This is a genomic window from Roseovarius sp. MMSF_3298, assembly GCF_030733705.1.
In the GTDB taxonomy this organism is placed as follows: Bacteria; Pseudomonadota; Alphaproteobacteria; order Rhodobacterales; family Rhodobacteraceae; genus Roseovarius; species Roseovarius confluentis.
This window is the reverse complement of the sequence record NZ_JASHIN010000006.1, coordinates 56045-112101: the sequence shown is the minus strand read 5'-3', so window position 1 is coordinate 112101 and position 56057 is coordinate 56045. Positions and strand designations below refer to the sequence as shown.

Sequence of the window (56057 nt, the reverse complement as noted above, 5' to 3'; positions counted from 1 at the left end):
GCCCCGCCGCACCTTCCGCGTCCGGGTCATCTCGCCATCGTCGGCATCCAGCTCCTTGTGCAGCACCAGGAAGCGATGCACCTGGCAATGCGCCAGCATCGGATCCTCGGCCAAGCTCCGGTTCACCTCTTCCACATGCTCCTTAACCGTCTCCAGCACGCGCGGATGCCCCGCCAGCTCCTGGTAGGAGGCATAGCCGATATTGTTCCGCTCGGCCCAGTTGCCCACGGCATTGAGGTCGATGTTAATGAAGGCCGTGCACTGCTCCCGCCCATTGCCGAACACCACGGCCTCGAGGATGTTGGGATAAAATTTCAGCTTGTTTTCCACGTATTTGGGGGCAAACAGGCTGCCATCGGCCATCTTGCCAACATCCTTGGCCCGGTCGATGATCTTCAGATGCCCGGTCTTGTCGTCGATGAACCCGGCATCGCCCGTCGCGACCCAGCCCTCGGCATCCTTGGTGCTCGCCGTGCTCTCGGCATTCTTGTAGTATTCCTCGAACACCCCGTCGCCGCGATAGAAAACCTCGCCGCTCTCGGCGATCTTCAACTCCACCCCGGGCGCGGCCACGCCCACCGTGTCGCTGTAGACCTCGCCATCGGGCTGCAGCGTAATGAACACCGACGCCTCGGTCTGGCCGTAAAGCTGCTTTAGGTTGATCCCCAGCGAGCGGTAGAAATCGAAGATCTCCGGCCCGATCGCCTCGCCGGCAGTATAGCCCACGCGCACCCGGCCAAAGCCCAGCGTATCCTTCAACGGCCCGTACACCAGCAGCCCGCCGAGGCGGTATTTCAGCCGATCCCATCCACTGACGCTCTTCCCGTCCAGGATCGCCGGCCCCACCTTGCGCGCGTGCTCCATGAAGGTATGGAACAGCCATTGCTTCATCCGGCTGGCATCCTCCATCCGGATCATCACGTTCGTGAGCTGCGTCTCGAACACCCGCGGCGGCGCGAAGTAATATGTCGGCCCGATCTCGCGCAGGTCCACCTGCATCGTGTCCGGGCTCTCCGGGCAGTTCACGCAGAATCCGCACCAATAGGCCTGCCCGATGGAAAAGATGAAATCCCCCACCCACGCCATCGGCAGATAGGCCAGCACCTCCTCGTTCCGCGTCAGGTGATCGAACTCCGAAGACGATTTCGACGCCTCGATGATGTTGCGGTTGGACAGCACCACGCCCTTCGGCTTTCCGGTGGTCCCCGAGGTATACAGCATCACGCAGGTGCTGTCGTAATCCAGGGCATCCCGCCGCGCCTTCAGATCGCCAATGAATTCCTCACGCGCCGCGCGTCCCTGCTCTTGCACGTGGCTATACTGGTGCAGCTTGTGATGATCGTATTTCCGCAGACCGCGGGGATCGACATAAATGATATGTTCGAACAGGTGCAGCTCATCCTGGATATCGATGATCTTGTCGACCTGCTCCTGGTCCTCGACGATGGCGAACCGCGCGCCGCAATGGTCCAGAACATAGGCCATCTCGTCGCTGGCACTGTCCTGGTAGACTGGCACCGGGATCGCGCCCACCGATTGCGCGGCGACCATCGACCAGTAGAAATAGGGCCGGTTGCGCCCGATAACGGCAACGAAATCGCCCTTGTTCACGCCAAGCGTCAACAGCCCCAGCGCCAGCGCCTCGATCTCCTGCTCCGCCTCGGCCCAGGTCCAGCTTTGCCAGATCCCGTATTCCTTCTCCCGGTAGGCGGGCTTGGCTCCGAACTGCGCGGCGTTGCGCTGCAAAAGGGCCGGAATGGACGAAAGCCCATCCGCGCCTCTCGACGACTGTGCCAAATTTTGTCCTCCCTTTGTCCGCTCTCTCCCGCGAACAGACCGCGCCCCACGGCGGCGAGTCTTGATCCACCATAGAGTGCGCAGCCGACGCTGAGCGTCAACTTTTTCCTGATCTTTGCGCAATCCTTACGAATTGTAACAGACGCCACGTAAGCCGCGCCGGTCTTTACCATCCGCCATCCCGGACCTGATCCGGGATCTCTTGCCCCGACGCAGCCCCACTCTTGACATACCCGCAATTTCCCCGTCGATTGCCCCTCTCGCAAGAGGACCGCAACGATGACCCGACCACAGATGGATTTCTGGTTCGAATTCGCCTCGACCTACTCCTATCTCAGCGTCATGCGCCTGCCCGCCCGCGCGGCCGAGGCCGGGGTCGCCGTCCGCTGGCGCCCCTTCCTGCTCGGCCCGATCTTCGCCGCGCAGGGCTGGGACACTTCGCCGTTCAGGATCTATGCCGCCAAGGGCAATTACATGTGGCGTGACATGGAACGTCGCTGCGCCGCCCGCGGCCTCACCTTCAAGCGGTCCGACACCATGCCCCAGCACAGCGTGCTCGCCGCCCGCACCGCGCAACTGGCGCTCGAACACGCCCAGGGCATCGCCTTTTGCAAGAACGTCTACCTCATGCAGTTCGCCGAAGGCCTGAACATCGCCGACACCGACGTCATCGCCGCCTGCCTTTCGGCGGCCAACCTTCCCCCCGACCTGATCGACAAGGCCCAGGCCGACGCCAACAAGCACCGCTTGCACGACACCACCCAAGAGGCCATGCGCCGCGGCATCTTCGGCGCTCCCAGCTTCACCGTGGGCAACGAGCTTTTCTGGGGCGACGACCAGCTCGACACCGCCCTCGCCTGGGCGACGGAGCATCCCGCATGAGCCCGCGCGACACCACGCAGATGACCACGGCAGGCCTCAACCTCATCCAGCAGGCCCTGACGATCTACGATGCCGATCTCGACCTCGCCGTCTGCAACCGCCGCTTCCAGGAAATGTTCGACCTGCCCGACCGGCTGGTCACCCCCGGCGCGCACTTCGAGGACACCATCCGCTTTCTGGCCGAACGCGGCGACTACGGCGAAGTGTCCGATGTCGACCGCTTCGTCGCCGACCGGGTCGAAACCGCCCGCGCGTTCAAACCGCACTACATGGAACGCACCCGCGCCAATGGCCGCACCATCAGCGTCGAGGGCTCTCCCTTGCCTCAGGGCGGCTGGGTGACCGTCTACACCGACATCTCCCGCGCCAAACAGCAGGAGGCGCTTCTCGCCGCCCGGTCCGAAGAACTGTCGGACCGCCTCGTCACCTATTCCGACGACCTGGCGGCGGCCAACCGACAGCTTGAATCCACCATCACCGCGCTGGAAGAGGCCCAGCGCCAGGCCTCCGAGGCCGAGGCCCGCATGCGCCTGACGACCGAGATGGTGCCCGCCCATATCGCCCATCTCGGCCCCGACCGGCGCTATACCTATTCCAACCGCCGCCTGTCGCTCATCATGCCGGGCAGCACCGCCGACCCGGTTGGTCTCGCCCCCGCCGACGCGCTGGGGGACGAGGCCTTCGCCAATATCGCCCCGCATCTCGACCGCGCCTATGCCGGCGCGCCGTCGGTGTTCGAATTCACCCACGCCCCCAGTTCCCGCCGCATCCGCGTGGCACTCACGCCCGATCCGGCCACCGGCGGCGTCTATATCCTGTCCATGGACATCACCGAAGAGGCGCAGACCCGCGCCGCATTGGGCCAGCACCGCCGCCGCGAGATGGCTGCGCAACTGACCTCCGGCCTCGCGCATGATTTCTCGAACCTGCTGACCATCATCCTCGGCATGCAATCCCGCCTGCAATCCATGTCCCTCCCCGAAGAGGCCACGGACCTCATCGCCGCCACCCTTGGGGCGGCGCGGCGCGGCGGCACCCTGCTCGACCGCATTGCCGACATGACCGGCCCGCGCGAACATACCCCCGTGGCCACCGACCTGCCCGCCTTCCTGCACGATCTCGAACCGCTCGCCCGCTCCGTCCTGCCCGAAACGATCACGCTGAGCATAGCCGCCGAGAATGCGCCCCGCACCTGCCTGCTCGATCCCGGCATGCTGCAGGACTCGCTCATCAACCTTCTGCTCAACGCCCGCGATGCCATCGGCGAAGCGGACGCCGCGCCGGGCCGCATCACCCTTGCCGTCACCACCGTTCAGGACACCTGGCTCGACGTCGCCGTCTCCGACACCGGCCCCGGGTTTTCCGATCACGTCCGCAGCCACGCCTTCGATCCGTTCTTCACCACCAAGGGGGGCGAAGGCTCGGGGCTGGGCCTCACCATGGTCTACAACATGACCAAGCTCGCCGGCGGGCGGGTGATGATCGACAACACCGACACCGGCGGCCAGGTCACCCTGCGCCTGCCCCTGCGCGAGGTCAGCGCCGAGGACACCCCCGGCTTCGTCCTTCTGGTCGAGGACAGCGCCGACCTGCGCGAAAGCATCCGCGCCATGCTCCGCGCCGACGGCCACCAGGTCATCGAGGCCACAAGCGCGACCGAGGCGCAGGCGCTTCTGAACGGCCTGCCCGAGATCACCGCCATCCTCAGCGACATCACCCTCGAAGGCGAGGCCACCGGGCTCGACCTCATCGACGCCCTTCCGGCGCGGCACCCGCCCGCGGTGCTCATGACCTCGCTACCGCTCTCCGATCCGCTTCACGCCGCGGCCCTTGAACGCGCGCCCGTGCTGCGCAAACCGTTCCAACCCGGCGCCTTGCGCGCCGCGCTATCGGGCGGGGCGACACCATGACCGACACCGCCCCCCTCGTCACCATCCTCGATGACGAGCCGGCCATTCGCACCATGCTGGCCCAAACGCTGGAAGAGGCCGGATTTCGCACCCTCACCTTCGCCCGCGCGACCGAGTTCGAGGCCGCGCTGCGCTCCACCTCGCCCGATATCTGCCTCGTCGACCTGTCCCTGCCCGACCGCGACGGGCTGACCCTGGTGCATCGCCTGGCACTGGAACAGGGCGCGCGGGTCATCATCATATCGGGCCGGGCCGAGGTGCAGGACCGCGTGACGGGGCTTGAACTGGGCGCGGACGACTACATCATCAAGCCCTTCGATCCGGCCGAGGTCGTGGCCCGCATCCGCGCCCGCCTGCGCCGCGACGCGCCCAATTCGCAAACCGGCGACACCGCCCGCTTCGGCCCCTGGACCGCGCATTTCGACCGCTACGTTCTGGAAGACGACAGCGGGCAGGAAACCCCGTTCTCCCACGCCGAAGGCGAAGTCCTCCGTCTTTTCCTCGACCGTCCCAAGCGCCTGATCTCGCGGCAGGCCATGCAAGAGGCTCTGGGCGGCGCGGCGGGCGAAAGCTTCGACCGCGCCATGGACGTCCGCATCTCGCGCCTGCGCACCAAGCTGCGCGAGGACCCCAGGAACCCCCGCCTGATCAAGACAATCTATGGCGCGGGTTACATCTTTCTGGGGGATGTCAGCTGGGGCTCGGCGTAACGCACGGACCCACCGCGTAGGGTGGGTGAAAACCCACGCGCCCTACCCCCATGCGCTCATCAAAATATTCCGCGCCACGGCCTTCACCCTCCCGCGCCCCGGCGCTAGGTTGCCCCCAACCGAAACGACGAAAGCATCCACCTTGGCGGAACTCATCCTTGTGCGGCACGGGCAGGCCAACAGCCACGCCACCGACGAAGCGGGCTACGACCAACTTTCCGACCTCGGCGCCGATCAGGCCCGCTGGCTGGGCGAGCATATCGCCGCCACCAACCCGCATTTCGACCGCGTCCTCACCGGCACCCTGCAACGCCAGGTCGACACCGCCCACCACATGGGCGTCACCGTCACCACCCAGGATCCGCGCCTGAACGAGCTCAGCTATTTCGCCCTCGCCCAGGCCGCCTTCGACGCCCACGCCATCCCGGTGCCCACTGACCCGTCGCAATTCGCCACGCATCTGCCTCGTGTCATCACCCTCTGGACCACCGGCGACCTGCCCGGCGTCCCGGAAAGCTTCGATGATTTCGCCGCCCGCATCACCGAAGTGCTGACCGAGCAATGCGCCGACGCGGGCCGTACCCTGCTGGTCACCTCCGGCGGCGTCATCGGCATGGCCCTGCGCCACGTGCTCGACCTCGACAACACCGCCATGGCCCGCGTCATGCTCCAGATCAACAACGCCTCGATGCATCGCCTCAGCTACGTGCACGACACGCTCATGGTCGCGGGCTTCAATGCCATCCCGCATCTCGACCGTCCCGACCGGGCCCATGCCCGCACCTATGTCTGAAGGACCCCGCGCATGAAATTCTACTACGCCCCCGGAACCATCTCCGTCGCCACCGGCCTGCTTCTGCAAGAGGCCGGGCTGGACCATACCCCCGTCGCCCTCAACTTCGCCGACGGCGACCAGACCAAGCCTGACTACCTCGCGCTCAACCCCAAGGGCCGCGTCCCGGCTCTGGTCACCGATCAAGGCATCCTGACGGAAACCGGCGCCATTGCCGAATTCATCGCCGCCCAGGTGCCCGACAAAGGCCTCGTGCCCGCCGACCCGTGGCAGGCCGCGCAGATGCGCTCTGTCTGCTATTACCTCGCCGCGACAATGCACGTGAACCACGCCCACGGCCCCCGCGGCATCCGCTGGGCCGACAGCGACGCGGCGCTCGCTGACATGAAGGCCAAGATGCCCCGGACCATGGCCGACAGTTGCACGTTCATCGAGGAAAACTGCGCCCTCGCCCCCTTCGTCATGGGCGAGCAGATGACCATCGCCGACCCCTGGCTTTTCGCCATCTGCTGCTGGCTGGAAATGGACAAGGTCGACGTAGACCGCTTCCCCAGGATCAAGGCCCACCGCGCCATGATGGCCGCCCGCCCCTCGGCGGCTGCCATCCGCGACTACGGCCTGCTGACGAAAGACTTCGCATGACCCATCTCTGGCTCCGCGCCGAACAGCGCGACAACGAAGACCGCACGGGCCTCACGCCCGACGGCGTCGCCATCCTCATCGCGCAGGGCATCGAGGTCAGCGTCGAGGACAGCCCCGACCGCATCATCCCCACCGACCGCTATGCCGACGCGGGCGCCACCATCGTGCCGCAAAACTCATGGCCCGACGCGCCCCGCGACGCCATCATCTTCGGCCTCAAGGAACTGCCCGATGACGGCACACCCCTGCCGCACCGCCACATCATGTTCGGCCACGCCTTCAAGGGCCAGCATTCCGGCCGCCGCCTGCTGGACCGCTTCAAGGCAGGCGGCGGCACGCTCTACGACTTGGAATACCTGGTGGATGAACAGGGCCGCCGCGTTGCCGCCTTCGGCTACTGGGCGGGCTATGCCGGCGCCGCCGTCAGCCTCTTCGCCTGGGCCGCGCAGCAACAGGGCCAGACCTGCGGGCCCGTCACCGCCTACCCGGACAAGGACGCGCTGCTCGCGGATCTGGCCGAAACACTCGACGCCACCGGCGTTGAGCGCCCTTCGGCCATCGTCATCGGCGCGCTTGGCCGCGTCGGCACCGGCGCGGCCGACCTCTGCACCGCGATGGATGTCGCCCCCACCAAGTGGGACATGGACGAAACCGCCCACGGCGGCCCCTTCCCGGACATCCTTCAGCACAACCTTTTCCTCAACTGCATCTTCGCCCGCCCCGGCACGCCCGTCTTCGTGCCACGCGAGGCCCTGACCGCCCCCCGCCGCCTGACCGTCATCGGCGACGTGGCCTGCGATCCGGACAGTGATTACAACCCCGTGCCGGTCTATTCCCAGGCCACCACCTGGGACGCCCCCGTGACCCGCGTGCACGACGCGCCCCCGCTCGATGTGATGGCGATCGACAACCTGCCGTCGCTCCTTCCGCTGGAATCCTCGCAGGACTATGCCAGCCAACTCTTGCCATCCTTGAAAACACTGGACAAACTGGACGCCGGAGTATGGGCGCGCGCGGAACAGACCTTCCGCGAGCACTTGTGAAGGGGGCACCGACATGACAATCCACTGGTGTGGCACCGGCCTGTCGGCCGTGCCCGGGCTGCGCAGGCTGATCGAGGCGGGCCACGACGTCACCGTCTGGAACCGCTCGCTGGACAAGGCCGAGGCCGCCGTGGGCGACCTCACCAACCGCATCCGCGCCTTCGATTTCGACATGCTGTCGGCCGAGGTGCAGGAGGGCGATATCGTGGTGTCCATGTTGCCCGGCGACTGGCACGTGCCGATCGCCGAGATGTGCATCAACAAGGGCGCACACTTCGTCTCAAGCTCCTACATCGCCCCCGAGATGCGCGCGCTCCACGCCAAGGCGCTTGTGCGCGGCGTCAGCGTGGTCAACGAGATCGGCCTCGATCCCGGCATCGATCACCTGATGGCCCATCACCTGATGGCCGAGTACCGCGCCTCCGCGGCGTTCAACCCCGAGAACGATCTCAGCTTCCTCAGCTATTGCGGCGGCATCCCCAAAAACCCCAACCCGTTCCGCTACAAGTTCAGTTGGTCACCGCTGGGCGTGCTCAAGGCCCTGCGCTCGCCCTCTCGCTCGATCCGCAATTTTTCGGAACTCAACGTGCAGCGCCCCTGGGACGCGCTCGGCACCTACACCGCGCCCCTGCCCACGCCGGAAACGTTCGAGGTCTACCCCAACCGTGACAGCCTGCCCTTCCTCGAGGACTACGGCTTCGAACCGACCTGGCGGGTCAAGGAGTTCGTGCGCGGCACGCTGCGCCTCAACGGCTGGTCCGAGGCCTGGGGCGACGTCTTCGCCGAGATCGAGACGCTCGAAGGCCCCGAAGGCGAGGCCCGGCTCAAGGAGATGTCCGACCAGTTCTGGCGCGACAACGCCTATGGCGAGGATGATCCCGACCGCGTGGTGCTCTGCGTCGACCTAAAGGCCGAACGCGGCGGCAGCCCTGTCTGGCACAAGACCTTTGTCATGGATGCCTGGGGCGACGCGCGCGGCACTGCCATGTCCCGGCTCGTGTCCTTCCCGGTCTCCCTCGCGGTCGAGGCCGTGGCCAACCACGAGATCCCCGCCGGCGTCAGCCCCGCGCCCAGCGACCCCAGGCTGGTGGAACGCATGCTGTCAGAGGTCGACCGGCTGGCCCAGCACCTTCAGGTCGTGGACCACCTCGCCTGACGCATGGTCAAAAGGCGTAGGGTGGGCGAAAGCCCACGCGCCACCCTCGCTATGCTTGCCGTGGCCCTAGAACCGGTAGGACACCCGCGCGCGATAGGTCATGCCATCGACGCTGCCACTGGGCGAGACGTCGTCGAACTCGTGGTAAAGCGCGTCCGCGCCCATCACCCACGTCTCGTTCAGCTTGAAATCCACCCCGGCACCAGCAACCCAGCCCCAGCCATCCAGGCTGACACCACCACCGCCACCGCTCATATGGGCCGCACCTGCGGTGCCATAGACAAAAGCGTTGCCTGCATCGACGCCCATCCGCAGCCGCAGCCGCGCAATCGAGTCAACGTCCACCGCGTTGAAAGAGATGTCGGTAAAGTCGATATCCCCCTCGACGCCGTAAACCAGCGTGCCACGATCCCAGTTGTAGCCAGCATGGACACCGCCAAGAAAGCCATCATCGCCAAGATTGATGACCTGCGGAATGTTCGCCCCGGCAGGAGGTGGCAAAGTCGCGTCAAGGTCAAGATCACCAAAGCCCAGCTGCACGCCGACATAAGGGCCGGCCCAGTCCGAAACCGGTGCGGGTGGCGGCGGCACGTAAGGATCCGCCGGCGGCGTGATGTTGCCCGCAAATGCAGGGGCGGTCGTGATCGAAACAATGGCTGCGACGAGTACAAATGCTTTCATTTCACCCTCCTGGAAACGCCTTCAGGAGGGACGATACCACGTAAACCGCCTTTTCGAGCGGTCTTTGCGCGACCCGTCACATTTTTCGGACCGCGCGGGCAAAGGCGCAACACCACGTAGCGTGGGTGAGAACCCACCCCGGCGCTATCCGTCAGCCCCCGCGCACCAGGTCGTCCTCGTCGTCCTGCGCCGACAGGCCCAGCTCGTCCAGCCCGTTCTCCAGATGATCCGACAGGTGCGGCGTGCCCAGCAGGTAATCGGCGGTGGGCGTCGTCGCCTCGTCGCGCGCCGTCGCCTTGGCCTCTTCGATCTCGTCGGCCGCGAAACTGCCGCGCCCGATCCACATCAACGCCACCAGGCTGGCCTGCTCGTCCTCGGCCAGCCGCTCGATGAACGCCCTCAGCTCTCCCTCCGCGCGGTCCAGTTCGCGCGACATGAGGATCACCTGGGCGACTTTGTAAGTGCTGATATCCAGCATGTCCCGACCTCCTTTTCCGGCAGTGAGTCTACCAAGAATATGGCCTTCGGGACAGGCGCCGGCCTTGATCTCACGCAAACAAGCGGAAATACAGCCAGTTGGGCAGGAAGCGCGCACCGCGGAAAACAAGGCTGAACCAGCTGGGGAAATTCCGGTCGAACGCGTTCTCGTCGTTCATCAGCTCGAACATCACCTGCGCGGCGTCCTCGGGCTCCATCAGGCCCGGCATCCTGAAATCGTTCTTGTCGGTCAGCCGCGTGCGAATGAACCCCGGATTGGCGCATTGCACCAGCACACCCGTGCGCCACAGGTCCGCCCGCATACTCTGCGCCAGCGACATGATCCCGGCCTTCGACGCGCCATACCCGATCGCCCCCGGCAAACCGCGAAAGCCCACCAGCGAGCCTGTCACGACGATATGCCCGTGATCCCGCGCAACCATCTTCGGCACCACGTGGTTCAGCACCCGCACCGTGCCGGTGAAATTCACATCCGCCATGGCGGTGACCTGCTCAGGCTCCCACTCGGTCGCCTTCATCGGCCAATAGACCCCGGCCAGCGTCACCACGCCGTCGATCTCACCGACCTCCTCGGCGGCCGCCTTCACGCTTTCCTCGTCGGTCACGTCCATGGTCACGATACTGGATCGCCCCGGCAGCATCTCCGCCACCTCTTTCAGCCGGTCCTCGCTGCGGGCCGACAGGATCACCTCCGCCCCCACCGCGCTCAGTTTCCGCGCAAGCGCCGCGCCAAGCCCTTCGCTCGCGCCCACCAGCCAATAGCGTTTTCCAGTCCAGTCCATCATGCCGCTTTCTGAATTTCCGTGTCGTCCAACTTGTGCATGGTCGCCACAAGCTCGGCGACCTTGACCCCATACTTGCGAAACTGGCTGCGGTTCACAATTGTTCCACCCGGCGTCAGGTACATCCAGTCCTCGACGCTCAGAACATGACCACCTGCTTCGGCGGGCAGGCGAATATCATAGCACAATTGCACCGCCGCCCCCGCGTGCCGGCCCTGCCCGGTGCCGACCACGTCATCGGCCTCGGCCCGGATGCGCCCGTCATTGCCCAGTTCCAGCCGCCATTCGCGCTCCTGTACCGTGCCGCTGTCATAGGTGAAATGCTCGGCCATCACCCCCTTGTTGCCGTCCCAGCTTGCATCGAACCGCGCCGAAAACCGCGAGGCCACGCGCCCCAGGGGTCCGTAGATCACGCCCTCGCAGCGCAGCGCGCCGTTCAGGTGCTGGCGCAGGTCGAAGCGCGGCAACGTATCGGCGTAATCCTCGACGCTCTGCGCCCGGAACCCGGCGAACCGGTTGCGCAGCATCGCAACCCCGGTTGCCAGCGCCGCCCCGCACATGATCAGAAATCCTTCGAACATCATCTCCGTCTCCCCGCTTCAACCATGGTCCCCACGGGCGCGTCCCCGCCCCCGGGCACCGTTGCCAGCAGCGCAATCGCCGCCAATTTCAAAACACAGGGCACAGCCCCGTAAAGCAGGCTCAGCGCCCACAAGGCTGCGTCGGAATTCTCCTGCCCCGAGGCATAGCCAACCGACTCCAAGAGCGGCAGCAAACCCACCGCCGCGATGGCCAGCGTGATCTTCGAAACGAAGGACCACAGGCTGAATCCCTCGGCCGCGCCCGGCGACACCTCCGCCATGCGGTCCGCGAACAGCGCCGGCAACAGCGTCATGTCAGCCCCCAGCGCCACGCCGGTCAGTACGCAGATCACCGCAAAGGCCCAGACATCCCCCGCGCCCAGCATCACGGCAAAGCCGAAGGCGGCAATCGCCAGCACCATCGCCCAGATCAGCACCTGTCGCGGCCCGTGCGCCTCGGCCAGCTTGCCCCACATCGGCGCCGCCGCCGCCGCGCTCAGGAAGAACACCAACAGCAGCGGCCCTTCCCAGCCCGGCGCCGCCAGCCGGTCCTCGACATAGAACAGGAACAGCGTGCTGCTCACCGCCACCGGCGCCGAGTTGGCCAGCGCCACCAACAAGAGCCGCCGCGCCACCGGGTCTCGCAGCACCGTGCCGATCTGCGAGGTCACGCCCTCTTCGCGCGGCTGCCCGCGCCACTCGGTCCCCATCGCCCACAGCGCCACCAGCCCCAGCCCGGCAAACGCCACGGCAAACGCCGCGTACCCGCCCAGCGCCACGGGGGCCACGGCGGCGGCACAAATGCCCAAGAGCGCCCCGGTCTCGCGCCACCGGGCCACGCGCAGGTGCCCGCCTTCGCCCATGCGGCCCGCCACCGACACGCCTTGCGCGTAGAAACATATCGTCAGGTAACTGAACGCCGAGAAAACAAGCGTCAGCATCACCGCGAACCACCACAAGGGCGGCAGCATCGGCTCCACCGCGAACAGCCCCAGCATCCCCGCGATCATCGCCACCCCGGCGATCACCACGGTCAGCCCGCGATAGCGTGCCGTCATCGCCGACACCCGCCCCAACAGCGGGTCCTGCACGAAATCCAGCAAACGCAGCACCCCCAGGACGGTGCCCAGTGCCGCCAGCGACACGCCATACTCGTCGACGAAAAACTTCGGCGCATGCATGTAAAGCGGCAGCCCCGCCGCCGACAGCATCGCCGCGAACAGCGCAAAGGCCGGCAGGCGCGGCCTCTTGCCCACGTCGCTCATCGGCTCACTTCCCGCGTCGGCGGCTCGGGCCGGTTCTGGAATTTCGCGCCCTTCCACCACAGCTTCAGCGCCTGCCAGTGGATCAGCGCCAGCACCCGGCGTGACCCCAGCGGCCGCCGCGCCAGCGCCTTCAGAACACCGCCGGTCGTCAACGGCCTGCGGTCCCCCACCAGCGTCGCGATCACCCCGCCCTTGCCCCGGCTCAGGTCGATCCAGATGCCGATCCGGTCGGGCCGGATGTCGAGCCGAAAGGTGTATTCCCCCTCGATCGTCTGGAACGGCGAGACGTGAAACACCTTCTTTGCCCGCAGCCGGTCCTCGGGACCGATGGGACTGCGATCATCATGGTGACACAGGTAGGAATGCCGGTCGCCATAGGTGTTGGTCACTTCCGCGATCACCACCGTCAGGTCATCCGCCGCGTTGTAACACAGCCAGAAAGACACCGGGTTGAAGATATGTCCCAGCACCCGCGGCTGGGCCAGCAATTCGATCCGCACGGGCGCGGCGAACTGGTGCGCCTCCAGCACCTCGCGCACCCACGCGGCACCGCGTCCCTGCCCCGGCGGGCCGCCATGGTCGCGGTCGCGCAGGCTGAAAAGCCCCGCCCGGTTGCGCCCGAACACCCGGCCGGATGGCAGCGCGGCTTCCGCATCCACCATCACGTAATCGATGCTGTACCGGAACGCGTTGCGGACCTCGCCCTTGCGCCCATGCCACGTATGGCCCGCGATATGGTCGGGCCCATTCACGCCGCCGCCGCCGCGCTGTCCCGCGCCAGGATCGCGTCCGCCACGTCATAGGCGCTCGACAACCCGTCCTCGTGAAACCCGTTCTTCATCCAGGCGCCACAAAACCACGTCCCGTTGTCGCCATTGATCCGGGCCACCTCGGCCTGCGCGTGCAGCATGTCCATGTCGTAGACAGGATGCCGCAGCACGCAGCTGTCATAGATCTTTTCCTCCCGGATCCGCCGCGTGCTGTTCAGCGTCACGAAATGCGGGTCGTCCATCGGGATCGGCTGCAGGCTGTTCATCCAGTAGGTCAGGTCGATCTGACCGTCCCGCTTGGCCGGCCCTTCCATGTAGTTCCAGGACGACCACACCGCCCGACGCTTCGGCATCACCGACGTATCGCAATGCAGTACCACGTCATTGGGCTGATACTTGACCCGGCCCAGCGCGCGCTGCTCTTCGGGGGTCGGGTCGGTCAGCATCTTCAGGCTGTCATCGCCGTGGGTGGCGAAAACCACCTCGTCGAATGTTTCCCACTCGCCACCTTGCGCACGCAGCTCGACGCCGCCGTCGGACCGCCGAACCGCGACGACCGGCGCACTGGTCCTGATCTCCACTCCGGCGCGTCCCAGCCATTTGCCCAAGCGATGCACGTACTGGATCGACCCTCCATCGACGGTGTACCACTGGTGCTGCCCGTCATAGCCCAGCAGCGCGTGGTTCTCCATGAACCGGATCAGCGCCTGCGCGGGAAAATCCATCACTTTCTCCGTCGGCGTCGACCATATCGCGCCGGTGAACGGGCTCAGGTACCGCTCGCGAAACCACCTGCCCAGCCCCATGGTCCGCAACAGTTCACCGATGCTGGCGTCTGGATAGGCCTTCGACGTGCGTACGGCCCGCGCATTGAACCGCAGGATATCGCGCAGCATCATCCACATGCGCGGGTCCAGCACGTTGCGTGTCTGGGCAAAGAACGCCTGCGCCCCGTCCAGCCCGTATTCGAACCGCGTATCCCGGAACGATGCGCCAAAGCTCATCTTGCTCTTGACCACCGGCACGTCCAGCACGTCGAAAAGGTTCGCCAGGTTGGGATAGTTGGCATAGTTGAACACGATGAACCCGGTATCCACCGGCTGCGTCCCGTACTTCCCGGCCATCTTCGTGCGGGCATGGCCGCCCAGCCGCGCAGCGGCTTCGAAAATCGTGACATGGCAGTCCCCGGCCAGCCGCCACGCAGCCCCCAGACCACTGATCCCCGCGCCGACGACTGCGACTTTCTTGCGCGTCAGCGCAACTTTCTTAACTGGCATTACGTGTAGTACCCTAACTTGTCTTTACAGAAGTCTACGCGAAACCAGCATTATCGGATGACAAAGAAAACGCCCGAATTTTTGATCCGGTCTGATCGAACCAGCGTACCGTTCACATGTTCAGTGATGCTGACGCCCTCGAGATCACCGGCACCAGTGCCGACGTCCCGCCTCCGGTGGGCGCGCTGCTTTCGATCCGTGGCAACGGCAAGAGTATTGAACCGGTGATCGAGAAGACGGAAGAGCATACCCAGGACTGGGCGCAAGTCATCGCCCGGATACGCGACAAGCGCGACCGCGCCGCCTTTCAGCGGCTGTTTTCGCATTTCGCGCCGCGGGTCAAAGCCTTCCTGATGAAGTCCGGTACAGATGCCTCACTGGCCGAGGAATGCGCACAGGAGGTCATGGCGACCCTCTGGCAAAAGGCCCATATGTTCGATCCCTCCCGCGCCAGCGCGGCGACCTGGATCTTCACCATCGCGCGGAACCGCAGGATTGATGCGATCCGCAAGCAAAGACGACCCGAGCCCGAGGATTTGCCCTGGGGCCCGGAGCAGGAACCAGACCAGGCCGATGCCCTGGCCCTGCAACAGGAAAGCGAAAAACTGGGCGCCGCCATCGCGCAGCTGCCCGAAAAACAGAAGGACCTGATCGAAAAGGCCTATTTCGGCGACCTCACCCATTCCGAGATCGCCGAGGAAACCGGCCTCCCGCTCGGGACCATAAAATCGAGGATCAGACTGGCGCTGGACCGCCTGCGCCACCAGATGAAGTGATTGAGACGATGACAGACACGATCAAACATCACCTGAGTGACAAGTTGCTCATGGCCTACTCCGCGGGCACCCTGCCCGAGGCGTTCAGCCTCGCGGTGGCCGCGCATATTTCCATGTGCGATGAATGCCGCGCCCGGCTCGCGTCCTTCGACGCGGTTGGCGGTGCCCTGATGGAAGAGTGCAGCGATGCCGACCTGTCCGAGTCCGCCTTCGAGGATACGCTGGCCCTGATCGACGCGGTCGACATGACCGCCCCCGCAACGGCCGCACCCGCCATCGGCACGCTGCCGCGCCCGGTGCAGGACTACATCGGCGGCGACCTCGACGCGGTGAAATGGAAATCCGTCGGCATGGGCGTGAAACAGGCCATCCTGCCCACGTCGCGCGAGGCCACGGCCCGCCTGCTCTACATCCCCGCCGGCGCCGCCGTGCCCGACCACGGCCACCGCGGCACGGAACTGACGCTGGTTCTGCAAGGCGCCTTCGCAGACGAGGTCGACCGTTTCGGCCCCGGCGACATCGAGATCGCCGACGAAGACCTCGACCACACGCCAGTGGCCGAGGTTGGGGCCGACTGCATCTGCCTCGCCGTCACCGACGCGCCCCTGCGCTTCCGCGGCTTCATCCCACGCATCGCGCAGCCGTTCCTGCGCATCTGATTTCCTCCGTTCGGAGCGTTACCGAACACCGAAAAGCCCTGTCGTTCCGACGGCAGGGCTTTTTTCTCCGCGCATCTAAACTGTCAGTCAGATGTGGCGCCCAGCACCCTCGGACACTCTTGTTCATGGTGTTCCGCCTGCTGCAATAGCCAGGTGACAAAGGCTTCCGCCGCCTTCGACAGCCGTTTCCTTCGATCCCACAGGATGCGATAGGCATACGCTGTCGGATATGTCATCGCGGCGCCGAACGGCGCGACCAGTTGGCCGATGCGCAGACCGTGATAGGCCTCAACCATCCCTGCCATGATCAGGCCCTGCCCCGAAACCGCCGCCTGCAATCCCGAGCTTGTCTTGGAAAACCGCACGCCATGCTCCATGTCCGCTGGCGCGAACTCAAAGCGCGCGCCCCATTCACGGAATCCGACCCAATCCGGGTCGCCGGTCCGGTTCAGCACATGGATCAACGGGATCTCCGACAGGTCGCGCGCCGACCCGTCGATCGCATGCGCGCGTGCGAAGTCCGGCGCACAGACCGGCAGCACCGCGTCCCCGAAAAGCAGGCGAGAGTCGTAGTCTTCGCCCGGCTCGGACCCGTATCTCACGGCCAGGTCGAAATCCTCTGCCATCAGGTCCACGTCCCGGTTCGACGCATCCAGATCAAGCTCGACGCCGGGGTGATCCCTCTGAAACTGCGACAGGCTCCACGACAGCCAGTTTTCGGCAAAGGATTCCGGCAGCGTGACCCGAAGCCGCTGCGACGCCTCCTGTGCCTTCAACTGTTCCAGGGCCTCGGCGATCGCAGCGAAACCGCCGTTCAAGCCACGCGCGACCTGCCGCGCCTCTGGCCGCGCCACCGCCCCGGTACCCGACCGCTCGAACAACGGTCGACCAAGATAGTCTTCCAGCGCACGCACGCGCTGACCCACCGCTGCTGGCGTTATGCCGATTTCCATCGCCGCGGCAGAGAAGTTGCCCAACCTGAGGGTCGCTTCCAGCGCCCTCAATGCATTGAGGTGCGAGAGTTTCATGGCGTCAAGGCTAAAGCTTTCCTTTAGCCACACCAAGCAAAATCTGCCGTGCATCCTTTAGCCGGTGTTCGGATACTGAACCTGACCGCGACGCACAGCATATTGGGGGTTTGCAAATGTACACGCTTTTCTGGGAATACATGGCCGGGTCGATCGTGGTGCAGGCCACGCTCGAAGCGATGAATGCCGACTACCGAGTGGAGTATGTCGACATGAACGCCGGACAACATCTCGAGCCCGAATTCCTCGCGCGCAATCCAGCGGGCCGCGTCCCCGCACTCCAACTTCCTGATGGCGGCATCATGGGCGAAACCAGCGCCATCGTGACGCATCTTGGCGAAATGGCCCCGACGTCCGGTCTGACGCCACGTCCCGGCGACCCCGATCGTGGAGACTTTCTGTTCTGGCTCAGCGTGATGTCGACGGCCGGCTATATCACCTCCGGCCGGGTCGGCCATCCAGAACGCTACGCACGGGACAGGGATGCGATCCGCCAGGTCAAGGCGCAGGGCGACAAGGACTACGCTGCCTTCTTCGATCTGATGGAAAATCACATCGCGGGCGCCCCCTATTTTCTGCCGCGCGGGCTGACGGTTCTCGATTTCTACCTAGCCATGCTGGCGGAGTGGATCAGCGACCGGGACAAGGCCCTGTCGCAACGGCCCGCGTTGGCTCGGCTGTGCAGCACGGTGCGCGAGACCCCGTCCTATGCCACCGCGCTCGCCGCCCACGCGATGCCGGAACCCGTTTTGCAGGCCTGACGCCACGCGCCGAAGGCCCGGATTTGAAAGGAGACCGACCAATGAACAAGTACATGATCGAAAGAGACATCCCTGGTGTCGGTGCGATGAGCGGTGACGAACTGTGCGGTGCCGCCAACACGTCGAACGCGGCGCTGGCGCAACTGGCCCCAAAGGTGCAGTGGCAGCATTCGTACGTTGCCGGGGACAAGACATTCTGCGTCTATCTTGCAGACGACGAGGACGCCATCACCCGGCACGCCGAACTCAGTGGCTTCCCGGCGACAAAGATCACGCTCATCGAAACGATGATCGACCCGACGACCGGTGATACATGACGCCAACAACCCGGTCGAGCGGGGGCGCGTTCGCGATCTGATCGGCACCGCCGTCAAAGGTGTCCTCGCATCGCACGCTCTGTGAACCGCCGGAACGCAAAAAATCACACCGTCGCCATACCACCCGGATACCGACGTGATACCGACACGGGTTTGCATCTGTTCGCAGGCGTTACCCTTGCGCGTAACGCTGCACGAAATTCCGCAGGATCATCTCGGGCGCGAAAACGTCCGCCGCCCGGCACATGGCAATCAGGTCATCGGCATCCTCGGGCGGGAAATAACCCCGGTCGCGATAGATCCTGATCCGCGTCTCGAACCCTGCCGCATCCGCCTCGGGGTGAAACTGGGTGGCATAGACATGCTCTTTGTACCGCAACATCTGGTAGGGGCACGCCTCGGACCTCACAAGATGCACGCATCCTTCTGGCAGATCCTGCAACGCCTCCTTGTGCCCCACGAAGGCGTCGAACGCCGTCGGCACGCCGACCAGCAGCGCGTCCTCCTTGCCCTCCGGCGTGACGTCGCAGGCCGACGTGCCCACCGCCTCTCCAAAGGCCCGCTTGCTGACATCGCCCTTCAGGTGCGCGCCAAGAATTCCGATCCCGTAACAGCAACCCAGGAAAGGAAAATCCCGCGCCGTCACCTTTGGCATCAGCCCCAGCACATCCGCCTCGATCCGCGCCTCTATCTCGGATTTGTCCTCCGGCGCATCGCTGACACAGCCCGGCCCTCCGCCCACGATCACGCCGGAATAATCTTCCAGAACAATATCTTCCGGCAGCCGCTCCTGGTCCATCCGGATACGGCGCGTGCCGCCCGCCTCCAGTCCGCCCTTGCGCAGGATCGCCGCAAACTCGTCATCCGCGGCTTCCGTCTCGGGGCGCAGCTGAAGGATCAAAAAGGGCTTCGTCATCGGGCGTTCTCCGGTATCATCCCATCCATTGGCCCCATTCCGCAGCCAGGGTCAACCCGCCGGCCTCTCTTGACCCCGCCCGGCAATCCAATACCCTGCGCAGAACCCGGCCCGCCGCGAAGGACCCCATGGTGCAGCGCTCCTACAACCCTGATTTCCGGGACTTATTCACCCAAGTCCACATGCTTCGGCCATGAGCCGCTCGCTCAGCCTCGCCGCCTATCTCGCCTATGCAAGGCGCGGCCCCGCACGCCGTTACACGCCCGCCGCGCCGCGCCCGCCGGGCCGTCTGCTCTGGGCGCACGCCGCCGACACGATCCATATCGACGCACTGTTGCAACTCTTCGACCGGCTGCGCCTGCACCGGCCCGAACTGTCGCTTCTGCTCACCACCGCCGGCGCCGCGCCCGACGCCCCCTTCAAGGCCCGGGCCGAGGTCATGGTCGAACAACTCCCCGAGGATACCGTCGCCAACGCCGCGTCCTTCCTCACCCATTGGCAGCCCGACATCGCCCTCTGGACCGGCGGCGCCCTTCACCCCGCACTGATGGATCGCACGGCCGAAACCGGCATCCCCATGGCGCTGATCGACGCCACCGAAACCGCCATGTCCCGCCCCGCCTGGCGCTGGTTTCCTGACCTGCCCCGCGCCCTGTTGCGGCAGTTCGAGTTCGTCATGGCAAGGGACGATGCATCAGCCCGCTACCTGCGTCGCATGGGCGTGCCGGAACGCACGCTCTCCGTCACCGGCCCGCTCCTCGAAGGCACCGTTTCGCTGCCCCATAACGAGACCGACCGCACCGAACTCGCCGCCCTGCTGCTTGGCCGTCCGGTCTGGCTCGCCGCCATGCTCCGCCCCGAGGAAATCGGCACGATCCTCACTGCCCACCGCGAGGTCAGCCGCTTTTCCCACCGCACCCTTCTGATCGTCGTCCCCGACACGCCCGAGGACACCACCCCCTTCACCGACGCCCTGGCCGAGGCCGGGATGCGCCATATCACGTGGTCGACCGGCACCTTCCCCGATGAGACGACACAGGTCATCCTCGCCGACACCTATGGCGAGATGGGCCTGTGGTACCGGCTCGCGCCGATCACCTTCATGGGCAGTTCTCTGATCTCCGGCGCCCATGGCTGCGACCCGAACGAACCCGCCGCCCACGGCTCGGCCATCCTTTACGGCCCCAACATCCGCCGCTACCTGTCCAGCTATTCGCGCTTTGCCGAGGCCGGCGCTGCCCGTATCGTCCGCGATGCCGAAACACTGGCCGCCGCAGTCAAGCGCCTGATCCCCCCGGATCAATCCGCCGCCATGGCCCATGCCGCGTGGGAGGTCGCCTCGCGCAGCGCCGAACTGACCGACCGGATCGCCGATCTTCTGAACGACCGCCTCGACCAACTGGAGGTCCGCTGATGCGCGCACCCGCCTTCTGGGACACCCCGCCGCGCCGCCCATCCCTGCGCGCCCGTGCACTATCGCCACTCGGCGCACTCTATGCCCGCGCCACCGCCCGCCGCGTGGCCACACCGCCGGGCTATCGCGCGCCCGTTCCGGTGATCTGTGTCGGCAACATCAACGCCGGCGGCACCGGCAAGACACCCACGGTCATCGCGCTCGTGCAGCACCTGCAGGCGCGCGGGCGCACCCCCGCCGTCATCTCGCGCGGCCACGGAGGCAGTCTCGAGGGCCCCGTCGAGGTGGACGAGCGCAGCCACATCGCAGCCGATGTCGGCGACGAGCCCCTGCTGATCGCCGCCTTCACCCGCACCTGGATCGCCCGCGACCGGACGCTTGCAGCCGAGGCCGCGGCCGCCTCCGGCGCAGATGTGATCGTCATGGATGACGGCCACCAGAACCCGTCGGTGGCCCGTGACCTCTCGGTCGTGGTGGTCGACGCGGTCAAGGGCTTCGGCAATGGCCGTTGCATACCCGCCGGCCCCCTCCGCGAACCCGTTCAGACCGGCCTCGACCGCGCCGACCTGCTGCTCTCGATCGGCCCCGACGCCGCCCAGATCGAGTTCCGCAAGACATGGGGCCACGTCATCCTGATCCCCCATGTGGGCGGCAAGCTGGAACCGCTGCAAACCGGCATGGACTGGACAGGCACCCGCTTTCTCGCCTTCGCGGGCATAGGCCACCCCGAGAAATTCTTCGCCACCCTGCGCGGTCTCGGCGCCACCCTCTCGCGGGCCGAGGCGCTGGATGATCACCAGCCCCTGACCGAGGCGCTGATGACCCGGCTGGAAAACGAGGCCGCGCTCATCCATGCCCAGCTCGTCACCACCGAAAAGGACGCCGTTCGCCTGCCCCCGGCCTTCCGCCGCAAGGTGCTGACCCTGCCGGTCCGCCTCAACCTATCCGATTGGTCGGCAATCGATGCAAAGCTGGAAAACCTCGGCCTCTGACCCGGCTTTCACTGTTCCTCAAATACTCGAATCTTAAAATAAAGCGTGGCGCAGCCACACAATCGGATCACGCCAGATCGTCCTCTCCCAGTTTCGGCGAGGCGCGGCGCAACGACAGGTCCGCATCGGAAAACCGCATCGGGCTTCGTACGCCCGGCACCCCGTCCACCTCCACCCTCAGGCCCCGCGCCACGACCTGCGGATCGGCGAAAACCTCCGCCATGTCGTTGATCGGCCCCACCGGCACGCCCTGCGCCTCGCACCCGGCTTGCAACTCGGCCTTCGTCAGACGCATCGTGTATCCGGTCAAAACCTCGGTCAGCGCATCGCGATGCGCCACCCGGTCGGCGTTGGTGGCATAGTCCGGCGCGGTCTTCACCTCCGCCGCGCCCAGCACGTCGCAGAACCGCCCGAACTGCGCGTCATTGCCCACCGCCACGATCAGGAAGCCGTCCGAACACTCGAACACCTGGTAAGGTGCCAGGTTCGGATGCTGGTTCCCCAGCCTTTGCGGCGGCGTGCCCGTGGCAAGGTAATTCATCGCCTGGTTCGCCGTCACCGCCACCGCAGTATCCAAGAGCGCCATGTCGATATGCTGGCCCTTGCCCGTCGCCTGCCGCTGGTGCAATGCGGCCAGGATGGCGGTGCTGGCATAGACGCCGGTGAAGATATCCGTCACGGCCACGCCCACTTTCACCGGTTGGCCCTCAGGATCGCCGGTCATGCTCATCAGACCCGACATGCCTTGGATGATGTAGTCATACCCGGCCTTGCCCGCATACGGCCCGTCCTGCCCGAACCCGGTGATCGAGCAATAAATCAACCCCGGGTTCACGTTCGCAAGGCTCGCATAATCCAGCCCGTACTTGGCCAGCCCGCCGACCTTGAAATTCTCGATCAGGATGTCAGCATCCGCCACCAACTCACGGACACGGGCCTGACCCGCCTCGGTGCGGAAATCAACGATAACGCTTTGCTTGCCGCGGTTGCAGGAGTGGAAATAGGCGGCCGAGCGGTCGCCGTCCCGCTCTATGAACGGCGGGCCCCACTGGCGCGTATCGTCGCCAGCGGGGCTTTCCACCTTGATCACGTCCGCGCCCAGGTCGGCCAGCACCTGCCCGGCCCACGGGCCGGCCAGGATCCGGGCCAGTTCGACAACCTTCAGCCCGGCCAGCGGCGCGGGCTTCATTCGGCCAGTTGGTCGTCGATCATCGCCTTCAACTCGTCATAGGACATGTTGGAATGCGTCTCGCCGTTGATGACCAGCGTCGGCGTCGAATTCACGTCATCGGCCTCGGCGTTCTCCTGGAACCACGCCACCAGCGTCTTGGCCTTGTCGGCGTCGTTCAGGCAAGCATCCAGTTGCTCATCGTCCAACCCCGCGACCTTGCCGATCTTGCGCAGCCGCTCTGAGATGCCCACCGGGTCCTGCCCGTCGCCGATCCAGTCCTTCTGCTGGTCATAAATCATCTCCGTGATGCCAAAGAACCGCTCTTCGCCGCCGCACCGCGCCACCATCGACGCCCACAGGCCGTAGCGGTCGAAATAGACATCGCGATAGGTGAAATGCACGTCGCCATTGTCGATATATTCGGATTTCAGCTGCTTGAACTGGTTCTCGTGAAAATTCGCACAATGCGGGCAGGTGAAGGACGCGTATTCCACGATCTTCACCGGCGCGCTTTCCTCACCCAGTGTCATTTCCACGATCGAGGAGGTGTCGATCTCTTCGGCCGGCGCGTCCGAGGCCTCCTGCGCATTGGCCGCACCGGGCAGGTCGGTCATGCCACTGCCTTGCGTCGTGTTGCCGGTCTGCCCGCTCAGCCACCAGCCGCCGCCGGCCGCCAGGACAAGGGCCGCGGCCCCGGAAAGAAGCACGTTTTTCATCTTATCACCTTACGATTTCTGCGTGTTGCTTTTCGATAGTACGTTCCGGCCCAGCGTTTCCAGCGCATCGCGCAGGCCGTCGTCGCCCACCGGCTGCGCCAGCTTGGCGGCCGCGGCCACTGTCATTTCGCTGGGCGCGGGCTTGGCTGCCGGCTTGGGCCGGTGCTCGAAGCTCGCCTGCCCCTCGGCAAAGCCGGTGGGCGCGGTCTGCGTGATCTGCACCCGCGCGATGGCGTTGTAACCATAGGCGGTGTTGACCCGTTCGCGCAGTTTTTCCTTCTGCATCTCCAGCATCGGCGCCTGTGCGCCCGTCGTCAGCACGACCAGCGTCGCGCCAAACCCCTGCCGTGCATAGCTCACCTTGACCGGGCGGCAGATCGCGGCGATCTCTTCTCCCGCGATCTCTGGCCAGTGGGTCACCACGCGCGACACCGCAAAGCCCCGGCTTTCCGACGCTTTCCGGATCTGCGCCCCCAACAGGGCACCGCTGCGCTTGAAGCCTTTCGTCGTGCCCCGATGTGCGGGCATGGCTGACCTCCCGTTTCCTCGCCCTAATGTAGGGGGTATGAGAGTGAACAACAAACGCAAAGCTGGCAAAGGCGGGATAACAGATGCGTGACAGCGAGATGAGCGCAGAGCTGCTGGACTGGTACGACCGCCACGCTCGCCAGATGCCATGGCGCGTGCCCCCCGAGGCCAAAAAGGCCGGGGTGCGCCCCGATCCCTATGCCGTCTGGCTGTCGGAGGTGATGCTGCAACAAACCACTGTCGCCGCCGTAAAAAGCTATTTCGAACGCTTCACCGCGCTCTGGCCCACCGTGACCGACCTCGCCGCCGCCGAGGACGCGCAGGTCATGGGCGAATGGGCCGGCCTTGGCTATTACGCGCGCGCCCGCAACCTGCTGAAATGCGCCCGCGTCGTCGCCTCGGACCATGACGGTCAGTTCCCCGGCACCGCCGCCGAATTGCAGAAGCTGCCCGGCATCGGCCCCTATACCGCCGCTGCCATCTCCGCTATCGCCTTCGATCAGCCGTCGGTGGTGGTCGATGGCAATGTCGAGCGGGTCATGGCCCGCCTGCATGACATCCACACGCCCCTGCCCACCGCCAAGCCCGAACTGACAGAGGCCGCGGCGACCCTCACGCCGCACACCCGCCCCGGCGACTATGCCCAGGCGGTGATGGACCTCGGCGCCACCATCTGCACGCCCCGCTCGCCCGCCTGCGGCATCTGCCCGTGGCGCACGCCCTGTATCGCCCGCACGAACGGCACGCAGGCCGAATTGCCGAAGAAGGCCCCGAAAAAGGCCAAGCCCACCCGGTTTGGCATCGCCTATGTCGCCCGCCGCGCCGATGGTGCCTGGCTGCTGGAACGCCGCCCCGACAGCGGCCTGCTGGGCGGAATGCTCGGCTGGCCCGGCAGCGACTGGTCCGACGCGCCCACCCCCGCCCCGCCGCTCGACGCTGACTGGCAAATGCTCGACGCCGAGGCCCGCCACACCTTCACCCATTTTCACCTGCGCCTGAAGATCGCCTATGCCTGCCTTGGCCCGGACGCGGACACTCCATCCGACTCCACCTGTTTTGTCCCCGCCCACACCTTCAAACCGACGGAGTTACCCACCGTCATGCGCAAGGTTTTTGACTTGGCCCGCGAAGCCTTGCAAGACTGCACCTCGAACACGTCCTGAGGCGATTTGCGCAATCGCCCCGCCCCCGCGCATCGCACTATAATCGCGGGCAAAAAGGTGAAGGCCATGCAGACCACCACGCCCAAGTATCTCGGCCCCGACAAGGTTGCGCGCCTGCAACGCGCGCTGCCCTTCTGGGCGGCCTTCTCTCTTGTCCCGCTGGCGATCCTCAGCGCCACGCAGGGCGGTTGGACGGTGATCCTCCTGCCGCTCTTCACCTGGTATTTCTTCGCCGCGCTCGACGCAGTGCTGGGGCTGGAACTGGATAATCTCGACCCCGAAACGCGCGAGCGGCAAATCCGCATGTACACCGCCGTCACCGTGCTTTGGCCGCCGGTGCAGTTCGCCTTGCTTTTCTGGATGATCTGGTACGCCACCGGCCCCGGCGACGCGCACCTGAACGCTTTGGAGACCATCTTGCTCTTCTTCGGCATGGGCGTGATTTCCGGCACCGTCGGCATCAACTTCTCGCACGAACTCATGCACCAAAAGGACAAAGGCGAACGTTTCCTGGGCGACGCACTCCTGTCGATGGTGCTCTACTCCCATTTCCGGTCCGAGCACCTTCAGGTCCATCACCGCCATGTCGGCACCCCGCGCGACCCCGTTACGGCCCGCTACAACGAGGGATTCCACCGCTTCTTCCCCCGCGTCCTGCGCGAAAGCCTGGTGTCCTCGTGGGAGGCCGAAAAGGCCATGCTGGCCCGCAAGGACAAGCCATGGTGGGACCTCAAGAACCCGTTCTGGAAATACTGGGCGCTGCAAGGTTTCATGCTGCTTCTCGCCGCGCTGATCGGCGGCTGGATCGGCCTCGCGCTTTTCGTCTGGCAGGCCTTTATCGCCATCTGGCAGTTGGAATTGGTCAATTACGTCGAGCACTACGGCCTCACCCGAAAGCATCTCGGCGACGGTAAATATGAACACGTCAAACCCCAGCACAGCTGGAATGCCGCGCAGAAGGCATCGAACTGGCTGCTGATCAACCTGCAACGCCATTCCGACCACCACTACAAGCCCAACCGCCGCTTCCCGCTCTTACAGAACTACTCCGAGGACGAGGCTCCGCAACTGCCCTACGGCTACCCGGTGATGACCGTGGCCGCGATGATCCCGCCGCTCTGGCGCCGGGTGATGAACCCCCGCGTGCGGCGCTGGCGCGAGAAATACTATCCCGAGATCACCGACTGGAAGCCCTACAACAAGGCGCTGAACCCGCTCCCGCGTTAGTCGTTGAGCCTGCGCGGAATCGAGGCGCAGCAAGCTGCGCCGCCGCGCATCGCCCAAGCACAAGCCCCCGCTGCATGGCAACGGGGGCTCTGAAATCTCGGCGAAGGCTGAACCCTCAGCTTTCGTATTTCTTCTTGATCGGCTTCCAGATCCGCTTGTTCGTCAGGTACAGCAGCACCGACAGAAGCGTCAGGAAGATCACACCGGTCAGGCCCGCCTGCTTGCGGTCCATCATCTTGGGTTCCGCCGTCCACATCAGGAAGGCCGATACATCCTTGGCGATGGCGCTCAGGTCATTGGCGTGACCATCGGCATATTCCACGTCTTCACCGTAAAGCGGCGGCGCCATGGCGATCCAGCCGCCGGGGAACGCCTCGTTCTCATAGAACGTCGTGCCGGCCTCTTCCTTGGTCTCGCCGGTATAGCTGGTCAGAAGTGAATAGATATACTCCGGACCACCCATGCCTTTGACAAGTTGGTTGATCCCGGTGCCGGCCGGCCCGTGGAACCCGGCGCGGGCCTTGGCCATCAGGCTCAGGTCCGGCGCGTTTTCCAGGTTGGAACCCGGGAAGTGATCGACAGGGCGTGCCGCGCGGAAGTCGTCCAGTTCCTCGTCGAAGACCTCGAAGTTCTGCTCGGCATAGGCCCGCACCTCGGCGTCCGAGAAATGCGGCCCACCCTCGTCGCTCAGCGTGCGCAGCGGCACGTATTGCAGGCCGTGGCAGGAAGAACAGATCTCGGTATAGACCTGCAGCCCCCGCTGAAGCTGGTACTGATCGAAGCTGCCGAACGGCCCCTCGAAGGAAAAGTCCACGTCCTTGGTGTGGCCTTCTTCACCGGCGGCGAGCGCGCCGCCGGTCGAAAGGGCCAGGGCCGTGACTGCGCTAATCGCGAATGTCTTCATCATTTGCCTGATCCTTTCTCTTACTCGGCCGGGCTGGCTACGGTGGCCGTGCCGCCGCTTGCCGCCTTGTGTGCCTCGAAATCCGCTTCGATGGTCTCGGGCTGCGGCAACGGTTTCTCGATCACGCCCAACAGTGGCAGGATCACCAGGAAGTAGGCGAACCAGTAGGCCGACGCGATCAGCGAGTAGGTCGCATAGGGCTCTTCCGCCGGACGCGCCCCCAGCCACATCAGCACGACGAAGTCGATCGCCAGCAGCCAGAACCACCATTTGAACATCGGACGATACCGGCCCGACCGCACCATCGATGTGTCCAGCCAAGGGGCAAGCGCCATCACGGCAATCGCGCCGAACATGGCCAGCACGCCGAAGAATTTGGCGTCAATGATGCCGCCGGTGATGAACGATGCGAACTGCACCACCCACACTTCCGACGTGAACGCCCGCAGGATCGCGTAGAATGGCAGGAAATACCATTCGGGCACGATATGCGCCGGCGTCGCCAGGGCGTTCGCCTCGATATAGTTGTCGGGGTGGCCAAGGTAGTTCGGCATGAAGCCCACGATCGCAAAGAACACCGCCAGGATCACGGCCAGCGCGAACAGGTCCTTGATCACGAAGTAGGGCCAGAACGAAACGGTGTCCTTCTCGGCTTCGGCCTTCGAGGTGCGGCGCACTTCGACACCGGTGGGGTTGTTGTTGCCCGTGGTGTGGAACGCCCAGATGTGCACCGCAACCAGCGCGGCAATCACGAAGGGCAGAAGGTAGTGCAGGCTGAAGAACCGGTTCAGCGTGGCGTTGTCCACCGCCGGCCCGCCCAGCAGCCAGGTCTGGATCGGCTCACCGATCAGCGGGATTGCCCCGAAGAGCCCGGTGATCACCGTGGCGCCCCAGAAAGACATCTGACCCCAAGGCAGCACGTAGCCCATGAACGCCGTGCCCATCATCAACAGGTAGATCAGCATGCCCACGATCCACGTGATCTCGCGCGGCGCCTTGTAGGAGCCGTAATAGAGACCGCGGAAAATATGCAGGTAGACCGCAAAGAAGAACAGCGAGGCACCGTTCATGTGCAGGTACCGAAGCATATGTCCGCCGTTGACGTTGCGCATGATATGCTCGATCGACGCGAACGCTTCGTCAACATGCGGCGTGTAATGCATCGCCAGAACGATCCCGGTGACGATCTGCAACGCCAGGCAGAAGGTCAGCACGATCCCCCAGATCCACATCCAGTTCAGGTTCTTGGGCGTGGGGATCATGATCGTGTCATACAGAAGACCGACGATGGGAAGGCGGCGATTCAGCCACTTCTCGCCACCGGTTTTCGGCTCGTAATGGTCGTGAGGAATTCCAGCCATGAGTGTTATTCCTTATCCCAGCTTAACGGTCGTTTCGTCGACGAATTCTGCAACCGGCACCGGCAGGTTCTCCGGCGCGGGGCCTTTGCGGATTCGGCCCGCCGTGTCGTAGTGCGACCCGTGGCAGGGGCAGAACCAGCCGCCCACACCACTGTCCAGCACGTAATCGCCGGCATTGCTCAGCGGCACACAGCCAAGGTGCGTGCAGACGCCGATCTGAACCAGCCATTCGCCGGTCTCGTCCAGCGCGCGGTTCTCGTCGGTTGCCGCAGCCTCGCCCTGCAGGTTCTCGTTGCGCGCCACCTGGTCGGGCAGGCTCGAGACATCCACGCTGCGCGCGGCCTCGATCTCGGCCTCGGTGCGGCGGCGGATGAAGACCGGCTTGCCCAGCCATTTCACCGTCAGTTGCGAGCCCTGGTCGACACCGGATACATCCACACGGATCGAACTGAGCGCCTGGACGTCTGCAGAGGGGTTCATCTGGTTGACAAGCGGCCAAACCGCTGCCCCGACCGCCACGGCACCCGCGCCTGCGGTTGCGTAGTAGATGAAATCTCTGCGTGTACCTTCGTGGTCTTCTGCGTGGGACACGAGCCAATCTCCAATCTGTCTGAGCCTTCTAGGCAAATCCCCGTATGCGGCAGACGGACGACTCCGCTCAAACCGCGATCATGCGCGTATTTATCCAAGCTTGCCTGAGGCGTCCAGTGCACAATGCCAATCATTTGAAGAGGGTGCTCATCTGTCGCGCTTGTGAGGGTCTGCCCATGGGTGTAAGGACGGTTGCAACCCGCCCTTCTGTTTCAAAGGCCCGTATCATGCTGAATTCCGCTCGTGTTTCCCTGTTCGCCCTCGTCGCCATGGCCAGCCCCGCCGCCGCCGAGATCGAGCTCAGCTTCTATCTTGGTGCGCAAGGCGTGACCGAAAGCTCCGCCAGTGGTGTCCTGCCCAACGGTGGCGCTGCGTTCAACCGCAATATCGGCTGGGAAGGCAAGCCTTTCGATGCGCCCATCTACTACGGTGGCCGCGTCATGTACTGGACCGACACCAACTGGGGCTTCGGGCTTGAGGGCACACACACCAAGGCCTACATGCCCGCCGGTGACGCCGCCGCCGTGGGCCTCAGCCGGTTCGAGCTGTCGGACGGCCACAACATCTTTACCGCCAACGTGATGAAACGCTGGCCGGGCGCGTTCAACCAGGGCCGCTTCACGCCGTATGTCGGCGGCGGCCTCGGTGTGGCCGTTCCGCATGTGGACGCGCTGGCCGTTGGCGCGACCAACCGGACCTACGACTACGAAAACACCGGCATCGCCGTGCGCGGCATCGCCGGCATCAAGTACGACTTCACTGAAAGCTGGGCGCTCTTCGGCGAATACCAGATGACGTATTCCGAGAACGACATCACCATCGACGGCGACCCCGGACAGCCCGATGGCCGCCTCAGCACCGACCTGCTGACCCACGCGGTCAATTTTGGCATCAGCTACAGCTTCTGAGGTCTGGCGCGCTCCCTTGGCGCGCGCTATTGACCTTGCATGACCACGAAACGCCCTCCCCGCTCCGGCGCGACCCGCAGCATCGGCCTGATGCTGCTCTGGGCGTTTCTGTCCGTCTTCACCGCCTTTTCGTCCTTCGCGCCGGGCACCATGCCCCAGTTCCAGCCCGGCGGCATCACCGTCGTGCTGTGTACCGGCGACGCCCAGCGCAGCATCACGGTCGATGAAACCGGCACCCCGGTCGAGGCGCAGGACGTGCCCTGCCCCTGGGTCACACATGCCAAAGCCGCCGATCCGGTCATCGCCCCGATCGTCGCTGCGCGCACAATCCGCGCCACCCATCGCGACGCGGTTCGCATCCACGCGGCAGCCCCGCTTCCGCGCCCCGGCTTCCCTCCGGCGCAACCCCGCGCACCGCCTGCATACCTTTGATCTGACTGCACTTACCCAACGGCTTCATTTCAAAGGAGAACCTCATGGTTTCCGACCCTACCCCCATGGGCGCGGCCCAGACCGCTGCGCATGATCCGCAGAAACTCTACCGCGCCGCGTGGCGCTGGCACTTCTACGCCGGGCTCTACGTCATCCCCTTCTTCGCCCTTCTGGCCATCACCGGCCTGATGATGCTCTGGATCGCGCATCTTGATGGCCGCGACGGCGAACGCATCCCCGTTACCGCGTTGAAGGCGCCCACCGCCGTCTCGGACCAGGCCAAGGCGGCGCTGGCCGCCATTCCCGGCGGCGAATTGCGCGCCTACATCGCGCCCCGCACCGATGATGTCGCCGCCGTCTTCCGCGTCGACGATGCCTCGGGGCCTCAGCTGGTCGCTATCGACCCCTATACCGCCGAGGTCATCCAAAGCTGGCCGCGCCGCAGCGGCTGGTACGACTTTGCCGACAGCCTGCACAGCGACATCAGGCTTGGCGTCACCGGCGACCGGATGCTGGAAATCGCCGCCTCCATCGGCATGGTCCTGATCGCCACCGGCCTTTACATGTGGTGGCCTCGTGGCGGCGGCACCTGGCGCGAGGCACTGCTTCCCCGTCTGGGCCGGGGCCGCGCCGGCTGGCGTGCCCTGCACGGCGCAGCGGGGTTCTGGATCTCGATCATCCTCACCTTCTTCCTGCTCTCGGGCCTGTCATGGACGGGTATCTGGGGCGCCAAGATGGTCCAGGCCTGGAGCCAGTTCCCGACCGAGAAATGGGACAGTGCCCCCCTTTCCGACGCCACCCATGCCAGCCTCAACGCGGGCCGCGCCGACGTGCCCTGGGTGCTGGAACAGACGCCTCTGCCCGCGTCGGGCAGCATGGCCGGCACCGACGGCCTCGCCCAAGGCACCCCGGTCAATATCGACAGCATGGATGCGCTCGCGCGCCGGATCGGCTTTGACGGACGCTACCAGATGAACCTGCCTTCGGGCGACACCGGCGTCTACACCTTCGGGCGGGACTCGATGAACACCGACGACGTGAACCCGACGACCGACCGCACCACCCACGTGGACCGCTACACCGGAAAGATCCTCGCCGACATCCGGTACGAGGATTACTCGCTGGCGGGCAAGGCCATGGCCGTGGGCATTGCGCTGCACATGGGCACGCTGGGATTGTGGAGCGTTCTGGCCAACACCGCCTTCTGCCTGACCGTGCTGATGCTCTGCGTCACAGCGGTGGTCATGTGGTGGAAACGCCGCCCGTCAGGCAGCGCCCGCCTCGCCCCGCCGCCGATGCCGTCCAACATGCCGCTCTGGTCCGGCGCGGTGCTGGTGGGGCTGCTGGTGTCGCTGGCCTTCCCGTTGGCGGGCCTGACCCTGATCGCGGTCATCGCGTTTGACGTGCTGGTAATCTCCCGCATCCCGCCGCTGCGGCGCCTGCTGACCTGAGCCACATGAAAGGGCCCGGGGGTCTCCACCCCGGGCCGCTTTCTTTGAACGCTTCGGCTCCGCGACCCGACACAGGGTCATATTCAACGCGGAGGACCACACAATGAAACGCGACAGCTTCCAGTTCATCGACAGTGCCAGCGACGACTTAACCGGCACGAAGTCCCCCAATGACGGCATTTTCAGCTTGGGCGACCGCCCCGGCCTGCCCGGCGATTTCACCGATGGTGAAGACAGCCACGATGGCGCGCCCGGCGGCCGCGTCCTGCCCGGCGAGGTGCACGGCACGAAAGACGACGACCATATCTTTGACACCAACACGGCAGATGGCGCGCGATACTACGGCTTCGCCGGCGACGACACGATCGAAACCGGCGCGGGGAACGACAGCGTGTTCGGCGGGCTGGGCAACGACGTAATCATCGCCAATGGCGGCGATGACGTGGTCGTGGGCGGCGCGGGCGACGACAATCTCTATGGCGAGGCCGGCAACGACAGCATCCACACCGGCGACGGCGTCGATATCGTGTTCGGCGGCACGGGCGACGATTTCATCTACCTGACAGACGATGGCGATGTGGACACGGTCTATTTCATCCAGGGCAACGGCAAAGACGTGATCGACAATTTCGAGACCGGCATCGACCAGGTCGGGATCGGCGGCTTCGGCTTCACCTCCTTCGCCGACATCGAAGGCCTTATCACCTATTCCGGCGATCAGGCGCTGATCGACCTCGGCGGCGGTGACTCGATCATTTTCACCGGGCTCGAAGCGCCGCTTGCCGCCGACGACTTCATCTTCTGACTCAGTCGGGTGCGCTGGCTTTCATGCTGTCGCGCTCGGCAATTGCCTTGAACCAGTCGGCCAGCGCGTCATTCCCTTTGCGCCAGCCGCGGTCATCCAGCCGGAAATCGAGATAGCCCAGCGCACAGCCCACCGCGATCTGGCCGGCGTCCAGCGGCCCGCGCAGATGGCTCATCCACCGCGCATTGATCGCCGCCACGCTGCGCGCGACCTTCTCCCACTGCGCCTCGATCCACGGTTCATACACCATGTCTTCGGGCCGCACCCGCCGCTCGTAGACCATCGCCAGCGCCGCATCCAGAATGCCGTCCGCCGTCGCCTCCAGTGTCAGCGTCTCCCATATCCGCCCCTCGGGATAGAGCTTCGTGCCCGCCCGCGCATCCAGGTAACGGCAGATCACCCTGCTGTCATACAGAGTCGGCCCCTCGTCCCGGATCAGCGCCGGGATCTTGCCCACCGGGTTCGCCGCCGCCACCGTCGCATCGGTCGCCACCGGCGTTGTCATAACCTCGACAATCTCGACCTGGTCGATCAGCCCGGTCTCGATCAGGGTCACCTTCACCTTGCGCCCATAGGGGGACGGCTTGGCAGAGATCAGTTGCATCATTCATGTCCTTCCGATTCTTCCCAAAGCTACGCCCTCGATGGTCAGTGGTCTAGCTGCCCGCATCGCGCATCAGCGCCGCCAAGGCCCCGGTCTCAACGCCTATGCCCGATGCGTCCACCGCCTCGGCGGCCCGCAGGCGCACGTCATCCGACTTGTTCTGATTCAGCTTCCATGTGCCGTGGATCTCGTCCACCCGCATCCGGCAGGGCACGATCTGCCGCATCATCCGGTCCAGCACGTCCGGCGTCATCTTTTCCATTGTCCAAGGAGCTTTCGGCAAGAGCTGATCCTCGAACTGCGCCGACTGCCGGTCCAGCAAATCGTGCATCTCGTCCTGCGGCCGCAACTCCATGTCACCCACCAGATGCACCGCCACGTAATTCCACGTCGGCACCTGGTCCTCCGCCCCGTACCAGTCCGGCGACACGTAAGAGTAAGGCCCCACCACAGCCAGCCGTGCATGCAAGGGCGCGGAGAGCGCCCGCGCAATCGGGTTCGACCGCACAAGGTGAAACTCCGCCACCGCCCCATCCTCGGACAAAAGGAACGGGACGTGGCTCATCAGCGGCGCCCCCTCCGCCGCGACCGCCAGCACGCCAAAGCCTTGCGCCCGCGCGAACGCGACATTCCGCGCCTCCGGGGTCTGGCGAAAGATCGGGTTGGGATGCATGGCGGGTCTCCTTTGCGCTCACCATGTCGCAACGACCTCCGTCACGGCCAGCAAAGAATTGTCCCTGTCACAATCAAAGCGCTGCGATGGCTCGCGGAAAAGACCCCGCACGCACCACGCCCGCTAGCACAAGGCCGTGTCCGCCGTCAGCCGCGCCGCGTCATGCCCGGTCACGCGGGCCGACACGATCTGCCCTTCAGGCTGATCACTGCCAAACGTCACCTCGGTAAACTGCTCGGTCCGGCCCATCCGGGCATTCTCCAGCAACACCTGATGCACCCGTCCCTGCTGTTCGTCCAGATGCCGCGCCACGCGCGCCTCACCCGCCGACCGCAGCCACGCCGCCCGCTCCTTGATGGCCCGCCCGTCCACTTGTGGCATCCGTGCCGCCGGGGTGCCCGGGCGCGGGCTATAGGGGAAGACATGCAGCCAGGTCAGCCCACACTCCTCGACCAGCCGCAGCGAATTCTCGAACGCCGCCTCGGTCTCCGTCGGAAACCCGGCGATAATATCAGCGCCAAAGGTCATATCGGGGCGCAGCTTGCGCGCCTCCTCGGAAAACCGGATCGCGTCATCCCGCAAATGCCGCCGCTTCATCCGTTTCAGGATCAGGTCGTCTCCGTGCTGCAAACTCAGATGCAGATGCGGCATCAGCCGCGCTTCGGTTGCAATCGCCTGCATCAGGTTCTCGTCCACCTCGATCGAATCGATCGACGAAATCCGCAACCGCGGCAGGTCCGGCACCAGCTTCAGGATCCGCATCACCAGATCGCCCAGCTTGGGTTCCGCCGGCAGGTCCGCGCCCCAGCTTGTCAGGTCCACGCCGGTCAGCACCACCTCGTTATAGCCCCGGTCGACCAGCCGCTTGATCTGGTCCACCACCACGCCCGCCGGCACGCTGCGCGAGTTGCCGCGACCGTAAGGGATGATGCAGAAGGTGCAGCGATGGTCACAGCCGTTCTGCACCTGCACATAGGCCCGGCTCCGCGTGCCGAACCCGTCGATCAGGTGCCCCGCCGTCTCGGTGACGCTCATGATGTCGTCGACCTGAACCGCCTCGGTCTCGCCGATGAAGTCCGCCGCCAACCCGGCCCAGGTGTCGCGCACCATCTTCTCGGTGTTGCCGATCACGGCATCCACCTCGTTCATCGCGGAAAACGTCTCGGGCTCTGTCTGCGCTGCACAGCCCGTCACGATCAGCCGCGCCTCGGGGTTCTCGCGCCGCAGCTTGCGAATCTCCTGCCGCGCCTTGCGCACCGCCTCGGCGGTCACCGCGCAGGTGTTGACCACCACGGCATTCTCCAGACCCACCTCGCCGGCAAGCTCTTTCATGGCTTCCGTCTCATAAGCGTTCAGCCGACAGCCCAGCGTTGTGAAAACCGGCGCGCTCATGACGCGGCCCTCAGGAAATCGGGCGTCAGCACCCCGTCACAGACATGCACGGTCGGCCCGGTCATCCAGACGCCATCCTCGCGCCACTCGACCCGAAGCGTTCCGCCATCAAGGTCGATCCGCACATCGCGCCCTGTCAGCCCCCGCCGCGCCGCCGCCACCGCGACAGCACAGGAGGAAGACCCCGAGGCCAGCGTCAGGCCCACGCCCCGCTCCCACACCCGCATCCGGATGTGATCGGGGCCGACCACACTGGCCACCTGCACGTTGGTCCGCTCGGGAAACAGCGGATGATGCTCGTACCGCGGCCCGAAACTCTCCAGCGGAATCGCCTCGGCATCCTCGACGAAGAAGGTACAGTGCGGATTGCCCATGCCGGTGGCCACCGGCCCGCCCTCGATGGGCAGCTCCAACGTGTCCATCTCCTCGGCCAGCGGCACCCCGTCCCACTCCAGCAAGGGCGCCCCCATGTTGACCGAGGTCAGACCGTCGCCTGCATCCACCGCGTAAAGGTCCCCCCTTGCCGTGGTCAGGTGCAGCCTGTCACGGCCCGTCTCATTCAGCAGAAACCGCGCAATACACCGCGTCGCGTTTCCGCAGGCCCCGGCCTGCGTGCCGTCACTGTTCCAGAATTCCAGGTGCGCATCGACGTCATCCGCGCCCTGACGGATCACCGCCAACTGATCGAATCCGATCCCGCGGTGCCGGTCTCCGACCGCCTGCGCCAGTGCCGGCGTGACCTCCACCACTCGCGCACGCGCGTCCACCACGACAAAGTCGTTTCCCAGCCCATGCATCTTCATGAAGGGCAACCCGGTATCCTGCGCATCGCTCATGGCCGCGCATATAAAGCGCCCGTCGCGACGAATCCAGCCACAGCGGAAAATTCCCTGCAATTGGGGCTTGACCCCCCTGTCCCCTCTTTCTAGATAGGCCGCCTAGTGGGCCGTTAGCTCAGTTGGTAGAGCAACTGACTTTTAATCAGTGGGTCGCAGGTTCGAATCCTGCACGGCTCACCACTGTTTCCGGGAGTTTATGCGCTATCGGAGCGTCGTGCGAGAGCGTGACGCGTGTGATGGATTCGCGTGCCGGACCGCGCGGACTTCGGACGTCCGCCACCGCGCGCCCGGCCCTCCCCGGGCAACCTCGGATGCCAGTCTCAGGAATATGCAAAAGCGCCCGTCACTTGGCCGGGCCGGCTCGGATCAGTCCGTTGCGCCGTTGGCAATCAGCCAGTCGCGCACCGTCTCCAACTTGTTCTGAAGATGCTGGCGCAGGATCGACGCGAGCCCGGCGCCGTCTCGCGCCTCGAGGCATGCCATGATCTCTTCGTGTTCCTCGGTCGCCTTTTTCCACCGCGCATCGGTCATGTTGGCCACGAACCGCGCCCGACGCACCTGCGTGGCCAGCGACCGGTACTGCACGGTCAGCGTCTCGTTGCGGGCGGCGGCCAGGATGGCCTCGTGGATCTGCTGGTTCAGATCGAAATACTCGGCCAGCCGCCGCGCCTCGAAATGGCCCACCATCTCGTCATGCAAAGAGCGGACCGTGCGGATTTCCTCATCCGTGATCCGTTCGCAGGCCAACTCTCCCGACAGCGCCTCCAGCGCGCCCATCACCGGGAACACCTCTTCCAGGTCGCCAAGCGTGATCTGGCTGACCCAGGCGCCGCGGTTCGGCTCCAGCACGACCAGCCGGTCGAAGGCCAGCACCTTCAGCGCCTCGCGCAGTGGGGTCCGCGACACGCCGAACATCTCGCACAGCTCGCGCTCCGGCACCTTCGTGCCCGGCGCAAGCTGGCCGCTGACAATCAGCTCCCGCACCCCGTCGGCCAGTTCCTGGTGCAGCGATGTCCGCCGTAGCGTCTGAACGCCCTTGTTCTGCACGTTCATCTCCCCCGTCCCTCCAGCGCCATGTCCAGCACCCGCGCCACATGGAACGCCTCGCGCTCCGTCCCGTCGGCGATCTGGTGGCGGCAGGACGTGCCGTCCGCCACGATGATCGCATCCCCGGCCTCGCGCACCGCTGGAAAGAGGCTCAGCTCCCCCATCTTGCGCGATACTTCCTCCGTTTCCACGCCATAGCCGAAAGACCCGGCCATACCGCAGCAACTGGATTCTATAATGTCGACATCGGTTTCAGGCAATAGCGCCAGCGTGCGCTGGATCGCCGGCACCACGTCATGGGCTTTCTGGTGACAGTGACCATGCAGCTTCAGCGGCTTGCCCACGGGCTTCAGCGGCAGCGTCAAATCCCCGGCCTCGGCGGCCTCGGCGATGTATTCTTCCAGCATCCGCGCCTGCGCCGCCACCGTCTCGGCCTGTGTGCCAGGCAACAGCGCCGGGATCTCGTCGCGCAGGGTCAACAGGCAGGACGGCTCCAGCCCGATGATGGGCAGGCCTTTCTCGGCATGCGGCGCCAGCGCATCCAGCAGGCGCTGGCCGGTCTTGCGTGCCTTCTCCATCAGGCCGGTCGACAGGTAGGTCCGCCCGCTGTCCAGAGGCTTCGACTGGCCGTCGGTGGCCACGGCCACACGCTTGCCGCCGGCCCGCAGCACCCGAAGCGCGGCGCGCAGGTTCTCGGGCTCGAAATACCGGTTGAAGATGTCGGCAAACAGGATGACATCCGGGTTCTCGTCCTGTGCCTCGCTGTCGCGGAACGGCTTGGACGACCAGTGCGGCAGCTTCCGCGACGCGGCAAAGCCGGTGGGCTTTTCCATCAGCCGGGCCAGCAGCGGGATGCTGTTACGCATGTTGATCAGCCACGGCACCTTCGCGGCGTAGGGCGCGTAATCCGGCATGTAGCCCACCAGCCGCTCGTGCAGGCCCAGCCCGTGTTTCTCGACCCGGGCCGCCGTCACCTCGGCCTTCATCTTGGCCATGTCGACGCCGGTCGGGCATTCGCGCTTGCACGCCTTGCACGATACGCAGAATTTCAGCGTTTCGGCCATCGCGTCCGAGGTCAGCGCATCCGGCCCCAACTGCCCCGACAGCGCCAGCCGCAGCGTGTTGGCCCGGCCCCGCGTCACGTCTCGTTCATTGCGGGTCGCGCGGTAGGACGGGCACATCGCCCCGCCCGCCAGCTTGCGGCAGGCCCCGTTGTTGTTGCACATCTCGACCGCGCCCTGGAACCCGCCGCCCGCGCCGGGATAGGCCGACCAGTCAAAGGCGGTCTTCAGCGGCTTCACCTCGTAGTCCGGCGTGTAGCGAAACAGCGACCGGTCATCCATCTTCGGCGCTTCGACGATCTTGTTGGGGTTGAAGCGGCGCTCCGGATCGAACTGGTCCTTCACCCGCAGGAATTGCGTGGTGATCTCGGGCCCGAACATCTTTTCATGGAATTCCGACCGCACGATCCCGTCGCCATGCTCGCCCGAATGCGACCCCTTGTAATGCGCCACCAGGTCGAACGCTTCTTCGGCAATCGACCGCATCTTCTTGACGTCCTCGTCCAGCTTCAGGTTCAAGACCGGCCGCACGTGCAGACACCCGACCGACGCATGGGCATACCACGTCCCCTGCGTGCCGTTCTTCTCGAAGATCTCGGTCAGGCCGGCCGTGTATTCCGCAAGATCCTTCAACTCGACCGCGCAATCCTCGACGAAGGAGACGGGTTTGCCCTCCTGCTTCATCGACATCATGATGTTGAGGCCCGACTTGCGCACCTCTGTCACCTGCGCCTGCAGGCGGGCGTCGGTCACATCCGTAACGCCGCCCCAGCCCTTGCCGTCATGCGACCAGTCGAACCCAAGGTCGCCCATCGTCTCGTGCAGCGCCTTCAGCTTGGCGGCATTGCCCTCCGCGCTACCCTCGTCGAATTCCACCAGCAGCAGCGCGGCAGGCTCCCCGCGCACCGCCTGCTCGATCGTCGGTCGGAACATCGGGATCTGCCGCGACAGCCCGATCATTGTCGAATCGACCAGTTCAACAGACAACGGGTCCAGCTTGACCAGGTGCTGCGTGGCGTCCATCGCCTCGTAGAAGGTGGGGAAGTGGCAGATGCCCAGCACCTTGTCGCCCACCAGCGGCCACAGGTCCAGCTCGATGGCGGTGAAATAGGCCAGCGTCCCTTCCGACCCGACCAGCAGATGCGCCAGGTTCACGTCCTCGCCGTTGGGCACCAGCGAATCGAGGTTGTAGCCCCCCACCCGCCGCGTCAGCTTGGGAAACCGCGCGTCGATCAGCGCCGTGTGCTCCTCACCCAGGTCCAGCATGTCCGCCGCGATCCGGTCGAACGTGCCGTTACCCCGCAGCGCGTCACGCGAAACCGGACCGAAATGCGCGAAACTGCCGTCATGCAGCACCGCGTCGATGGACCGGACATTGTCGCGCATCGTGCCATAGCGCAGCGACCGCCCCCCGCAGGAATTGTTCGCCGCCATCCCGCCGATGGTCGCGCGCGAACTGGTCGAGACATCCACCGGATACCACAGCCCGTGCGGCTTCAGCGCCCGGTTCAATTCGTCCAGCACGATGCCGGGCTCCACCACCACGCGGCGATTCTCGACGTCCAGCTCGATGATTCCGTTGAAATACCGCGCGTTGTCCAGAATCAGGCCCGAGTTGACCGTCTGCCCGCATTGCGAGGTGCCGCCACCCCGGCCCGTCAGCGGCACACCCGATTCGGCGGCCGCCGCCAGCGCGATCTCCACGTCTTCGCGCCCCGTCGGCGCCGCCACCCCTTTAGGGGTGATCTGGTAAATAGACGCATCCGTCGAATAACGCCCACGTGACGCGGTGTCGAACATGATGTCGCCGCGAAAGCCTTTTTTCAGCGCCTCTTCAAGCATTTCCCATTCCTCCCTGCTGCGGTGTTGACATCGTGATACAGCTTCGTGATACATAATTCAAAATTAAAAATGCAATCGGGTTCGGTGACACAGGGCCGCATCCGGGAGGAGGACAATACACCATGACGCACAAAGCTGGCCGCCATTTTCTGCAAATTCCCGGGCCAAGCGCGGTGCCCGACCGCGTCCTGCGCGCCATTTCGGCCCAGGTGATGGACCACCGCGGACCTGATTTCGCCGCGGTCGGCCTGCAGGCGCTCGAAGGCATGAAGACGATCTTCAAGACCGAGCAGGACGTGTTCATCTTCCCGTCCTCCGGCACCGGCGCCTGGGAAGCCGCGCTCGTCAATGTCCTGTCCGAAGGCGACCGCGTGGTCATGTACGAGACCGGCCACTTCGCCACGCTGTGGAACAAGATGGCCAAGCGTCTTGGCATCGAGGCCGAGTTCATCGAGGGCGACTGGCGCGGTGGCGCCGACCCCGAGGCCATCGGCCAGCGCCTGCGCGAGGACACCAACCACGAGATCAAGGCCGTCTGCGTCGTGCATAACGAGACTTCGACCGGCTCGGTCTCCCCCATCGCCGAGGTACGCCGCGCCATCGACGAGGCCGGCCACCCCGCGCTTTTGATGGTCGACACGATTTCCGGCCTCGCCTCGGTCGATTTCCGCTTCGACGAGTGGGGCGTGGACGTCGCCGTTTCAGGTTCGCAGAAGGGCCTCATGCTGCCACCCGGCCTGTCGTTCAACGCGGTCAGCGCCAAGGCGATGAAGATTTCCGAAACCGGCGGGATGCGTCGTTCTTACTGGGACTGGCAGGATATGCGCGGCCCGAATCAGACCGGCTATTTCCCCTACACGCCCGGCACCAACCTGCTTTACGGCCTGAACGAGGCCATCGCGATGCTGCATGACGAGGGGCTGCCCAATGTCTTCGCCCGGCACCAGCGCCACGGCCAGGCAACCCGTGCCGCCGTCCGCGCCTGGGGGCTGGACGTGCTCTGCCGCCAGCAGGGGCAGGAAAGCGGTGTTCTGACCGCCGTCGTCGTGCCCGAGGGCCACAGCGCCGACGCCTTCCGCGCCACCACTCTGGAACATTTCGATATCTCGCTCGGCAACGGCCTGTCCAAGGTCGCCGACCGCGTGTTCCGCATCGGGCACCTGGGCGATTTCAACGACGCCATGCTGATGGGCACGCTGTCCGGCGTCGAGATGGGCCTCAAGAAGGCCGGCATCCCGCACCAGAAGGGCGGGGTTGACGCCGCCATGCAGGTGCTTGACGAAACCGACGTGGCTGCACTGACCGCCGCATGACGAATTCAGGGCCCGGCCGCCACTGCGCGCCGGGCCTCGTCTTGACGGCCCCCGGTTCGCGGTGCCGTCAAGGCCGCAAGTCGATCCGCGTATCGGATCCGTTCGATGCGCAAACCGGAACCCAAGGGAGGAGAACCAAATGACGTTCCATACTACCATGAAACCCGCCGCCATCGCGGCCCTGCTCGGCTCCAGCCTGCTGGCCGGACCCGCCCTCGCGCAGGACGACTACCCGTCGCGCAGCGTCGAGGTCGTGCACCAGTACGGCCCCGGCGGCGGCACCGACCGTTTCGTGCGCGCCGTGGCGCAACCGTTCGAGGAGATCACCGGCGAAAGCATGGTGTCGATCTCGGTCCAGGGCGGCGGCGGCATCCCCGCAGTCGTGAACTTCACCCAGCGCCCCGCGGACGGTCACTCGCTGATGGCGATCAGCCCGGCGCAGATCATCGCGCACGTGCAGGGCCGCATCGACATGGCCGATTTCAAGCCGCTGGCCCGCGTCCAATATGACCAGGCCCTCATCTGGGTGCCCGCGGACAGCGAGTTCGAGACCATCGACCAGTTCGTGCAGCACGCCAAGGACAACCCGGGCGACCTGAAGATCGCGCTGTCCGGCGCGGCCGGCTTCGACGAAATCACCGTCGGCCTCTTCGGCCTGGAAGCCGAAGCCGACTTCGGCACCGTGCCGTTTTCCTCGTCCGAGATGGTGTCCAACACCCTCGGCGGCCAGGTCGACGCCATGTTCGAAGAATACGGCCCCGCACGCGGCCTTTACGATTCCGGCGACATGCGCCCGCTGGTCGTGTTCTCCGAAGAGCGTCTGCCGGTCCTCGAGGACGTGCCCACGGCCACCGAGAAAGGCTGGGACGTGACCCTTGGCCGCTGGCGCGCCTTCGCGATGCAGGCCGAGGACTCCGCCGAAAACGCCGAGACGCTCTATGCCGACATCGAGGAAGCCGTGGCGACCGAAAGCTACAAGAAGTTCGAAGAGCAGAACGCGCTTCAATACCGCTCCGAACTGCTGGGTCCCGATGAATTCCAGACCTTCATCGACGGCGAGATCGAGACCTACACCACGGTCCTGCGCGAACTCGGCTATATCGAGTAATACCGCCGCATCGCATTGACAGGGGGGGCGCCTCACCGCGCCCCCCGTTCCTTGATTGTCTCGGCAGGAGCGGACATGTCCAAGAACATCATCGAATTTTCCTTCGCACTCGGGCTCTTTGCGGTGTCAGTCTGGTTCTGGCTGATCGCGGACGGCTTTCCCGTCTCGCCCCGCTACGAAGGCATCGACACAGATTTCTGGCCCAAGATCACCTTCGGCCTGATGGCCCTCACCTCGGGCCTCGTCGCCCTGGGCAGCCTGCGCGACATGCTCGCGGCCCGGCGCGTCCCGGCCTCGACCTCGGTCAACCCGGCGGACTGGGGCACCATCGGACGCATGAGCGCAATGGGGCTTCTGGTCCTGTTTTACTTCATCGCCTTCGGCAAGGTTGGCTTCGTGCTGTCGACGATCGTGTTCCTCTGGGCCGCCTCTGCGATGATCCCCAGCGGACGTTTCTGGGTCAAAGTCGCCTTCGCGCCGATCTTCACCGCCTTGCTGACGCTGCTCTTCGCCTACGGCCTGTCGCTTCCGCTGCCGCGCGGCGTCGGTCCGTTCTACGAACTCAGCCTGCTCCTCTACTGATCCACGGGAACCTGCGCCAATGGCCGAATATCTCGACGCTCTCACCTATATCGTGAGCAGCCCGACCAACCTTTTCTTCATCGTTTTCAGCGTGATCTGGGGCATCGCCTTCGGGTCCGTCCCGGGCCTGACCGGCATCGTCGGCGTCGCCCTGCTGATCCCCTTCACCTATGCTTTCGAGAGCGAACAAAGCCTTCTGCTGCTCGGCGGCGTCTATGTCGGGGCCACGTTCGGCGGGTCGATCTCCGCCATCCTCTTCAACACGCCCGGCTCGCCCGAGGCCGCCTGCACCGCGCTCGATGGCTACCCGATGGCCAAGCGCGGCGAGGCCGGCAAGGCCCTGGGCATCGCGCTGGCCTCCTCGGCCATCGGCGGCATCTTCGGCACGGCGGTGCTGATGCTGTTGGCCCCGCCCATGGCGCAACTGGCACTGGAATTCGGCCCGCCCGAATATTTCGCCCTCGCCGTGCTGGGCATCTCGGCCATCGCCTCCATCGGCGGCGGCTCGGTGCTCAAGGGGCTGACCGCGGGCCTGATCGGCCTGGGCATCGCCACCGTGGGGCTTGATCCGATCACCGGCATGGGCCGCTATACCTTCGGCAACAACATGCTGCTGACCGGCATCAGCTTCGTGCCCGTCATCATCGGCACGTTCGCCATGGCCGAGGTCCTGACCCGCGTGGGCGAAGGCAACAAATCCTCGACCGCGATCACCGACGTGTCGACAAAGCTGCCCTCCCGCAAGGAAATGAAGGACAGCAGCGGCACGCTGGCGCGCTCTTCGGTCATCGGCGCGATCATCGGCGCCCTGCCCGGCGTCGGCGCCACCACGGCCTCCTTCATCAGCTATTCCGAGGCGGTCCGCTGGTCGCGCAACCCCGAGAAATTCGGCACCGGCGTGGCCGAGGGCATCGCGGCGCCCGAGTCGGCCAACAACTCGGCCGTCGGCGGCTCGATGATCCCGCTCCTGGCCCTCGGCATCCCGGGCAGCGCCACCACGGCGGTCATGCTGGGCGGGCTGACGGTGCATGGCATCATCCCCGGCCCCCTGCTGATGGAACAGAACACTCGGCTGGTCTACTCGGTCTTCATCGCGATGATGTTCGCCAATATCCTGATGCTGGCCTTCGGCGTCCGCGCCGCGCGCTACTTCGCGCTGATCCTGACGGTGCCCTATGCCTATGTCGGCCCCGCCATCATCGTGATGTGCATGACCGGGGTCTACGGGCTCAACGGCAACATGGTCGATATCGGGGTGATGCTGGCCTTCGGCGTGGTGGGCGTGCTGCTGAGGGTGATGAAATACCCCGTGGCCTCGTTCATCATCGGCCTCGTGCTTGGCCCCATCGCCGAGAAAAGCCTGCGGCAGGGCCTGATCATCGCCGATCAGAACTACCTGGAGTTTGCCGCCCGGCCGATCACCGCGGCGCTGCTGCTGCTCAGCCTCGCCTCGCTGCTCTACGGCTTCTACGGGCAGTACAAGCTGGCCCGCGAAAGGCGCAACGCCACCACGGTGGCAGACACCGCCGACTGATCCCTGTCCCCGGGCGCGGCAGGTCCGCGCCCGGGGCACTGCACCCACACCTCCTGCCATCGACGATTTATCCGCCTGGTGCGTTCCGCACCACGATCGCCGGTGCGCCAGTGATCCGCGTCGGCGTCTCCGACAATACCTTCCTGAGCCAGAAGACAGGGCGCAGGCTTGTACGCCGGCCCTTGGCATGTTGCGGCGCAGATGATTGCGGACCGCTGCGGCAGCGCAGAGATTTTCGTAGTCAGCCCTTTTAAAACATCGGAGCATAGCCCGCAGCCGGTTAACAGCCGCGACGCGGCCCGGCCATCGTCAGCCCCTGGGCTGGCGATTTGGCTGAGGCTGGGCGCACCGATCATTCCGAGGATGTATGTGGCAGGCATAAAATGCTTCAGACTTGCCGCCTGATCGCCACCCCAGGGGCTGACGCTCGCCTCCGCCATGCCCGCAGGCATTCCGGCGCCAAGGTGCACCACAACACGCAAAGGGCGCGAGCCTGCGCCCGCGCCCCTGCTTTTTCTTGCCGAAAATACTCGAATCCCGGCCTTGGCCCCGAGCACCACGCACGTCATGCGGCGTGCACGGTCGCGGCCTCGTATCAGATGATCAGAAATCCACCTCGATCGCGCGGCCCTGCTCGACCGCCAGATCCACAACACTCGCCGCAACGGCAAGATCCTGCAGGCCGACGCCGGTACCGTCGAACAGGGTGATCTCGTCATCGCTGCTGCGGCCCTTGTGGGTGCCGTTGATGACCGCGCCCAGTTGGTGAACGTCGCCCTCTGTAATCAGGCCCTCGCCCACCGCGTGCTGCGCTTCACCGATGCTGATCGACTGCGCCACCTCGTCGGTGAACACCGTCGCCTTCTGCAACAGCGCCGCCTCGACCTCCTGCTTGCCCTTGGTGTCGGTGCCCATGCAGGCCACGTGACACCCCGCACCGACATGGTCGGCCATCAGCGTCGCGTCAAAGGACGAGGTGATCGAGATGATCACGTCCGCCTCCGTCATGCCCTCCAGTTCGACCGCCTCGAAAGCCACGCCGACTTCCTTGGCGACCTTCTCGATATTGGGCAGCATCTCGGGGTGGTAGTTCCAGCCGATCACCTTCTCGAAGTCCCGCTGCTCCAGCGCCGCGCGCAGCTGGAACGTCGCCTGGTGGCCCGCGCCGACCATGCCGATCACCTTGGCATCCTTGCGCGCCAGATGCTTGATCGACACCGACGATGCGGCGGCGGTGCGCAGCGCGGTCAACAGGTTGCCGCCCACCATCGCCTTGGCCTTGCCGGTATCGGGATCGAACAGGAACACCGTCGACTGGTGGTTGATGATGTCCCGCTTCTCAAGGTTGTTGGGCCAGTAGCCCCCGGCCTTCAGCCCCAGCGTCAGGCCGGCCTTGTCGAACCCGCCCTTGAAGCCGTATAGCGCGTCCTCGTGCCCGATCGCCTCGCGGACGACGGGAAAGTTATACGCGTCACCCGCCGCCATCGCGGCAAAAACCTTTTCGACGGCATCGAACGCCGCCTCTCGGGTCATCAGGTCGGCAATCTCGCGCTCGGGAACAATGATCATGTTTGGGGGCCTTTCAAAAAAGCGGGGTCAGCGAAATGCCAACCCCGACAGTCCACAGGAAGAATTGGGTTTAGTACGCGTGGCCGCGGGCCGACACCGGCCAGACGGTTTCCACCTTGCCGCCGCGCACGCCGACGTACCAGTCATGCACGTTGGCGGTGGGGTCGCAGTGGCCCGGCACCAGCTTCAGCTTGTCGTTGACCTTCAGCACGCCGCCGGGGTCCTTCACCACGCCATGCTCGTCCGAGCACTTGATGTATTCGACGTCGTCGCGGCCGAACACCACCGGCAGACCACTGTCGACCGACTGCGCCTTCAGGCCGGCATCGACGATCGCCTTGTCCGCCTTGGCGTGGGACATGACCGAGGTCAGGATGAAGAACGCGTTGTCCCACTCGCCCTGGTCGATCCGCTTGCCGTCCTTGTCCAGGATGCGGCCATAATCGGCGTCCATGAAGGCGTAGGACCCGCACTGCAGCTCGTTATACACGCCCGAGTTCGACTCGAAGTAGTACGACCCGGTGCCGCCACCGCCGACGATGTCGCACTCCAGCCCTTCGGCCTTCAGCGTGTCGACCGCGTCTTTCACCATCGCCACGGCGATGTCGATCTTTTCCTTGCGGTCGTCATAGCTGTCCATGTGCTGCATCGCGCCCTGATAGGCCTGGATGCCCGAGAATTTCAGCCCGTCCGCCGCGTCGATCGCCTTGGCAATCTCCACCACTTCCGGCGTCGTCGTCACGCCGCAGCGGCCTGCGCCACAGTCGATCTCGACAAGGCACTCGATCTCGGTGCCGTGCTTCTGCGCCGCCGCCGACAGGTCGGCCACGTTGGCCAGGTCGTCCACGCAGCAGATCGTCCGCGCGCCCAGTTTCGGCAGCTTGGCCAGCCGCTCGATCTTGGCCGGGTCGCGCACCTGGTTCGACACCAGGATGTCCTTGATGCCGCCACGGGCGAACACCTCGGCCTCGGAGACTTTCTGACAGCAGACGCCACAGGCGCCGCCCAGTTGTTCCTGCAGCTTCTGCACGTCCACGGACTTGTGCATCTTGCCGTGGGTGCGGTGACGCATGCCGTGTTCCTTGGCATAATCACCCATCTTCTTGATGTTGCGCTCCAGCGCGTCGAGGTCCAGCACCAGGCAGGGCGTCTGGATCTCGGCCTCGGACATCCCCGGCTTGGCCGGAATGTCGAAGCCCACTTCGAAATCGTCGAGATTGCTCATGTCTTTCATCGGATCTCTCCCTATCCATGAATATCTTGGTCATGCAGGGCCACGCCGCCCTGCCGGCTCGTATCAACTACGTAAGTTTCCTATCGGAAACCGCAACCGGGTGCAAAGGAATCACGTCATCCACGGCAACTTGTCCAGGTCGACATTGCCGCCGGTCACGATCACACCCACGCGCTTGCCCTTGAAGGCATCCTTGTTCTTCAGGATCACCGCCAGAGGCACGGCACAGCTGGGCTCCATGACGATCCGCAGGTACTTCCACGTGATCTTCATCGCCTCGATGATCTCTTCCTCGCTGGCGGTGTACATCTCGCTGACGTGGTTCGACACGAAATGCCAGGTCAGGTCCTTCAGCGGCACTTTCAGCCCGTCGGCAATCGTGTCCGGCGCGTCGTCGGCAATGATGTGCCCGGCCTTGAAACTGCGATAGGCGTCATCCGCCTGCTCCGGCTCGGCCGCGATGATCTTCACCTCGGGGGCCAGGTTCGACAGGGTCAGGCAGGTGCCCGAAATCATGCCGCCGCCCCCGATGGGTGCGACCATCATCTCAAGACCATCGACCTGCTCCATGAACTCCTTGGAACACGTCCCCTGCCCGGCGATCACGCGCGGGTCGTTATAGGGATGCACGAACTCGCCGCCGGTCTTTTCCTGTACCTCGGCAAACACCGCCTCGCGGCTGCTGGTGGACGGCTCGCATTCCGTGATCGTCCCGCCATAGCGCCGCACGGCGTCCTTCTTGGCTTGCGGCGCCGTGCGCGGCATCACCACGTTGCACGGGATCCCGCGCCGCCCCGCCGCATAGCTCAGGCACAGCGCGTGGTTGCCGGACGAGTGCGTCGCCACACCCTTCTCGGCCTGTTCGTCGCTCAGGCCGAACACGGCATTCGATCCGCCACGAACCTTGAACGCCCCCGGCTCCTGAAAGTTCTCGCACTTGAAGAACAGCTCGGCGCCGGTCAACTCGTTCAGATAGGCCGACTGCAACACCGGCGTTCGGTTGATATGCGGCTTGATCCGCTCATGCGCGTCCAGCATGTCCTGGTATGTGGGGATATACATCTCCGTGGCGTCCTTCATCAGGCAGCGTCCTTCTGGCTCTGGGCCGGGCGCCGGCGCCACACATCCTGTGCCGCTGCCACACCGGACCCAAGTTCGATATCAAGACCCAGGTCCACCATGCACATTTCCGCCGTGCCAAGGCCGGACAGGGCCATCGCATCCGTCAGGCTTCCAAGGTGACCAAAGCGGAACACCTTGCCCGCGACCTCACCAAGGCCCACGCCGAACGCCATTCCATAGGCATCCGCCGCATGGGTCACGATCTCGGTCGCGTTGAAGCCTTCAGGCGTGCAGATAGCGCTCACCGTATCCGAGTAAACCTCCGGCGACTTGGCACAAAGCGGCATTCCCCATGCCTTTGCCGCCGCCCGCACGCCATCGGCAATGCGTGTGTGACGGGCGAAAACCGCGTCCAGCCCTTCGTCCAGCAGCATGTCGCAGGACACTTTCAGACCGTTCATCAGGCCCACCGCCGGCGTATAGGGATATGCACTGGCCGCGTAGCCTTTCAGCATGTCGTGCACGTCAAAGAACGTCCGGTGCAGCTTGGCCGACTTCGTCGCGTCCATCGCCTTTTCGCTGAACCCGACGATGGCCAGGCCAACAGGCAGCATGAACCCTTTTTGCGAGCCGGTCACGGCAACGTCCACGCCCCATTCGTCCATACGGAAGTCCATCGACCCGATGGAGCTGACGCCGTCCACGAACAACATCGCGGGGTGGCCGGCGGCGTCCATCGCCTTGCGGATCGCCTCGATATCCGACTTCACGCCGGTCGCCGTCTCGTTATGCGTGGCCAGCACCGCCTTGATCTCGTGCCCCTTGTCGGCACTCAGGATCTCGCCATAGCGCGCGGCGGAAATACCTTCGCCCCAGGGGGTCTCATCAACCACCAGGTCAAGACCATGGCGCTCGCACATGTCGATCCAGCGATGGCTGAACATGCCGTTGCGCGCGATCAGCACCTTGTCGCCCGGCGACAACGTGTTGGTCAGCGCCGTTTCCCAGCCGCCAGTGCCGGTCGACGGAAAGATGAACACCTCCGCCGAGGTCGACTTCAGCACCTTCTGCACGCCCGCGCGTGCAGGGTGCAGGATATCCCCGAAGATGGCCGATCGGTGGTCGATCGTCGGCATGTCGCAGGCTTTGCGCAGGCTCTCCGGCACGTTGGTCGGGCCGGGAATGAAAACGGGATTCTGAAAACTCATGTTCGTCTCCTCCAAAACTCACCGCCTGTGTACAGGGCTTGCCCACGCTTGAAAATTTTTTTGAAATCGTTTTTCATTTTTGATCAGGGTTGATTTATTTATACTTGTCAGATGCTTATATTTTTCATATTGTGAGGTAATATTTCAAAATTATATCGAGGCACCAAATGGCCGACCCGAATCCCTCCCCAAGACGCGCCCGCGGCCGCCCCCGCGGCTGGGACGACAAGACCGATCAGAACACCATCAAATCCCTCGACCGCGCCATGGAGGTGCTCGATTACGTCAGCCAGCACCAGGGCAAGGCGCTCTCCGTACTAGCGACCGAGATGGATCAGTCCCCCGCCACCCTCTACCGCGTGCTCGTCACTCTGGAAACGCGCGGCCTCGTGGAATTCGACCCCGAGGAACAGGCCTGGCATATCGGCCCGCAGGCGTTTATCATCGGCGCCCGCTTCCTGCGCCGCACCACGCTTGTCGAACGCGCCCGCCCCATCCTGCGCCGCCTGATGGAAGCGACCGGCGAAACCGCCAACCTGGGCGTCGAAACCTCCGGCCAGGTCCTCTTCGTCAGCCAGGTCGAAACACATGCCAGCATCCGCGCCTTCTTTCCGCCCGGGACGCTCTCGCAGATGCATGCCTCGGGCATCGGCAAGGCGCTGATGGCCGAAATGGACGACGCCCGCCTTGCCCGGCTGCTGCAAGGTCAGACCCTGACAGCCTACACCGAACACTCCATCACCGACGCCGACATATTGCGGTCCGAACTCGCCCGCACCCGCGCCCGCGGCTATTCCATCGACGGCGAGGAAAAGAATATCGGCATGCGCTGCATCGCCGCCCCGGTCTTCGATTTCAACAACGAGCCCGTCGCCGGCATTTCCGTGTCCGGCCCCACCAGCCGCGTCGGCACCGGCGATATCGACCGGCTCAGCGCCGCCGTGATGCAGGCCGCGACCGACCTCACCACGGCCATCGGCGGCGTCACCCGTCACGATCCCGGCACCTGACCCTTCCCATTCCCGCGCCGCTTGGCTACGCCTTCTCTCACAAGAAGGAGCCAGCCCATGGACCGCGCCCAGATCGTGCATGAAAACTTCCTGTCCCGCACCGCCGCGGACGATCTGCCCCCGGGCCGCGATCCCTCCGGCCCGCTCGACCCCGACACCGCAAAGCTCATCTTCCGCGCGCAATGCCTCTCCCGCGCGCTCGACGCCCAGGCGCGCGTGATGCAAAAAGCCGGGCAAGGCTACTACACCATCGGCTCCTCGGGGCACGAGGGGCTCGCCGCCGTCGCCGCGGCCCTGCGCCCCACCGACATGGCCTTCCTGCACTACCGCGACGCCGCCTTCCAGATCGCCCGCGCCCTGCAAACAGGCCACGAGGACATCGCCATGGACATGGCCCTCTCCTTCGCCTGTTCCTCCGAGGACCCCATCAGCGGCGGCCGCCACAAGGTGCTGGGGTCCAAGGCGCTCAACATCCCGCCCCAGACCTCAACCATCGCCAGCCACCTGCCCAAGGCGGTCGGCACCGCCTATTCCCTGGGCCTTGCCCGCCGCCACGCGCCAGAGCACGAACAACTGCCCCGCGACAGCATCGTCATGGCCAGCTTCGGCGACGCCTCGGCCAACCACGCCAGCGCCCAGGCCGCCTTCAACACCGCCGCCTGGACCGCCTATCAGAACGTCCCCCTGCCCATGCTTTTCGTCTGCGAGGACAACGGCATCGGCATCTCGGTCAAGACCCCCAAGGGCTGGATCGCCGCCAATTTCGCGCACCGTCCGGGCCTGACCTACATGGCCTGCGACGGGCTGGATATCTACGACACCTACGCCACCGCCCAGCGCGCCGCCCACCACGCCCGCACCCACCGCCAGCCGGTCTTCCTGCACGTCCGCACCGTGCGCCTCTACGGCCATGCCGGCGCCGACGTGCCCACCACCTACCTGCCCAAATCCGAGGTCGAGGCCGACGAGGCCAACGACCCCCTGCTGCATTCCGTCCGCCTGCTGCAAAGCGCCGGCATCCTGACCCCACAGGACGCCCGCACCCTCTACACCGAAACCTGCGCCGAGGTCGAAAAGACCTGCGACCGCGCCGCCACACGGCCGCGCCTGCAAACCGCGCAAGACGTCATGGCCTCCCTCATCCCGCCGAAACGCGAATGCGCCCCCACCAACGGTCCCAGCGCCGAGGTCCGCGCGCAGGCCTTTGGCCCCGACCTCAAGGCGATGGAAGAGCCGCAGATCCTCTCGCGTCACATCAACTGGGCGCTCACCGATCTCATGCTCACCCACCCCGAAATCACCCTCATGGGCGAGGATGTGGGCCGCAAGGGCGGCGTCTACGGCGTCACGCAAAAGCTGCAAAACCGCTTCGGCCCCGCGCGCGTGATCGACAGCCTGCTCGATGAGACCTCCATCCTCGGCCTCGGCATCGGCATGGCCCACAACGGCTTCCTGCCCATCCCCGAAATCCAGTTCCTCGCCTATCTCCACAACGCCGAGGATCAACTGCGCGGCGAGGCCGCGACCCTGCCTTTCTTCTCGAACGGCCAATACACCAACCCCATGGTCCTCCGCATCGCGGGCTTCGGCTATCAAAAGGGCTTCGGCGGGCATTTCCACAACGACAATTCCATCGCCGTCCTGCGCGACATTCCCGGCCTGGTCCTCGCCTGCCCCTCCACCGGCGCCGACGCCGCCCGCATGCTGCGCGAATGCGTCCGCCTCGCGCGCGAGGAACAGCGCGTCGTCGTCTTCCTGGAACCGATCGCCCTCTACCCCATGCGCGACCTCACGGAGACGGGCGACAACGCCTGGCTTACGACCTATCCCGACCCGTCCGAAACCATCCCATTGGGCCAGGTCGGCCAGCACGGCGACGGTACCGATCTGGCCATCGTCACCTTCGGCAACGGCCACCACCTTTCGCGCCAGGCGCAGGCCCAACTTGACGCCGACGGCATCAAATCCCGCGTCATCGACCTGCGCTGGCTCTCACCCCTGCCCGGCCCCGCCCTCTTGGACGCCGTGGCGGACTGCAACCGCATTCTGATCGTGGACGAAACCCGCCATTCCGGCGGCGTGGCCGAGGCGCTGATGGCGCTCTTCACCGAACACACCGACATCCCCCACAGCCGCCTCACCGCCACCGACAGCTTCATCGCCACCGGACCGGCCTATGCCGCCACCATGCCCTCGGCGGACACGATCCTCGCCACCGCGCGGACCGTCTGCCGCAGATGACCCGACCCCGGCTTTCATCGTTCCAAAAATACTCAAAACCGCCACACGGACCCGATGCGCAACGCCCGATCCGTTAACACCGGACGCCGGAAGAAATCGCACCGTCGACATACCACTCGGATACCGACGCGATACCGACACCGGTTTTTCGGCCCAAGCCCCTGATTAACCAGGTGATTCGCCGGCCTACGCCAACCCCGGCAGCCACAGCACGATGATCGGAAACGCCACCAGCAGCCCGATCGTCACCGCATCCGCGATGAAGAACGGCATCACGCCCTTGAACACGTCCTGCACGCTCAGGTCAGGCCGCACCCCGGCCACCACGAAACAGTTCAGGCCGATAGGGGGCGTGATCAGACAGAACTCCGCCATCTTGACCACCAGGATCCCGAACCAGATCGCGCACATCTCTCCCGACATGCCGAACGCGCTGTCCTCGACGCTGACGAACTCGCCCCCGTTCAGCGCCATGACCGCCGGATAGACCACCGGCAGCGTCAGCAACAGCATCCCGATCGCATCCATGAACATGCCCAGCACGGCATAGGCCAGCAGGATGCAGATCAGGATCAGCATCGGCGACACGGTCAGCGAGGTGATCCAGTCGGCAAACGCCCCCGGGAGGTCCGCAAACCCTAGGAATCGCACGTAAATCAACACGCCCCAGATGATGGTGAAGATCATCACCGTCAGCTTCGCGGTCTCGATCAGGGCCGACTTCAACTCGCCCAACCGCATGCCGCGCCAGAGCGCCATCAGGAACACGATGAACGCCCCCACGGCCCCGCCCTCGGTCGGCGTGCCCCAGGCATCGCCAAAGGGGTTGTAGACGAAGAAGATGATGATCACGACAACCGCCACGATGGGCAGCGCGGCAGGTAGAGAGGCGAATTTCTCGCGCCAGGTGAACCCGCCCACCGGCGGCCCCACCGACTTGAAAATGACCGCGATCCCGATGATCAGCGCGGCATAGACGATGGCCGAAAACGCCCCCGGAATGAACCCGGCGAGCAGCAGCTTGCCCACGTCCTGCTCCACGATAATCGCGTAAATCACAAGGATCGCCGAGGGCGGAATAAGGCTCGCCAATGTGCCCCCGGCGGCCACCACACCAGCAGCGAACTGTTTGTTATACCCAATTTTAAGCATTTCCGGGATAGCTATGCGGGCAAAGACAGCCGCCGTGGCCACCGATGCGCCCGACACAGCCGCAAACCCGGCTGTGGCGAAAACCGTCGACACGGCCAGGCCCCCGGGCACCCAGGCGATCCACCGCTTGGCGGCCTCGAACAGGGCGCGTGTCAGGCCGGCGTAATAGGCCAGGTACCCGATCAGGATGAAGGTCGGGATCAAGGAAAGTGCGTTCGCCGACACCTTGGAATGCGGCACCTGCCCCGCGGTCTTGACCGCCACCGTCAAAGCCCACCAGAAATCCTCGCCGCCGAAATCCTTCTTGGACCAGAAGATGACGATCAGCCCCAGAAACCCCGCAAGCCCCGCGGCAAAGGCCACGCGCATCCCGATGACCACCATCACCAGCATGAAGCCGGTGGTCCAAAGGCCGATGGTGATCGGTTCCATCAGTCGCGCCCTTCCAGTTGCTCGGCCTCAAGCCGCGCCTGATCGGCCACCGACAGCGTCAACGGCACGGCCACGGGCCGCTCCAGTCCAAGGAAAAAGGCACGCCCATAGCCCACCACTTGCAACACCAACCGCAGCACCAGCACACCGAACGCCACCGGCACCACCAGCTTGGCCGGCCAGACCGGCAAGCCGATATCGATCGTGCTATCGCGTGAACACAAGGGGCGCGCACAGTCGAAAGACCGGTCGAAATGCGCCCAAGCCCCCCACATCAATGCGACCATCAGCAACAGCACCAGAAGTACCGTGATCAGCTCCAGCAACCACAGGATACGCCCGTGCAGATTGCCGATCAGGATATCCATGCGGATGTGCCCACCCTCGCGCTGCACGTATGACACGCCCATGATGGCGATCAGCGGCATCAGCACCTCGATGTAATCCACGTATCCCGCCAACGGCGCCCCGAAGAACTTGCGCCCCGACACCGAGTAGGCCGCAAGGAACATGAGGGAAAACGCCGCGATCCCGCTGAGCAGCGCCATGAACCGCTCCACGGGCAGCAGCGCGCGGTCCAGCCGGCTCAACAGGCTGCTGTCGCTCAGAACGGTCGCGGCCCCGGCCATCGGCTAGTCCGTTCTTTCGACGGCGATGCTCAACGTGGTGCCCAACCCGTTAGCGCCAAAGCTGGTCGTCACCGTCTTTTTCAGGACAATGCAGGGCCAGTTCTTGCCGTCGACCCACAGGTTCCACGACTGCCCGACATCGGGGATCGGCGGCGCGTAAGAGGTGGCCGAGATACGATATTCCTCGGTATGGATCTTATGACCATCCGGGTCAGACACCTTCAGAAGAATGATCAGCGGCAGTTGGTTCACTTCTACGACCATATGCTCGGCACCTTTCTTGAAGAGGCCGTCCGGGGTCAGCCCCCGGACGGCCAGCCGCGCTCAGTTCGACGCGCGATGCTCTTCCAGCGTGCTTTGCACGAGATCGTAAAGCTCCTGGCCCGGCAGGCCCTGCGCTTCCATTTCCTGGATCCAGGCCTCGCGTGCGGGGTCCGCGGCCTGGGCCTTGAACTCTTCCTTCACGCTGTCCGAGATCATCACCTTCTCGACGCCTTTTTCCTCCAGAACGCTGTCCCAGCGCTTCAGAAGCTCTGCATAATTGGCAAGGTAATGGTCCAGCGCCTCGGGCACCGAGCTGTCCAGCGCCTCGCGGTGTTCGTCGCTCAGCCCTTCATA

General features: G+C 65.0%; 55 protein-coding genes and 1 tRNA gene (2 of these 56 running past the window's edge). 26 read left to right on the top strand and 30 right to left on the bottom strand.

Annotated elements, in window-relative coordinates:
- On the bottom strand, nucleotides 1-1797 hold the 5' portion of the coding sequence (locus RBB18_RS07680; protein WP_103762873.1) for an AMP-binding protein. The gene continues 177 nt to the left of window position 1, outside the view; only the first 1797 of its 1974 coding nucleotides appear in the window; it begins with the start codon at nucleotides 1795-1797; the stop codon falls past the left edge of the window.
- A gap of 279 nt (nucleotides 1798-2076) precedes the next feature.
- Here RBB18_RS07680 and RBB18_RS07675 point away from each other — a divergent pair, with 279 nt between their 5' ends.
- From RBB18_RS07675 to RBB18_RS07645, 7 genes are all read left to right on the top strand, one after another.
- On the top strand, nucleotides 2077-2679 hold the full coding sequence (locus tag RBB18_RS07675) for a 2-hydroxychromene-2-carboxylate isomerase (RefSeq protein WP_306110748.1): 603 nt from the start codon (nucleotides 2077-2079) through the stop codon (nucleotides 2677-2679).
- Nucleotides 2676-4589, top strand: a complete 1914-nt coding sequence (locus RBB18_RS07670) for a PAS-domain containing protein (RefSeq protein ID WP_245890462.1) — start codon at nucleotides 2676-2678, stop codon at nucleotides 4587-4589. Before RBB18_RS07675 ends, RBB18_RS07670 begins: the two co-directional genes overlap by 4 nt.
- On the top strand, nucleotides 4586-5299 hold the full coding sequence (locus RBB18_RS07665; protein ID WP_103762871.1) for a response regulator transcription factor: 714 nt from the start codon (nucleotides 4586-4588) through the stop codon (nucleotides 5297-5299). The genes RBB18_RS07670 and RBB18_RS07665 overlap by 4 nt, the downstream gene beginning before the upstream one ends.
- Before the next feature lie 142 nt (nucleotides 5300-5441).
- Nucleotides 5442-6092: a histidine phosphatase family protein gene (locus tag RBB18_RS07660; RefSeq protein WP_274592931.1), complete on the top strand. Its 651-nt coding sequence runs from the start codon at nucleotides 5442-5444 to the stop codon at nucleotides 6090-6092.
- Nucleotides 6093-6104: 12 nt separating this feature from the next.
- Nucleotides 6105-6734, top strand: coding sequence for a glutathione S-transferase family protein (locus tag RBB18_RS07655; protein ID WP_103762869.1), 630 nt, complete (start codon nucleotides 6105-6107; stop codon nucleotides 6732-6734).
- Nucleotides 6731-7777, top strand: a complete 1047-nt coding sequence (locus tag RBB18_RS07650) for a saccharopine dehydrogenase (RefSeq protein ID WP_306110749.1) — start codon at nucleotides 6731-6733, stop codon at nucleotides 7775-7777. The genes RBB18_RS07655 and RBB18_RS07650 overlap by 4 nt, the downstream gene beginning before the upstream one ends.
- Nucleotides 7778-7790: 13 nt before the next feature.
- On the top strand, nucleotides 7791-8933 hold the full coding sequence (locus tag RBB18_RS07645; RefSeq protein ID WP_274592929.1) for a saccharopine dehydrogenase family protein: 1143 nt from the start codon (nucleotides 7791-7793) through the stop codon (nucleotides 8931-8933).
- A gap of 66 nt (nucleotides 8934-8999) precedes the next feature.
- On the opposite strand, the gene RBB18_RS07640 is transcribed toward RBB18_RS07645, so the two are convergent.
- From RBB18_RS07640 to RBB18_RS07610, 7 genes are all read right to left on the bottom strand, one after another.
- A complete protein-coding gene (locus tag RBB18_RS07640; protein WP_103762866.1) occupies nucleotides 9000-9614 on the bottom strand; it encodes an outer membrane protein in 615 nt (204 codons plus the stop codon).
- 151 nt (nucleotides 9615-9765) lie between these two features.
- Complete coding sequence (locus tag RBB18_RS07635; RefSeq protein WP_103762865.1) at nucleotides 9766-10092, bottom strand: DUF3775 domain-containing protein; 327 nt, start codon at nucleotides 10090-10092, stop codon at nucleotides 9766-9768.
- Between the two features lie 70 nt (nucleotides 10093-10162).
- Nucleotides 10163-10897, bottom strand: a complete 735-nt coding sequence (locus RBB18_RS07630) for an SDR family oxidoreductase (protein WP_103762864.1) — start codon at nucleotides 10895-10897, stop codon at nucleotides 10163-10165.
- Entirely contained in the window at nucleotides 10894-11475 is a 582-nt protein-coding gene (locus RBB18_RS07625) for a DUF3833 domain-containing protein (RefSeq protein ID WP_371931609.1), read from the bottom strand. The genes RBB18_RS07630 and RBB18_RS07625 overlap by 4 nt, the downstream gene beginning before the upstream one ends.
- Nucleotides 11475-12740, bottom strand: a complete 1266-nt coding sequence (locus RBB18_RS07620) for an MFS transporter (RefSeq protein WP_146049995.1) — start codon at nucleotides 12738-12740, stop codon at nucleotides 11475-11477. The genes RBB18_RS07625 and RBB18_RS07620 overlap by 1 nt, the downstream gene beginning before the upstream one ends.
- Nucleotides 12737-13492 carry a DUF1365 domain-containing protein gene (locus tag RBB18_RS07615; RefSeq protein ID WP_306110751.1) on the bottom strand — a complete coding sequence of 252 codons (756 nt, stop codon included), beginning with the start codon at nucleotides 13490-13492 and terminating at the stop codon, nucleotides 12737-12739. The genes RBB18_RS07620 and RBB18_RS07615 overlap by 4 nt, the downstream gene beginning before the upstream one ends.
- Entirely contained in the window at nucleotides 13489-14787 is a 1299-nt protein-coding gene (locus tag RBB18_RS07610) for an NAD(P)/FAD-dependent oxidoreductase (RefSeq protein ID WP_274592924.1), read from the bottom strand. The genes RBB18_RS07615 and RBB18_RS07610 overlap by 4 nt, the downstream gene beginning before the upstream one ends.
- 116 nt (nucleotides 14788-14903) lie before the next feature.
- Here RBB18_RS07610 and RBB18_RS07605 point away from each other — a divergent pair, with 116 nt between their 5' ends.
- Both RBB18_RS07605 and RBB18_RS07600 read left to right on the top strand, forming a co-directional pair.
- Entirely contained in the window at nucleotides 14904-15563 is a 660-nt protein-coding gene (locus RBB18_RS07605; RefSeq protein ID WP_103762860.1) for a sigma-70 family RNA polymerase sigma factor, read from the top strand.
- Nucleotides 15564-15571: 8 nt separating this feature from the next.
- Nucleotides 15572-16222, top strand: coding sequence for a ChrR family anti-sigma-E factor (locus tag RBB18_RS07600; protein WP_306110752.1), 651 nt, complete (start codon nucleotides 15572-15574; stop codon nucleotides 16220-16222).
- Nucleotides 16223-16305: 83 nt separating this feature from the next.
- Here the strand turns inward: RBB18_RS07600 and RBB18_RS07595 are convergent, their stop codons facing one another.
- Nucleotides 16306-17250, bottom strand: coding sequence for a LysR substrate-binding domain-containing protein (locus RBB18_RS07595; RefSeq protein WP_306110753.1), 945 nt, complete (start codon nucleotides 17248-17250; stop codon nucleotides 16306-16308).
- Between the two features lie 116 nt (nucleotides 17251-17366).
- Between RBB18_RS07595 and RBB18_RS07590 the strand changes: the two genes are divergently transcribed.
- Nucleotides 17367-18011, top strand: coding sequence for a glutathione S-transferase family protein (locus RBB18_RS07590; protein WP_306110754.1), 645 nt, complete (start codon nucleotides 17367-17369; stop codon nucleotides 18009-18011).
- Nucleotides 18012-18052: 41 nt separating this feature from the next.
- Nucleotides 18053-18328: a DUF4242 domain-containing protein gene (locus RBB18_RS07585; RefSeq protein WP_306110755.1), complete on the top strand. Its 276-nt coding sequence runs from the start codon at nucleotides 18053-18055 to the stop codon at nucleotides 18326-18328.
- Nucleotides 18329-18500: 172 nt separating this feature from the next.
- Here RBB18_RS07585 and RBB18_RS07580 read toward each other — a convergent pair whose 3' ends face one another.
- Nucleotides 18501-19244 (bottom strand): glutamine amidotransferase, encoded by a 744-nt coding sequence (locus tag RBB18_RS07580; protein ID WP_103762856.1) that lies wholly within the window; start codon nucleotides 19242-19244, stop codon nucleotides 18501-18503.
- 193 nt (nucleotides 19245-19437) lie between these two features.
- Here RBB18_RS07580 and RBB18_RS07575 point away from each other — a divergent pair, with 193 nt between their 5' ends.
- Entirely contained in the window at nucleotides 19438-20658 is a 1221-nt protein-coding gene (locus RBB18_RS07575) for a 3-deoxy-D-manno-octulosonic acid transferase (RefSeq protein WP_274592922.1), read from the top strand.
- The gene (gene lpxK, locus RBB18_RS07570) at nucleotides 20658-21650 is read left to right on the top strand and encodes a tetraacyldisaccharide 4'-kinase (protein ID WP_306110756.1); all 993 of its coding nucleotides are present in this window, start codon (nucleotides 20658-20660) and stop codon (nucleotides 21648-21650) included. The genes RBB18_RS07575 and lpxK overlap by 1 nt, the downstream gene beginning before the upstream one ends.
- A gap of 67 nt (nucleotides 21651-21717) precedes the next feature.
- On the opposite strand, the gene RBB18_RS07565 is transcribed toward lpxK, so the two are convergent.
- Genes RBB18_RS07565 through RBB18_RS07555 form a run of 3 tightly spaced genes read right to left on the bottom strand, consistent with a single transcriptional unit; the run spans nucleotide 21718 to nucleotide 24065 of the window.
- On the bottom strand, nucleotides 21718-22839 hold the full coding sequence (locus RBB18_RS07565; protein WP_306110757.1) for a CaiB/BaiF CoA-transferase family protein: 1122 nt from the start codon (nucleotides 22837-22839) through the stop codon (nucleotides 21718-21720).
- On the bottom strand, nucleotides 22836-23537 hold the full coding sequence (locus RBB18_RS07560; protein WP_103762852.1) for a DsbA family protein: 702 nt from the start codon (nucleotides 23535-23537) through the stop codon (nucleotides 22836-22838). The genes RBB18_RS07565 and RBB18_RS07560 overlap by 4 nt, the downstream gene beginning before the upstream one ends.
- Nucleotides 23538-23546: 9 nt before the next feature.
- Nucleotides 23547-24065 (bottom strand): DUF721 domain-containing protein, encoded by a 519-nt coding sequence (locus RBB18_RS07555; protein WP_103762851.1) that lies wholly within the window; start codon nucleotides 24063-24065, stop codon nucleotides 23547-23549.
- An 83-nt stretch (nucleotides 24066-24148) separates the two neighbouring features.
- Here RBB18_RS07555 and mutY point away from each other — a divergent pair, with 83 nt between their 5' ends.
- A complete protein-coding gene (gene mutY / locus RBB18_RS07550; RefSeq protein ID WP_306110758.1) occupies nucleotides 24149-25228 on the top strand; it encodes an A/G-specific adenine glycosylase in 1080 nt (359 codons plus the stop codon).
- 66 nt (nucleotides 25229-25294) lie between these two features.
- Nucleotides 25295-26455: an alkane 1-monooxygenase gene (locus RBB18_RS07545; protein ID WP_306110759.1), complete on the top strand. Its 1161-nt coding sequence runs from the start codon at nucleotides 25295-25297 to the stop codon at nucleotides 26453-26455.
- Between the two features lie 115 nt (nucleotides 26456-26570).
- Here RBB18_RS07545 and RBB18_RS07540 read toward each other — a convergent pair whose 3' ends face one another.
- From RBB18_RS07540 to petA, 3 genes are read right to left on the bottom strand one after another with little or no spacing between them, the layout of a single operon-like run.
- Complete coding sequence (locus tag RBB18_RS07540; RefSeq protein WP_103762848.1) at nucleotides 26571-27362, bottom strand: cytochrome c1; 792 nt, start codon at nucleotides 27360-27362, stop codon at nucleotides 26571-26573.
- A gap of 17 nt (nucleotides 27363-27379) precedes the next feature.
- On the bottom strand, nucleotides 27380-28720 hold the full coding sequence (petB, locus tag RBB18_RS07535; RefSeq protein WP_103762847.1) for a cytochrome b: 1341 nt from the start codon (nucleotides 28718-28720) through the stop codon (nucleotides 27380-27382).
- A 12-nt stretch (nucleotides 28721-28732) separates the two neighbouring features.
- Complete coding sequence (gene petA / locus RBB18_RS07530) at nucleotides 28733-29311, bottom strand: ubiquinol-cytochrome c reductase iron-sulfur subunit (RefSeq protein ID WP_103762846.1); 579 nt, start codon at nucleotides 29309-29311, stop codon at nucleotides 28733-28735.
- Nucleotides 29312-29538: 227 nt separating this feature from the next.
- On the opposite strand from petA, the gene RBB18_RS07525 reads away from it, so the two are divergent.
- The 4 genes from RBB18_RS07525 (at nucleotide 29539) to RBB18_RS07510 (ending at nucleotide 32907) form a co-directional block, all read left to right on the top strand.
- Nucleotides 29539-30219, top strand: coding sequence for an outer membrane protein (locus tag RBB18_RS07525; protein WP_103762845.1), 681 nt, complete (start codon nucleotides 29539-29541; stop codon nucleotides 30217-30219).
- A gap of 39 nt (nucleotides 30220-30258) precedes the next feature.
- The gene (locus RBB18_RS07520; RefSeq protein WP_103762844.1) at nucleotides 30259-30651 is read left to right on the top strand and encodes a hypothetical protein; all 393 of its coding nucleotides are present in this window, start codon (nucleotides 30259-30261) and stop codon (nucleotides 30649-30651) included.
- Between the two features lie 44 nt (nucleotides 30652-30695).
- Entirely contained in the window at nucleotides 30696-32102 is a 1407-nt protein-coding gene (locus RBB18_RS07515; protein WP_306110760.1) for a PepSY domain-containing protein, read from the top strand.
- Between the two features lie 103 nt (nucleotides 32103-32205).
- Nucleotides 32206-32907, top strand: a complete 702-nt coding sequence (locus tag RBB18_RS07510) for a calcium-binding protein (protein ID WP_306110761.1) — start codon at nucleotides 32206-32208, stop codon at nucleotides 32905-32907.
- 1 nt (nucleotide 32908) lies between these two features.
- Here the strand turns inward: RBB18_RS07510 and RBB18_RS07505 are convergent, their stop codons facing one another.
- From RBB18_RS07505 to dapF, 4 genes are all read right to left on the bottom strand, one after another.
- On the bottom strand, nucleotides 32909-33511 hold the full coding sequence (locus RBB18_RS07505; protein WP_306110762.1) for a glutathione S-transferase family protein: 603 nt from the start codon (nucleotides 33509-33511) through the stop codon (nucleotides 32909-32911).
- A gap of 52 nt (nucleotides 33512-33563) precedes the next feature.
- A complete protein-coding gene (locus RBB18_RS07500; RefSeq protein WP_306110763.1) occupies nucleotides 33564-34184 on the bottom strand; it encodes an FMN-binding negative transcriptional regulator in 621 nt (206 codons plus the stop codon).
- Between the two features lie 123 nt (nucleotides 34185-34307).
- Complete coding sequence (mtaB, locus tag RBB18_RS07495) at nucleotides 34308-35576, bottom strand: tRNA (N(6)-L-threonylcarbamoyladenosine(37)-C(2))-methylthiotransferase MtaB (protein ID WP_306110764.1); 1269 nt, start codon at nucleotides 35574-35576, stop codon at nucleotides 34308-34310.
- Nucleotides 35573-36412: a diaminopimelate epimerase gene (gene dapF, locus RBB18_RS07490; protein WP_306110765.1), complete on the bottom strand. Its 840-nt coding sequence runs from the start codon at nucleotides 36410-36412 to the stop codon at nucleotides 35573-35575. The genes mtaB and dapF overlap by 4 nt, the downstream gene beginning before the upstream one ends.
- A gap of 107 nt (nucleotides 36413-36519) precedes the next feature.
- Here dapF and RBB18_RS07485 point away from each other — a divergent pair.
- Nucleotides 36520-36595, top strand: a tRNA-Lys gene (locus tag RBB18_RS07485).
- Nucleotides 36596-36781: 186 nt separating this feature from the next.
- On the opposite strand, the gene RBB18_RS07480 is transcribed toward RBB18_RS07485, so the two are convergent.
- Nucleotides 36782-37468: a GntR family transcriptional regulator gene (locus RBB18_RS07480; protein ID WP_103762838.1), complete on the bottom strand. Its 687-nt coding sequence runs from the start codon at nucleotides 37466-37468 to the stop codon at nucleotides 36782-36784.
- Nucleotides 37465-40365 (bottom strand): FAD-binding and (Fe-S)-binding domain-containing protein, encoded by a 2901-nt coding sequence (locus tag RBB18_RS07475; protein WP_306110766.1) that lies wholly within the window; start codon nucleotides 40363-40365, stop codon nucleotides 37465-37467. The genes RBB18_RS07480 and RBB18_RS07475 overlap by 4 nt, the downstream gene beginning before the upstream one ends.
- A gap of 122 nt (nucleotides 40366-40487) precedes the next feature.
- Here RBB18_RS07475 and RBB18_RS07470 point away from each other — a divergent pair, with 122 nt between their 5' ends.
- The 4 genes from RBB18_RS07470 (at nucleotide 40488) to RBB18_RS07455 (ending at nucleotide 44902) form a co-directional block, all read left to right on the top strand.
- Nucleotides 40488-41678, top strand: coding sequence for an alanine--glyoxylate aminotransferase family protein (locus RBB18_RS07470; protein ID WP_103762836.1), 1191 nt, complete (start codon nucleotides 40488-40490; stop codon nucleotides 41676-41678).
- Nucleotides 41679-41817: 139 nt separating this feature from the next.
- Nucleotides 41818-42786: a tripartite tricarboxylate transporter substrate binding protein gene (locus RBB18_RS07465; protein ID WP_245890461.1), complete on the top strand. Its 969-nt coding sequence runs from the start codon at nucleotides 41818-41820 to the stop codon at nucleotides 42784-42786.
- Nucleotides 42787-42861: 75 nt separating this feature from the next.
- Nucleotides 42862-43368, top strand: a complete 507-nt coding sequence (locus RBB18_RS07460; RefSeq protein ID WP_103762834.1) for a tripartite tricarboxylate transporter TctB family protein — start codon at nucleotides 42862-42864, stop codon at nucleotides 43366-43368.
- A 19-nt stretch (nucleotides 43369-43387) separates the two neighbouring features.
- Nucleotides 43388-44902 carry a tripartite tricarboxylate transporter permease gene (locus RBB18_RS07455; protein ID WP_306110767.1) on the top strand — a complete coding sequence of 505 codons (1515 nt, stop codon included), beginning with the start codon at nucleotides 43388-43390 and terminating at the stop codon, nucleotides 44900-44902.
- A gap of 603 nt (nucleotides 44903-45505) precedes the next feature.
- On the opposite strand, the gene bhcD is transcribed toward RBB18_RS07455, so the two are convergent.
- The 4 genes from bhcD to bhcA all read right to left on the bottom strand — a co-directional run bounded on the left by bhcD (nucleotide 45506) and on the right by bhcA (nucleotide 49975).
- Nucleotides 45506-46471: an iminosuccinate reductase BhcD gene (gene bhcD / locus RBB18_RS07450; RefSeq protein WP_306111787.1), complete on the bottom strand. Its 966-nt coding sequence runs from the start codon at nucleotides 46469-46471 to the stop codon at nucleotides 45506-45508.
- 70 nt (nucleotides 46472-46541) lie between these two features.
- Nucleotides 46542-47705 carry a 3-hydroxy-D-aspartate aldolase BhcC gene (bhcC, locus tag RBB18_RS07445; protein WP_306111788.1) on the bottom strand — a complete coding sequence of 388 codons (1164 nt, stop codon included), beginning with the start codon at nucleotides 47703-47705 and terminating at the stop codon, nucleotides 46542-46544.
- A gap of 111 nt (nucleotides 47706-47816) precedes the next feature.
- Nucleotides 47817-48785 carry a beta-hydroxyaspartate dehydratase BhcB gene (bhcB, locus tag RBB18_RS07440; protein ID WP_103763003.1) on the bottom strand — a complete coding sequence of 323 codons (969 nt, stop codon included), beginning with the start codon at nucleotides 48783-48785 and terminating at the stop codon, nucleotides 47817-47819.
- Nucleotides 48785-49975: an L-aspartate--glyoxylate aminotransferase BhcA gene (bhcA, locus tag RBB18_RS07435; protein WP_103762829.1), complete on the bottom strand. Its 1191-nt coding sequence runs from the start codon at nucleotides 49973-49975 to the stop codon at nucleotides 48785-48787. The genes bhcB and bhcA overlap by 1 nt, the downstream gene beginning before the upstream one ends.
- 167 nt (nucleotides 49976-50142) lie before the next feature.
- On the opposite strand from bhcA, the gene bhcR reads away from it, so the two are divergent.
- Complete coding sequence (gene bhcR, locus RBB18_RS07430) at nucleotides 50143-50985, top strand: HTH-type transcriptional regulator BhcR (RefSeq protein WP_306111789.1); 843 nt, start codon at nucleotides 50143-50145, stop codon at nucleotides 50983-50985.
- Nucleotides 50986-51042: 57 nt separating this feature from the next.
- A complete protein-coding gene (locus RBB18_RS07425) occupies nucleotides 51043-53226 on the top strand; it encodes an alpha-ketoacid dehydrogenase subunit alpha/beta (protein ID WP_306111790.1) in 2184 nt (727 codons plus the stop codon).
- A gap of 186 nt (nucleotides 53227-53412) precedes the next feature.
- Here RBB18_RS07425 and RBB18_RS07420 read toward each other — a convergent pair whose 3' ends face one another.
- The 4 genes in view from RBB18_RS07420 to RBB18_RS07405 are tightly spaced (at most 60 nt apart) and all read right to left on the bottom strand, a layout consistent with a single transcriptional unit that may run on beyond the window.
- On the bottom strand, nucleotides 53413-54810 hold the full coding sequence (locus RBB18_RS07420; RefSeq protein WP_103762826.1) for a TRAP transporter large permease: 1398 nt from the start codon (nucleotides 54808-54810) through the stop codon (nucleotides 53413-53415).
- Nucleotides 54810-55439, bottom strand: a complete 630-nt coding sequence (locus tag RBB18_RS07415; RefSeq protein ID WP_103762825.1) for a TRAP transporter small permease subunit — start codon at nucleotides 55437-55439, stop codon at nucleotides 54810-54812. The genes RBB18_RS07420 and RBB18_RS07415 overlap by 1 nt, the downstream gene beginning before the upstream one ends.
- Nucleotides 55440-55442: 3 nt before the next feature.
- Nucleotides 55443-55703, bottom strand: coding sequence for a hypothetical protein (locus RBB18_RS07410; RefSeq protein WP_306111791.1), 261 nt, complete (start codon nucleotides 55701-55703; stop codon nucleotides 55443-55445).
- Between the two features lie 60 nt (nucleotides 55704-55763).
- Nucleotides 55764-56057, bottom strand: the end of a protein-coding gene (locus RBB18_RS07405) for a C4-dicarboxylate TRAP transporter substrate-binding protein (RefSeq protein WP_274592905.1). Its footprint extends 723 nt past the window's final position; only the last 294 of its 1017 coding nucleotides appear in the window; the start codon falls outside the window, past its right edge — the gene reads right to left on this strand; its stop codon occupies nucleotides 55764-55766.

Bases quoted from the DNA above. Each gene is read 5' to 3' on its own strand.
- RBB18_RS07425 (WP_306111790.1), top strand. From the start codon at position 51,043: ATGGACCGCGCCCAGATCGTGCATGAAAACTTCCTGTCCCGCACCGCC.
- RBB18_RS07600 (WP_306110752.1), top strand. From the start codon at position 15,572: ATGACAGACACGATCAAACATCACCTGAGTGACAAGTTGCTCATGGCC.
- RBB18_RS07460 (WP_103762834.1), top strand. From the start codon at position 42,862: ATGTCCAAGAACATCATCGAATTTTCCTTCGCACTCGGGCTCTTTGCG.
- RBB18_RS07670 (WP_245890462.1), top strand. From the start codon at position 2,676: ATGAGCCCGCGCGACACCACGCAGATGACCACGGCAGGCCTCAACCTC.
- RBB18_RS07655 (WP_103762869.1), top strand. From the start codon at position 6,105: ATGAAATTCTACTACGCCCCCGGAACCATCTCCGTCGCCACCGGCCTG.
- RBB18_RS07650 (WP_306110749.1), top strand. From the start codon at position 6,731: ATGACCCATCTCTGGCTCCGCGCCGAACAGCGCGACAACGAAGACCGC.
- RBB18_RS07415 (WP_103762825.1), bottom strand. From the start codon at position 55,439: ATGGCCGGGGCCGCGACCGTTCTGAGCGACAGCAGCCTGTTGAGCCGG.
- RBB18_RS07470 (WP_103762836.1), top strand. From the start codon at position 40,488: ATGACGCACAAAGCTGGCCGCCATTTTCTGCAAATTCCCGGGCCAAGC.
- RBB18_RS07645 (WP_274592929.1), top strand. From the start codon at position 7,791: ATGACAATCCACTGGTGTGGCACCGGCCTGTCGGCCGTGCCCGGGCTG.
- RBB18_RS07675 (WP_306110748.1), top strand. From the start codon at position 2,077: ATGACCCGACCACAGATGGATTTCTGGTTCGAATTCGCCTCGACCTAC.
- RBB18_RS07555 (WP_103762851.1), bottom strand. From the start codon at position 24,065: ATGCCCGCACATCGGGGCACGACGAAAGGCTTCAAGCGCAGCGGTGCC.
- RBB18_RS07520 (WP_103762844.1), top strand. From the start codon at position 30,259: ATGACCACGAAACGCCCTCCCCGCTCCGGCGCGACCCGCAGCATCGGC.
- RBB18_RS07590 (WP_306110754.1), top strand. From the start codon at position 17,367: ATGTACACGCTTTTCTGGGAATACATGGCCGGGTCGATCGTGGTGCAG.
- RBB18_RS07605 (WP_103762860.1), top strand. From the start codon at position 14,904: ATGTTCAGTGATGCTGACGCCCTCGAGATCACCGGCACCAGTGCCGAC.
- RBB18_RS07580 (WP_103762856.1), bottom strand. From the start codon at position 19,244: ATGACGAAGCCCTTTTTGATCCTTCAGCTGCGCCCCGAGACGGAAGCC.
- RBB18_RS07595 (WP_306110753.1), bottom strand. From the start codon at position 17,250: ATGAAACTCTCGCACCTCAATGCATTGAGGGCGCTGGAAGCGACCCTC.
- lpxK (WP_306110756.1), top strand. From the start codon at position 20,658: ATGCGCGCACCCGCCTTCTGGGACACCCCGCCGCGCCGCCCATCCCTG.
- bhcC (WP_306111788.1), bottom strand. From the start codon at position 47,705: ATGAAAGACATGAGCAATCTCGACGATTTCGAAGTGGGCTTCGACATT.
- RBB18_RS07515 (WP_306110760.1), top strand. From the start codon at position 30,696: ATGGTTTCCGACCCTACCCCCATGGGCGCGGCCCAGACCGCTGCGCAT.
- RBB18_RS07585 (WP_306110755.1), top strand. From the start codon at position 18,053: ATGAACAAGTACATGATCGAAAGAGACATCCCTGGTGTCGGTGCGATG.
- RBB18_RS07620 (WP_146049995.1), bottom strand. From the start codon at position 12,740: ATGAGCGACGTGGGCAAGAGGCCGCGCCTGCCGGCCTTTGCGCTGTTC.
- RBB18_RS07505 (WP_306110762.1), bottom strand. From the start codon at position 33,511: ATGCAACTGATCTCTGCCAAGCCGTCCCCCTATGGGCGCAAGGTGAAG.
- RBB18_RS07545 (WP_306110759.1), top strand. From the start codon at position 25,295: ATGCAGACCACCACGCCCAAGTATCTCGGCCCCGACAAGGTTGCGCGC.
- RBB18_RS07525 (WP_103762845.1), top strand. From the start codon at position 29,539: ATGCTGAATTCCGCTCGTGTTTCCCTGTTCGCCCTCGTCGCCATGGCC.
- RBB18_RS07465 (WP_245890461.1), top strand. From the start codon at position 41,818: ATGACGTTCCATACTACCATGAAACCCGCCGCCATCGCGGCCCTGCTC.
- bhcA (WP_103762829.1), bottom strand. From the start codon at position 49,975: ATGAGTTTTCAGAATCCCGTTTTCATTCCCGGCCCGACCAACGTGCCG.
- RBB18_RS07455 (WP_306110767.1), top strand. From the start codon at position 43,388: ATGGCCGAATATCTCGACGCTCTCACCTATATCGTGAGCAGCCCGACC.
- RBB18_RS07625 (WP_371931609.1), bottom strand. From the start codon at position 11,475: ATGTTCGAAGGATTTCTGATCATGTGCGGGGCGGCGCTGGCAACCGGG.
- RBB18_RS07540 (WP_103762848.1), bottom strand. From the start codon at position 27,362: ATGATGAAGACATTCGCGATTAGCGCAGTCACGGCCCTGGCCCTTTCG.
- bhcB (WP_103763003.1), bottom strand. From the start codon at position 48,785: ATGAAGGACGCCACGGAGATGTATATCCCCACATACCAGGACATGCTG.
- RBB18_RS07475 (WP_306110766.1), bottom strand. From the start codon at position 40,365: ATGCTTGAAGAGGCGCTGAAAAAAGGCTTTCGCGGCGACATCATGTTC.
- RBB18_RS07640 (WP_103762866.1), bottom strand. From the start codon at position 9,614: ATGAAAGCATTTGTACTCGTCGCAGCCATTGTTTCGATCACGACCGCC.
- mtaB (WP_306110764.1), bottom strand. From the start codon at position 35,576: ATGAGCGCGCCGGTTTTCACAACGCTGGGCTGTCGGCTGAACGCTTAT.
- bhcR (WP_306111789.1), top strand. From the start codon at position 50,143: ATGGCCGACCCGAATCCCTCCCCAAGACGCGCCCGCGGCCGCCCCCGC.
- RBB18_RS07635 (WP_103762865.1), bottom strand. From the start codon at position 10,092: ATGCTGGATATCAGCACTTACAAAGTCGCCCAGGTGATCCTCATGTCG.
- mutY (WP_306110758.1), top strand. From the start codon at position 24,149: ATGCGTGACAGCGAGATGAGCGCAGAGCTGCTGGACTGGTACGACCGC.
- RBB18_RS07610 (WP_274592924.1), bottom strand. From the start codon at position 14,787: ATGCCAGTTAAGAAAGTTGCGCTGACGCGCAAGAAAGTCGCAGTCGTC.
- RBB18_RS07565 (WP_306110757.1), bottom strand. From the start codon at position 22,839: ATGAAGCCCGCGCCGCTGGCCGGGCTGAAGGTTGTCGAACTGGCCCGG.
- RBB18_RS07560 (WP_103762852.1), bottom strand. From the start codon at position 23,537: ATGAAAAACGTGCTTCTTTCCGGGGCCGCGGCCCTTGTCCTGGCGGCC.
- RBB18_RS07500 (WP_306110763.1), bottom strand. From the start codon at position 34,184: ATGCATCCCAACCCGATCTTTCGCCAGACCCCGGAGGCGCGGAATGTC.
- RBB18_RS07410 (WP_306111791.1), bottom strand. From the start codon at position 55,703: ATGGTCGTAGAAGTGAACCAACTGCCGCTGATCATTCTTCTGAAGGTG.
- petB (WP_103762847.1), bottom strand. From the start codon at position 28,720: ATGGCTGGAATTCCTCACGACCATTACGAGCCGAAAACCGGTGGCGAG.
- bhcD (WP_306111787.1), bottom strand. From the start codon at position 46,471: ATGATCATTGTTCCCGAGCGCGAGATTGCCGACCTGATGACCCGAGAG.
- RBB18_RS07420 (WP_103762826.1), bottom strand. From the start codon at position 54,810: ATGGAACCGATCACCATCGGCCTTTGGACCACCGGCTTCATGCTGGTG.
- RBB18_RS07665 (WP_103762871.1), top strand. From the start codon at position 4,586: ATGACCGACACCGCCCCCCTCGTCACCATCCTCGATGACGAGCCGGCC.
- RBB18_RS07510 (WP_306110761.1), top strand. From the start codon at position 32,206: ATGAAACGCGACAGCTTCCAGTTCATCGACAGTGCCAGCGACGACTTA.
- RBB18_RS07480 (WP_103762838.1), bottom strand. From the start codon at position 37,468: ATGAACGTGCAGAACAAGGGCGTTCAGACGCTACGGCGGACATCGCTG.
- RBB18_RS07630 (WP_103762864.1), bottom strand. From the start codon at position 10,897: ATGATGGACTGGACTGGAAAACGCTATTGGCTGGTGGGCGCGAGCGAA.
- dapF (WP_306110765.1), bottom strand. From the start codon at position 36,412: ATGAGCGATGCGCAGGATACCGGGTTGCCCTTCATGAAGATGCATGGG.
- RBB18_RS07575 (WP_274592922.1), top strand. From the start codon at position 19,438: ATGAGCCGCTCGCTCAGCCTCGCCGCCTATCTCGCCTATGCAAGGCGC.